Below are 42640 nucleotides of genomic sequence, written 5' to 3'. Positions count from 1 at the left end.
GTTAACGTATTCCTTCGGTATCTGATTAGTCACGGGTACAAGAATGTGATTACGTACGGATCGGGTAGCTGGTTCAATTCTGGACGGATTAATCGTTCCCAGTTAGTTGATAAAGCAATCTGGGTAGCAGCCTATAATAATTATGGGCCAGGAGTAAACGACGCCAATGCCTGGCAAAATACCGATAATTGGAATGGGCATGGGGTGGATTGCAGCCGTGATTTTGATGGTAAGCTTTCAGGTAAGGCTACCAAGGTAACTCCTAAGAAAGCCTCATACTGGGCTGATAACGGCCTGTACGAAGTGATTACCAGTGAGGTTAATGTATATGGTAAGCCAGATCTAGACAAGGCTAATAAGCGCCGTATTCACTTCTCCAAGGGCAGTACAATCTACGGTAAGGCCGTCAAGTACGGTAAGGTGTACCGGATTAAGACTGACGTTGGTTACATTTCAGCTAATAAGGACTACGTAAAATTGGTTAGAAAGTCGGGTGGTAAGTAATGACCTTTGATCGTTGGATCGAATTAGTCACCTTGGCTTTAGCTGTAGTTGCAGGTATCTATGCGGCTTTGATGGTTGTCATGAAGCCCTTCACGGATCGGCTGCAAGAAATTGCTCAAAGTATGAAGGATAGTAGCCAGCGGATTGAGCGTCTGTTCGATTCGCAAAATACGCTGCGTCAAGATTTTATCGCTAGCAGAAGCGAGCACAAAGTTATCAACGAACGCTTAGACAATGTTGAAGGCGATGTACGTGAATTAAAAAATAAATAGTGCTAGGATTAAGTTAATCCTTTAAAGTTGACGCAACCAAAAAGCCACTCATCTCTTACGAGGTGGGTGGCTTTTTTGCGTGTATTCTGCTTCATTTAAACGGACAAGTATACGTATAAAAGTTGAACGTGTCGTCTGAGGACGCAGTGATATTCGTTAATCTGGTAGTTCTACAAAATTTTCGTTCTATAGAATTATAGATCTATAGATATTTAAAAATCTCGCATATTTTGTTGAACAGCTCTAACACTATCTATTACTAATTTTTTGCTTTGGTTCGGCATATTCTGAACATAGCTTTCAACGATTTCGTTGAGAACCTCATAGTTTCGCTTATTTTCAATGGTAGCTATTTGCTTTATGGCCATATGAGTGTCTAATTGTGCCTGGACAGACTTTGGAGTATCTTTTGCTGTCAATCTACGTTTTGGTTTAATTAGTACTTGGTCATTTGGCATGCTTCTGTGTTGTTCTTCAAATTTTTGTGGCTCAATTTTCTGAGGTCGTGTGGTTTTATTCTTTCTAGTTTCTCCAAAAGCACCTAATCCCATTTTATCGTTAGCAGTCATTTTTTAACCTCTAATCAATTTTAAACGTTCTAATAATTCATCTACAACCAAATCATAAAGATGGTGAACCCTTCTGTCGTTTATGTCATGGCTAGCATTATTTGTTATACCAGTGCGATCAAATCGTTTTAATCTAGCCATCTGACGCACCTTTTGTTTAAACATATTTGCATTACCGAAGCTTGTAGTTGCATCTTCGATAACGTCTAAATCTAAATCATTTCCGTTTTGTTGTAAGACAGGTAAAACGCCTAACAAATCAATGTCGAGAGAGTAATCGTCTTTGATTTGCAATAAGTGCTTAACGTATGTTTCTGCCCCTCGCAATGAGCGCTCTTGGGTTTGCAAAATAACAATAACGTAATCACTTGCAACCAAAGCGGAATCAGTAAATTTGTTTAATTGTGGGGGAACGTCCAATATTACAAAATCATATTTACTTGAAATTTTTGATAATAGTTTAGAGAAATAATGATCTTGTGTGTAGTCATCAGGAAACGAAGAGCTCAGAAATTTATCATAGTTCTGTAAATCATCATCCGAAGGAAGTAAATCTAAGTTATCATTTACATGAACAATTGCATTTTCTAAACTACCTTTTTTTAAAGCAACTTCAAGCGTTTCACTAAAATCAGGTTTAGTTCCATACACTTGGCTCATTGTTGTAAACAGCAAGTCTGTAGCATTAGCTTGTGGATCAAGATCTACTATTAAGGATTTTTTCCCTCTATTGGATAAGGTGTAAGCAATCATAACAGCATTAGTTGTTTTTCCAACTCCGCCTTTAAAATTACCGGTTGTAATAGTTGTGGTCAACATAGACACATCCTTTTGGGAAAAATTATAGCATAAAAAAATAAAATTCTATAGAACATTTTCTTCAGATCTATAGAACTATAGAAATGAATATCTATAGAACTATAGATCTATAGTTCTATAGACCTAATAAATAGCGAATATTGCCGACATAGCAGCTCTATAGAACTATAGATTTATAGAACTATAGAAATGAACATCTATAGATTTATAGAACTATAGATTTATAGAATTATAAATTACGTGGTTCTATAGAACTATGTAAAAAGTGCCTTTACTTATTCTTGCTATTGAGATATGATTTAGACATCAAATAGAACATAAAAAAACACCCACCAATTGGAGTTGGTGAGCGCCACAGAAGTCATCTAAGTTACTGACTATTATATCATGGCCGGTGCGATTTTTAAAGCCCTAGGGGACAAGCTGGGGTCTAAATCTAAGGGGACACGTTTGCCAGTGCGACTTCAATAAGTCTGGCTATACCACAACAAGGTCATCTGTACGGCTGGGTGGTGAATGGTGAGCGCGACCATTAACGGCGCGGGTGGTAAAACGAAGCTTCAGCTTGGTGCCATTGATTAGTTGGTGATCGAACAAACATAAATACGTATTGCCAACGCCTACTAGGGCGTTTTTTAGTAGGTTAAACCGAAAACGTAGGTTTATAATGAGTGGTGGTAGCAATACCGCAATTGTACAGACAAGCGACGGGCGTTAACGACCGACGAACTAAGGGGAAACTTTTAGTAGTAGAATTGTACTCTGGTTCAGTTATTCCAAATAGCTGTTTCCAGGGAACAATTCTGCGCTCAAAACGTCACTCCCTCTAAACTGAATGGAAAATCGTAACCCGTCAAGTCAAAACCAACATTAGAATCAAGAAAGTTGATGATTTAAAATGCTTGATTTAAGAGATTGTGAGATTGCTTTTACCGGTCGCTTAACAACCATGACTCGGGATCAAGCTTTTAGTTTGGCGAAAGTCTTTGGGGCGAAACCACAAAATTGGGTTACGAAACAGACAGATTATTTAGTGGTTGGGTTAATTGAGACGGTTTTAGGTGAGGAGCCGATCACAAAAAAGTTATTGACGGGAACCCCAACGATTTCAGAACGTGAGTTTTTGGCCTGGTGTCAGGCACGATTGGCGCAATGGTCTAGGAGTTTGGACGGTTAACTTCACAAAGTGGCTTTCCTAAGTTTTCGGGCGATTTTCACCTAGACCAATCCCATACCGTCAATTTTCACAAGGAAAAAATAACGGATCGTTGTTTTATCAGGGCGAATGGTGGTTACTTGGGATAAGGCTGAATATGTAAAGTAAAAATTGGTATATAAAAAAGAGGTCTCCAGTGTTATGCTGGAAGCCTCTTTTTTGTAAATGAATGGATGAAACTTTATTTGTTATCCTAAAAATGATAGTTCACTTTGAGAAAAATGTAAATAATCAAAAAAGCCACCAAAGAAGTTGTGTGCTGAGGGTAACTTTGAGTGGCTTTTCCAAAGACGAGGACGTTCCGAAGGATTGGAACTTTTACATCATAGCATTTATAAATTATTGTAGCAATTAAAAAATAAAATATGGATAGCCAGTCGTAGGCTATCCATATTTTATGCACGTTCAGACTATCTCATAGAAGAACAATTGAATATTAACATATTAAATCTAGTCTGGTCAATTTAAAAACTAGCCTTAGAAAGGCAAAAATTAGTTTGACTTTACTGGAATTATAAGCTATTATACTTAAAGTGATTTCTTTAAAGTTGGTTTTTATTCTTCCTTCTTTGAAGATTGGACGCTCCTTCAAGCAGGGCGTCCTTTTTTTGTTACAAATATTTCATTGATATTGTTTTTTCACTACATATAGGTTATAATTGTTTTTGCATAGATGAATCCTTGATTTCTTCCCTTCCGCTGACTTGTTGAAGGGCTTTTTTATGGACTTTTTTACAAATGTGAATTTTTTGTGAACTTTTTAAAATTTTCTTTTGGCATAATAGACGTCGTATGTTATAATCTTATTAGCAGAAATGGTTGTAATAATTTACATAACTTTTTTGCTAATAAAGAAATTACAGGAGGTTTTCATCTATGCGTTCATCATTCGCAAAGTCTATTTATGTAGGCGCTGCAGTGTTAGGTTTAGCTGGTCTTTCAGCTGTTACTACCACTACTGCAAGTGCTAAGAGCTATGCAACTGCCGGTGCTTACACCGCTCTTGCAGACAAGAGTCAAAATGTTACTGTAACTGGTACTAATGCCATTTACTCAAAGCCAGGTACTGTTAAGGGTGCCAAGGTCGTTGCTTCTAAGAAGACAGTTGCTAAGTTAGCTGCTTCTAAGAAGTCTAGCGACACTTTCTACGCATACGGTACTAAGACTACTAACCGTGGTTCCGTATACTACAAGATCGTTACTATGGACAAGAAGTACCGTGGTTACGTTTACGCAGGTAAGACCGCTGGCACATTTACTGCCGGGATCAAAGCTGCTGAAACTACGACTGCTGCTACTACTCCAGCACGTACTACCGGTTACTACTTGAAGGATGTTTCAAAGAACACTCTTTGGACTGCTCCTAAGAATACCGATATCCATGCCAAGAAGGTTAGCCTTTACGGTGCTTCCAAGACTGATCCATTCACGGTTGACAAGGCTGCAACTAAGACTAAGGAAGGTTCTTTGTACTATCACGTAACTGATAGCAAGGATTCTTCAATCTCTGGCTGGATCTATGCTGGTAAGGGCTTCGATGCTTCTATCACCGATAACACTAAGCAAGACTTAGGTGGTTTGTCATTAACTGTTGCTGCTAACGCTGCAACCAGTGATAACAGTGTCAATGTTGTTTACCGTGATGCTTCTACTAAGGCTAATGTTGGTACTGCAACTTGGGTTGATGGCGCAACTACTTCAACCACAAAGGCTGGGGATCCAGTTGGTACTAAGGCTGTGAACACAGCTAACCAATCACTTGTTGATTACATCAAGGCTGCAAAGCCAGCTAACTATGCCGTATCTTCTCGCTATACTGTTTCAGCACAGTATGGTACTACTGTATATGTTGATGTGACTGCTACTGCAACTTCAAAGGTTGCTTTGAAGGTTGATAAAGTTGATACAACTACTGCTACTGTAGTTAATGGTCTTGCTAAGAATGCTACTTTGTCCACTAAGGATGTTACGGTATCTGGTTTTGATGCCACAACTCTCGATGGTGACAAGACTGCAAACGTTGATTTGACTAAGGTTGAAAATTCCTTGAAAAAAGCTACTTTAACAGGAACCAAGACTTACTATACTATCGATGGTACTGCATACCATTACGAATTCAAGTTAACTGTTCCTACTGACCTTGCAAAAGACAACCCACGTGCTGTATACGGTGATACTTTGAACGCATACTACACTGCTACGTTGAAGCTAGGTTCTGCTAACACAACTACCTCAAGTGATGGCTGGATTGCTTAATTAAACTTAAGCAGCTAATTAAAAGGTAAACCCATCTGGGTTTACCTTTTTTTTACTTAGAAGTTTAACAGTGTTTCAGTCTTCTAATTCCAGATCCATTAGGGACTCTTCCAAGCTATCGATGATTTCATTGCGTTCCATATAATCAACCCAGCCATCATAAGATTTTCGCTGACGGGGCTTCATGGCTGAACTCAATTTGGCTTGGATATTGCTAATGAATTTGATGACAGCACTACTGGTCTCATTTTTAATGCGCAGGCTACTCCACTTTTTATTGGTGGGGCGGTCTGCGTTTTGTTCGTTTAGGAACGCAGCATATTTATCCCGAAGATTGTCGACAATCTGACTGTTCGCTTCCAAGTATTCTTCTAATTCAAACGTTGTCATAATAGCAACCTCCATATTCAAGTTGTGAATCAACTGATTACACAGGACTCGGACCCATGACCAACCACCCGGTTAATCAAACATATGTTCTTTTTGAATGCTAAGAGAAGTCCCCGTGTAGGGGACTTACAAAACTACAACTCCTTTTATCTTGAAGCTTTTGTCATAGCTAACATCTATCGGATCATATTTGTCGTTTAAACTAACTAGTTGGCAACTGTATTCAGTTTGATGGTATTTCTTTACATAAGCCTTACCATCTACGTAAGCAATAACTATCTGTCCGTTAAATGCTTCTTCTGCATATTTAACAAAAATTATTTGCTGATCAGTAAATAACGGTTCCATTGAATCACCGTTAACTTGTAAAGCATAATCATAATCAGGAATTATACCTGTGTAATCAACTTCGGTTGTATCATCTTGCAGTTCCTCACCAGTACCAGCAGATACAGCTCCTAGAAGCCTAATTTGAGTCCTAGGTATATGAACAACATTGTTTTTTTGCTCTTTTAGCTGCTTATCAGCATAATTATAAACGTTTTGTTGCCTATCTGCTGTTAGTTCAGACACTATGTTACTTATCTTTTCAGGTAAAATACCGTTAGAAAGTCCCATTAATTCAGCAAGGGAAACATGCAAAGCGTTTGCAACACGTGCAACTACTTCGATTGGCAGTTTTTCTATATCACCGTTTTCATATCTGAATATCGTAGACCTAGAAACATCAATAGCTTCTGCAAGCACGTCGGCACTTATGCCTTTTTGTTTGCGAATGTTTTTCATTCTTTCGCCAACATTCATTTACAATCCCCTCCTTAATATGATGGTTTTAGTATACCATGTTGTTGCAAAAACGCAACAACAAAAAGTCGCGTTTTTGCGATTTCCCTATTGCTTTTTGCAAAGATAAGCATTATAATTTATTCATTGAGTCGCAACAATGCGACTAGAAAGGAGAGACTACCTATATGTTAGATATTAAAATTGATCGTCTAAAAGGATTGATGGTTGAACGGCATGTAACTCACGAATCATTGTCAATGGCTTTAGGAATTAACCGGAGCACTTTATCTAGAAAATTAAAAGATGGTGGAAACAAGTTCACAATTAACGAAATCAAAAAAATGCAAAGTTTTATTCCTCTTACAAATGAAGAGGTAGTTGACATTTTTTTAACAGAAAAAGTCGCATTAACGCGACCTAAGCAATCAGCATAGAAAGGAATGATCCATATGAACGAATTAGTAATTATGAAAGACAAGCAAGCAGTTACTAGCAGCTTGCAGGTAGCAGATAAGTTTGGCAAGAATCACCGTGATGTGTTGCGAACAATTGACGACCTGAAAGATGTGCGCAAATTTGCGCAGATGTTCTTGGAAACAAATTTACCCGATTCTTATGGTCGAAACCGACGCGGATATTACTTGAACCGTGATGGTTTCACCTTACTAGCAATGGGGTTCACTGGTAACAAAGCGCTTCAATTCAAGCTCCAGTACATTGACGCGTTCAACGAGATGGAACAGCAAGTTAAATTCCAAGTTCCAGCTACGCTGCCAGAAGCATTACGTTTGGCTGCTGATCAAGCGGAAAAAATTTCAGTGCTGCAGCCTAAAGCAGACTACACCGACAAGATGTTAGCTAATCCAGGGTTGGAAACAACATCGGTAATTGCTAAGAACTACGGCTACTCAACGCGTGAGTTTAACAAGCTGCTGCACGGATTAGGCATTCAATACAAGCAAGGTAAAACGTGGTTGCTGTATGCCAAGTATCAGAATCTAGGATACACGCACGTTGAACCATTTCCGTATAAGGACAGTAAAGGACTGGAACAAGTTCGTAACACAATGAAGTGGACGCAAATAGGGCAGCGTTTCCTGTATGACTTTCTCGAATCAAAGGGAATCATGCCTAAAGTTGAGCAGACAGCATAAGGAGGAAACAACATGAAGTTGAGAAAAGCAATAATAATGGCACAAAAAACAGGTCGTGGAATTGCAAGACGTTCACAGTTTCCGCGACCGATATGGTTAATTCCAACAAATACTACAGAAAGAATAATTATTGTGGCAGATAACAAATTCACCCCAAGGTGGGAACCGAGTTACGAAGACTTAATTGCTAAAGACTGGGTAGTACATGGCTAAAAAGTGATCAATGTTTTTATTTTAGTTGCGTAATTTAATATCGAATCAACTTTATCTTGAAATTTATGTTCCATTAGGACTATGGCATTAGTTGATAAATTAACAATTGCGGCTTCATCGTTTCCATAAATAACATCTAACAGCTTATTTCTAGACAGTTCGTTAATAGTTTCATGAACATCATCCTGTTCCCACTCGGACATAAGAGTGTCATGAATTCTTATTTCTGAGCCAAAAAATTTAGCTTCACGTTTAGTATGACCACTTTTTCTATCACTAATATATTGCTTGTACATTACTGATAAGAGAAATTTTGCATCGTTAGTCAGTTCATCTAATTGCATCAGTATCACCTCGGTTAATTGGAATAACTCAAGTATACAACGCTTTAGATCTTGGTAAATCAATAGGGTTAAGAACGTATCAATGGAAAGGAATGGCTATATATGTACGAAGTTTACCTGCTAGTTGGCTTTCTAACCTTCTGGCTAACAGTAATTGTATTGATCGCCTCAGCCGGTTATCAGCTTCGGAAGTCAGTGGTGCGTGCCGGCGGATGGACACCATTTTGGAAAGACTTCTTTGGAATGGAGGAAAGCAAATGAAATTATGGCACAAAAAAAGAGCCCTAAGGGACAGCCCAGGACTCGAAGATAAATTACATTTATCCTATTTCTATAACGTCAATTCTACTCCAGACGGGCGGTGGTTGCAATGGCGATGAACGTGCCAGATCATGCAACATTCGATTTTGTCCGGTACATGAATCGGTTGGAACCGCAGCCTGAGACGGGATTCATGGTCAAAGATACCAATGGTGACCCCATGATTTCTGGTGAAACTTATTGGGAAGCAGAAGGCCGATATGTGCCAACCGATGAAGATTCAATGCACGACTTTTTAGATGCTGAGGGTGAGGATTATGGAACCCAGATTGATTGGGACTATGACCATCTGGCAACCATCTTGGAAGATTTTAAAAGTGCGGAGGTGATCTCATGGACGTAGTCAAGGTACACACAAGCAGCCGTTTTCAACCTAAAGCAGTGGTTGTTAGCAACTTAGCTGAATTAGCTGACATTAAATCTGATCTATTCAAAGAAGTTCAATTGTTGGCCGAGAATGATCGGCTTAGCAATGATGAGATTGATCGGCTATACAGCATCAGCAACGAGCTTGTTGCCTGGTCACCCAATTTGGAGGAGGAATAAGCATGAATCTATACGAACTTGATGGCAATCTATTGAATGTCGTTGAATTAGCCAGCAGTGCCAAACCAGAAGATCAGCAGTTGTTCGATGACACAATTGAGAGCTTGCAAGATAGCATCGCTGACAAAGCAATTGACTACGGCAAAGTTATTAAGCAGCTGGTAGCTGACAAAAAGCAACTGACAGACAAAATTAAACACGACAAAGAACGAAATCGTGCGCTGTCCAACAATATTAGTCGGTTGAAATTGGCACTACAGCACGCGATGGAAACAGCAGGCAAGGACAAAATCAAAGATATTGACTTGTCTATTTGGGTTCAAAATAACCCCGTTAGCGTTGATGTGACGAACGACAAACTTATTCCCGATGAATTTACTGAGGTAGAAAAGAAAATGAATAAAACGGCTATTAAACAGGCGCTCAATGATGGTGAAGAGGTTCCTGGTGCCAAGCTGGTACAGACACGGTCAATTCGAATTAAGTAGGAGGAAGTTATGGAAAAAAGCGAATCAATTAAAAACTTGGCTACTAGTATGGCACAATTCCGTAAGAATTTACTCAAAGCACAACCGAGTAAAGATGGAAAAAGTCATTATGGGAACTATGTAACTTTGGAAGACTTAACCGCTGCAGTAGATAGGGCGCTGCCAGATACGTTAGGTTATACGCAGGAAGCGACCAGCGATCCTAATGGTGTATCTATTACGACTATGCTGTTTGATGCTAGTGGCGAGTACATTATTTACAATCCACTTAGCATGCCAGTACAGCGTAAAGACGCGCAGGCATTCGGTTCTGCTGAAACTTATGCACGACGATATAGCTTATCAGCAGCGTTCGGCGTATCCGCGTCTAAAGATGACGATGGACAGCAAGCAACTAAAGCAGCTCCTAGCAACCGTACGGCACAACAACCAGCTCATAGAAATAACGGGACACAACAAAACAATCGTCAACCCCTGCCTGTAACTAAACAGCAGACCACAACACTTAATGGATTGTTTGAGGCAATGAGTAAGGCAGCAAGCGCCCCAATTGAAGCTGTTAGAAACGGTTATCTGGAAAAATTAAACGTTAGCCAGGTCAACGATTTGACGCATGATGGTGCTAACCAGCTGATCAGCCTAGTGACTGCTCAATTGAAAAAAACAAAGTGAGAAGAGGAATTCTAATGATTAATCGAGTAGTTTTGACCGGACGACTAACAAAAGATATTGAGTTGCGATAGTGGGGGTGAATGCCTTGAAACAAAAAGAATTACAGGGAATTAGATTCGGACGACTTGTTGCAACTGAGTGGATTCCAGGAAATAAAAATAAGCAAACCAAAGGAAAATGGCACTGTATTTGCGACTGCGGAAATAACTGCTATGTCAGCACGACGGATTTAACTTCTGGTAAAACTAGATCTTGTGGTTGCCTACGTAAAGAGACAACGTCAATTCGTTTTAAAAAATATGCATACAAAGATAAACGTCTCTATGCCATTTGGCTGGGAATGAAATCAAGATGCCAAGACTTACACAATAGTTCGTTTGGTAATTATGGTGGCAGAGGAATTTCTGTTTGTGATGAGTGGAAGGACGATTTTATCGAATTTCAGACTTGGTCTGTAAAAAATGGATATTCGGATAAATTGACAATAGACAGAGTTGATGTTGACAAGGGATACTCCCCTGAAAATTGTCGATGGGCAACGATTCTAGAACAAAGCAGAAATAAAACGAACAGTAAATGGGTTGTAATTGGCCAGGCAACACGAACCTTTTCGGAATGGTGCGAGATATTTCAAATTAAATATGACGTTGCTTACGGAAGAGTTAGATGGGGATGGACTCCATTGAAGGCATTAACAACTCCAGAGGGGGAAAGAAAACATGATTAATAACGTAACACTGACAGGTAGGCTTGGAAAAGATGTGGAATTAAAATACACCGAAAGTGGTTTAGCTGTTGCTTCGGGAACTTTGGCAGTTAGTAGACGGTTCCAAACAAAAAATGGCGAACGTGAGGTTGATTGGATTAATTTCGTCATTTGGCATAAGCCGGCAGAAAACTTTGCTAACTTCTTCCACAAGGGTTCCCTTGTCGGCATTGAAGGCCGTATTCAAACACGTAACTATGAAAATCAGCAAGGCCAACGTGTTTACGTCACAGAAGTTATTGTTGAAAACTTCTCGTTCTTGGAATCAAAAAACTCTACTGGTAACGGTAGTTATCAAAACAACCGGCCGAAAAATAATACAAGTGATCCGTTTGCTAACAACGATGGCAATGTTGACATTACCGATGATTCGTTACCATTCTGATTTGAGGTGATTAAATGCAGCGGTCACGATCAAAATACTTTGAACGTAATGGCAAGTCATACTTGTTAGTTGAGCTTGACCAAAAGCCAAATTTAGACCATATCGAGACCGTTAGCGGTTCACGTGACCAACTTTACCTGGATTGGGAACTAGCCGATACACGGAAAGCTAGGCCGCAACAACGGCGACTATTCTTTGCTTTGCTGAATGATATTGCCGATTACTTCGTGGTGCCACAAGACTTCCTGAAGGCAATGTTTTATGGCCAATATCGTGAGTATACCAACGGTAATGAGATTAGCCTGTCAGACACCACAGAATCGTCTGTGAGCGATGCTAACGTGCTGCTCGACCTAGTTATCGACTTCATGTTTACGTGGCGTGTACCGTTCAAACAAGGCTATGAATTGCTACCGAGAGAGCAAGAGTATTACCAATATCAGTGTTGCCGGCATCGCCGGTGCATGGTGTGTGGCCGTGAACATTCGGATATTAACCATGTTGATACGGTTGGATCTGGCCGCAATCGGAATCATCTTGACCATACGCAACTACGAGTTAACTGTTTGTGTCGTGAGCACCATACAGAATGGCACAAAATCGGGCCGACAGCGTTTGGCGAGAAGTATCACATTCCAGTTACTGGGATCAGATTGGACGAAGAAACGTTAAGAAAAATTGGAGTTAGAGGAAATTATGGAAGTGACAATAACGCGAGTCAAAAAGTATAACGCAGCTTGGAATAACGTTGTCTCCGTAGACGGTGTACCGGTGGCCATCGCTAAATCAGCACATCGAGCTGGTCAGATTGCAGCATATATTCAAGGCTTGCCAGCTGAGGTTAATGACTTGTGGTTAAAACGTGAGCTTAACAAGCTACAAAAGTGATTTGGAGGAATTGTTATGGGAAAACCAGAAAAGCCCAATTATTACGCTATCATTCCTGCAAGCGTTAGATATGATAATAACCTTCCGAGCAAAGCTTCTTTGCTTTATGGAGAGATTACGGCTTTGTGCAATCAAAAGGGTTACTGCTGGGCAAGTGATAGCTACTTCGCCAATTTGTATGGAGTAGGGAAGTCAACTGTTCAAACTTGGCTCAAAGCTTTAGAAGACGATGGACATATTTCACGAGACGTTATTTATAAAGAGGGTACACGTGAAATTGAGCATAGGTATATCAGAATTTCGGTGGAGGGTATACCGAAAAATCAGGGTACCCCTATACCGAAAAATCAGAGAGATAATATTACAAGTATTAATACTACAGTTAATACTACAAGTAATAAAAAGAATAGTGCAGCTGTCGCTGCACCTTCCTCAATTGAGTCTGGCTTTGAAGAAATCTGGTCAGCTTATCCCAACAAAAAGGGGAAGAAGCAAGCGTTTAACCATTACAAAACTTGGCGTAAAAAGTCAGCAAAGCATTCCAACGATTATCTTTTCAGTCAGTTAAAAATGTACAAGCAATATATTGCTCAAAATAAAGATTGGTATCGCCCTATGGATGGATCTACATGGTTCAATGGCCGATTTGATGATGAGTATCAAGTATCGACTGAACCAAAACATGAGGGCCGCGAGTATTGGACGGGAGGTTAACATGGAGCACGTTACTTTTGACCGGAGATATATTCAGCGGATAGCCAATGCCCACCATGTTGATCTGAACCACTTGCCGACTAAAGAAGAATTAGATCGTAAGACGGCCGAACAAGCAGCTCAACAATTGAAACGGGACAAAATGGCCCGGTACTATAGCTACTCGGTTTGGTCCGGCAACATACCGCTCAAATTCTCGTTTGGCAACTGGAATATTGCTAAACAGGACAATCCACACTTAGCTAAATCATTAGGCAAGAAGGCATTCGTGTTGGCTAAGCAATTAGAAAACCAAAACTTTAACGTGGCTATGATGGGTGATCGTGGCGTTGGTAAAACGTCTTTAGCACTAGCTATGTTGGACCACCTGATGATCCATGGACGTAGTGGCATGTTTGTATCAACTGCTGAACTGCTAAGAATGGTCAATGACAAATATGACGACACTTCACTCCGTTCCAAACTACTCAACATAACGCGTTCAATGATTGAGGTTGATGTATTGGTACTAGATGATTTCGGCACGGAAGGCGGTATGACTGGCAACATTAAACCGGTTCATAAGGATCTGCAAGACATCATGTATCGGGTGTCTAACGCTAGAGTTGATTTTAACCACAACACCGCTAAAGGTATCACCATCATTACAACCAACAACACCAAAGGGCAGCTAAAACAGATGTATGAAGGCAAGTTCATTGATCGCGTATATCCAGACAACCCGGAACAGCAAATTATTTTTGACGGCATGAAAGGGGTGCGTCACATATGAGTGAATGTCCATTGTGTCATGGCACTGGCGTTTTTCACCACTGCACGGCAAGCACCGTCACAGCTAGCCCATGTCCCAATTGCAATGAAGTTTTGAAAGAACGTCGTAAACGTGAATTTGAAGAACTAAGGAACGAAGCAAAACGACTATTGAGAAAGGGATAGAGATTATGTCATCAAACAAGAAAATGGCGGCCGCAATCAGGGCGGCTTATGCCAATTATGGCGACGATCCAGATAATTGGCCGGAAGATGTCAAAAAAGAGATCCGCGGTCAAACTGAGGAACAGCACACAGCAGAAAACAAGATTCTACGTCACCTGATTCTCCACGGATACACTAACGTATATATTGCACAAGAGCGATCCAAGACACCGCAATATATACAGCAATTACGTGGAAGAATGAAAAGACGTGACGAATTGGATTATCAAGCCACGCCAGATGAATTAACTCAGCTAAAATACAACGTTAAACATATGAATCGTCCTAACAACCAAGGAGTCGCTAGTGTTATGGGTCGCGACAAGGATTGGGTGCACTGTATGCGAGAAAAGCTACGGGAGGCAGAACATGACACACGAACAGATTGAGTATCGCAAATACGTGATGCAAGGCATGGCAAGTTATGGTGGCGATGTGGCACAGGCGTTAGTGTGGTGTGGCAATCACTTTACCAAGCTGAACGACAGCCAACGCAACGCGATTAACAAGCTGTCGGCGAAAGAACGCAACCAGGTTATCCATGAGCTAACGATGTTTATGTAGGAGGACATATGGATAAAACACGCGACGAAATGAACGGTAACCAACGTATGCTGCTTAGCTATCTGGAATCATTGGTGCCAGAAGACGATGTATTGATGGGGCTAGCCGAGTTTCAATCCAGATTAAGCGATCACAACGTGCCTAAGGAAGTTTACATTGCTTTGGGTAGGCTGAGCAATGCGGAGATTACTAACGTGCTACACGAGCTTACACGGCCATTTTAGGAGGCATGATCATGGATTTAGTGATTGATAATAGCCTAGTTTTAGAGGTAACGTGTTCTGATGACTTAGACGAATACCTTATGAGTGAGGACATTTGCTGCCAAAAAATATCTGAGAGCAAGCTGAATAGCAGTTTCAACTTGTCGGAAGATGAATCATTGAAACTGTATCACTATATTCGAAAATGTTTGCTGATGGGTTGTGGGGTAGTAATGACAGTATCAGCCAAGAAGGATGGGCATCTGTTGACAAATGGAACGGGGGTATGATTGGTGAAACGATCAACGATTAGAACGGTAGAGGATATTCTACGTGATTATCCTAAGATTGATAAGTTAATTAAGGCTAGAGAAGATGAATTGCGCCACCCAATAAAACAGGAAGATGATAATGTTGGTGGTGGCAGATCATCTATGATAGGCGATAGTGTAACTACAGTATTAATAAAGCTAGAAGAAGATGGGCCACTAAATATGTTGAAACGGAAAAAGAGTGCAGTTCAGGAGTGTTATGCCAATTCTGACGAGGATACTCAGGTAATAATCAAAGAATTGTATTTTAAAAAATGGCCACGGCTTAGTGTAGAGGGAATAGTTGCTAATGGGCTAGTTAATTGCAGCCGAAGCAGCGCTTTTCTTTTGAAAAAGGAATTCATTGAAAAGTGTGCCAAAATGCTAGGCATATACTGAATTGGAAAAAAATACAAGATTATCATGATACTATTCTGATATTAATTCGATACTATTGTGATATTATTTTGATACTTTTAGCCCCTAATTTGGGTGTAAATTAGTATCATAGATGAAAACCGTTAAGGCACGTGCATAGCTCAACGGCAGAGCAAAGAAGATACGGGTTCGACTCCCGTTGTACGTATTGGCATTAAGGACCTTTAGCTCAGTTGGCTAGAGTAGACGGCTCATAACCGTTCGGTCGTAGGTTCGAGTCCTACATGGTCCATTGGACGCAAATAAACCTGAGGAGATGGACTCTCCCGTTCATTCAAGGCTATAGCGTCCATCACGTGCTTGTGGCGGAATAGGTAGACGCATAGTTAGGCGCGAGTAACGGGTATGGGTCGACAACCCATGTGACCACACATCATGTAGGGTGCAAATCCCTACCAAGCACATACACGGTCGTCTCTAACGAGGCGGCCTTTTAGTTTGGAGGAAATGAAAGATGAAAACGACACTAACGGTCGTGCTGTGCGGGACTTTAAAAGATGCTGAAAATCGGATGCATCTTGATTTCGAAAGGTTATATAGAACCTATCCTAAAGCAAGAAAAGTCATGCGCAACCATACTATTGAAGTTAATGAAATTTGGGTTAACAAGTACATCTCGATTAGACAACTCCAAAATTATGATGGGTTCAAGCCAAGATATATGGAAGCTGATGTGTCTGCATTCTTAACAGCAACACCAGAGCAAATGAAATCTATAACTGAGTGGTATAAAAGTGCGGTTTCATAATGAGGTGATGTAATGAGAAACTATCAACGGGACAACTTAATATTCGGCCTGCTGATGGTGCTATTAATTATCGTGTTGGGAGTGTGGCTGCATGCGACACACTGAGTATGGTTATGTTAGCCCAGTAGAGAACCATTGCTATCGTGACTTAGAACGTTGGTTGGCTGATAAGAAGAAGCGTGAGCGTCGTGCTGAGAAGCATGGCGCTTTTAATATGCAGTTGAAAGATGATAAAACGAGGAAATCAAATTGAAAAATTCAGAAAAGTGGATGCGCGGCCTGCCGTACGTTGGCAACAAAGGCCAAAAGGCACAGCAAATCATTGACATATTGCCATCAGGTGGACGGTTCATCGACGTGTTTGGTGGTGGTGGGAGTATTAGTTTACACGCATGTAACAGCGGTAAGTGGGACGAAGTGATTTACAATGACCGCCGCAAGACCGTGGTTGGGCTACTTAAAACGTTGCTCACCGATGAGCCACACCTTGACCTAAATAAATACGTCTATATGACCCGCGAAACGTTCAACAACTGGCGAGATAACATGCCCGATTCCATCGAACGAACGCTTGTTTTAATTGCATGGTCGTTTGGTAATATCATGCGCTTCTATATGTGGGGTCGTGGCCAAACTGAAGACAACAAGTTGTTGGCAACACGGGCGATGTTTTATGGTGACACTGGCACACAGTACGACAATTTATTCACCGTCACAAGGAGCAAGCAGTCAATTGCTGAGAAATACACAGCATATCACAAGTGGCGGCGTGAGGTGATGAATGCGCGTGGTAGCCACGCCAGCGAAATCGAACTAATGAAACAACTGGAACAATTGGAACAACTGCAACAACTGCAACAATTGGAACAACTGCAACAACTGCAACAAATGGAACGACTGCAACAACTGCAACAACTGCAACAACTGCAACAACTGGAATATTCAACGCTTGATTATCACGACTTAATCATTCAACCAGATGATATTGTCTACTGTGACCCACCTTACGTTAACACCAGCAGGGACTATGGCGGGTGGAATCCAGACGCCTTCTACGCATGGCTTGCTAACTGTCCGGCAAAGCAAATCTATATAAGCGAATATACGAAGCTACCTCATACCGAGGTGGCTTTTAATTTGGGCAAGAAACACAGTATGACGGGCGTTGGAACACGACGGGAGGAATTGTTGCTGAAGTACGTGGGGTAAGGCTCCAGCATACACACGTCACAGGCCTACGGGAGCTGATCGCTCGTGCTGACAAGGCCATCAAACAAGACAAACGTCATGCTAAGAAGCATGGCGCTTTTAGTTTGCAGTTGAAAGATGATAAAACGAGGAAATCAAATTGAAAAATTCAGAAAAGTGGATGTGTGGCCTGCCGTATGTTGGCAACAAAGGCCAAAAGGCGCAGCAGATCATTGACCTATTGCCATCGGGTGGACGGTTCATCGACGTGTTTGGTGGTGGCGGGAGTATTAGTTTACACGCATGTAACAGCGGTAAGTGGGACGAAGTGATTTACAATGACCGACGGAAAACCGTTGTTAATTTGCTCAAAGCATTGATCGAAGACAGCCCTCATTTTGATCTGATAAAGTATGTATATATGGATCGCGAAACGTTTTACAACTGGCGAGATAACATGCCTGATTCCATTGAACGAACGCTAGTTCTAATCGCGTGGTCGTTTGGTAATAACATGCGCGACTATCTGTGGGGAAAGAAAGTCGAAAAAGAAAAGCTACAACGGACGCGGGCACTCTTTTTTGGGAATACTGGCACAAAACTAGATGACCTTTATTCGTATTCAAAAAATGAAACCAGCATTTCTGGGAAATATAAAATGTTTCACAAGTGGCGGCGTGAGGAAATGAACATTAGTGGTCATTATGACATCCTCCAGCAACTGGGGCAACTACAACAACTCGAACGACTGAAACAACTGGAACCAACGGAACGACTGCAACAACTGGAATATTCAACGCTGGATTATCACGATCTAATCATTCGACCGGATGACATTGTCTACTGTGATCCGCCTTACGTTAACACCGGAGTGAACTATGGCGGGTGGAATCCAGACGCCTTCTACGCTTGGCTTGCCGCGTGTCCAGCCAAGCAAATCTATATAAGTGAATATACGAAGCTACCTCATACCGAGGTGGCTTTTAATTTGGGCAAAAAACACAGCCTGACGGCCGTTGGAACACGACGGGAGGAATTGTTGCTGGAGTACGTGGGGTAAGGCTCCAGCATACACACGTCACAGCAATGTTTGAGGATGATGAAGATGCCTAGAGTACGTAGGTGCCGGCAACCAGGATGCCATCAGATGGTGGAACTACCAGATCACTATTGCAGTGAACACTACGAGCATGAAGCAGAGTACCTAGCAAGCCGTGAACGTTGGGCACGTAGCCACGATAAGCATTACACGCACAAGTACAACACGGTCACACGTAATCGTGATGACACTAAGCGTCAGCAATACAGCTTCTATCGTACAAGGCAATGGTCACATCTAAGGCAACAAGTCCTAGAACGTGACCATTACTTGTGCGCGTATTGTCGTGTGCAAGGAATCATCACGGCTGCCAAGACAGTTGATCATATTGTTCCTATTGAGTACGACCAAACACTCAAAGCAAACGTTGATAACCTTGCTGTCATATGTGGTAAGTGTCACCGAATGAAGACGGATTGGGAACAAAGTTACTATGGCACAAGCCAAGGCAACGAGTTAAGACAAGTTGCTGAGATTACTGATGTGAGTGCCATTAATGTATTGATGAATAAGGAGTGATGATTGTGGAAACGGTCTACCGGGTATTCGGACTGTAAAATTATGTTTACCGATAGCACACCTGATTATCTGACTGTCCATTTAAACACGTGTAATTTTCGTTCTAAGGGATAATAGAACAATCAGGTGTAATGTATCGAAAGACAAATAAAAATCACCCCCGCCCCTTATTAACGGCCGAGAAGAGCGCACACAATACCCTCATCTTGTGACACAAACGTTTTTTGAAATATTTTAGGTAGGGGGGGTCACCCAATAATGAAAGGAGGCAGAGAAAATGAAAAAAGCGGATAAAGACGTCAACAATGGTCAATTAACGCGCACACCGCCAGCTTACTTAGGACGGCAAGCTAAGGTCGTTTGGCGTCGATTAGTGCCTTTTTTAGAGGATAATACCCCAGTTAAGCGCATTGATAGCGGTCTTGTGGAACAATATGCTTCCCAATATGAGATTTACCGCAATGCGTATAAACATATCCAGGAAAACGGTGAAGTCCAAGCAATCTATAAAACGTTACAAGATCAGACCGGTAAAAAAATTGGTCGAGACTTCGTGGGATACAAGCGTAATCCTATGACACAAATTTACGATTCAGCGGTTAAAAATCTGACTAAACTAGGCGCTGAATTGGGACTATCTCCTAAGTCACGTAGTGATTTGCTCAAGTTAAACTTAGATGACCATAAAGACGAGCGAAGTATTAGTGATCGTATGAAAGAATTTTTGGGATAGTAAAAAAAGACTACTTGTTAAAGGAGGTGATTAATTTGCGCATTGATTTAACCCAAACCCATGATGTTATTGGAGCTTATCAAGCGTTAGATTGTTCAGAAGTTCGCCAGCAATACACTGATCCAGGCACAAAATATGCTTTTGAAGCCCTGGATGAGAAGGTGATTACTGGCTATCTGATTAAGCTAGCGGCTTTTCGCCACATTAGAGACTTGCAACGACAAGGTAGCGTTGAATTTCCGTTTGCTTACTCGGTAAAACGAGTGGATCAAGTACTTAAATTTGCTTCCATCTGCCCAAATGTTGACACAGGCGAACCAACTAAGCTAATGATGTGGCAGAAATTCATTATGGCTATGCTAATTGGCTGGCGTAATGATGACGGTGGCAAGCGTTTTTCACGGGCTATTGTTTCAGTTGCGCGAGGTTGAATGGCCAAGGCAAAACTTATCTTATGGCAATTATCACCGCTTATAGCTATTTAATTGAATCACTGGGACTATCTAACCAAGATTACCTAGTCTCATCTATTAATTACAAACAAACGAGCAAGATTCTGGGCTACATTAAGTCAATGCTAGCCAAGATTGCAACGATTGAACCATTTAAAACACTAATTCAAGATAGTGGATTAGATACACGGACGCTGTCCTCACAGGCCGATCAAGTCACAATGAGCAAGACTAATAACAAGCTACGTGCGATCAGCCATGAAGCGGGCCAGTACGATAGTTTTCACTTTACAACTGCTATTTTTGATGAAATTGGTGAAGTAAAAACACGGCAGAAGATTTCTAAAATTGTTTCGGGTCAAGTTAAGGTGCGTAATAAGCAGTTCGTTCAGATTTCAACAGCTTATCCTGATCCCACAGTTCCATTTCATGATGATGAACGCATGATTCAGCAAGCGATGGAACAGGATTACTCACGTGATGCTGATACTTACTTAGGCCTGATTTGGGCCCAAGACAGCTTAGACGAGACGTTTAAGCCGGAAACCTGGGTAAAAAGTAATCCTTTGCTTGATTTACCAAGCCAATATGAAGTTTTAATGAACGGGCTGACAGACAAGCGTGATTCTGACGCGTTGTCAGGCACAATTAATGACTTCCAGAATAAAAACCTCAACCTTTGGCTAGAACAATCAGTGGACAGCTTCCTCAAATTACCTGACGTTGAAAAATCCATTGTGCCATCGTTTAGTTTCGATGATCGCCAAGTCTACATTGGATTTGACTACTCAATGTTTAGCGATAATACTGCTTTGGCATTTGTGTTCCCCTATCAGGATGCTACAGGCAAGCCACGCTGGTTTATTTACCAGCATAGTTTTATTCCGTGGCAGAAAGCCGGCTCGATTGAAGCCAAAGAAAAACAAGATGGCATCAATTATCGTAATTTAGCTCAAAAAGGTTTCTGTACTATCAGTAGTCACCCGCAAGGACTGATTAATGACGAACAAGTCTATCAGTGGCTGCTAAACTTCGTGGATCGTCACCGGTTAGAGGTGGTCTTTTTTGGTTATGATGCTTGGGGAGCTACGCCGGCTATCAAACAGCTAGAGCTTAATTCTGGTTGGCCGCTAGAAGCTATTCGTCAACGAACCAGTGAACTGAAAGACCCAACCAAGTTTTTACAAAAGGTGTTTGTTGAAGGGTCAGTTGACCGACTTGATGATCGAATTATGGAAAAGGCGCTACTGAATGCAGAAATCTATGAAGATAAGATTGGCATTCAGGTTGATAAGGCAAAAGCCACGCTAAAAATTGATGTGGTTGATGCGCTGATTGATGCCTTATTCCAAGCCATGTATCACTTTGAAGACTTTTCAGACGTGAACAATCCTGATAAGCAAGTGGAACGTATGACTAAGGAACAGGTCTTAGAATGGTTTAATAACCCGGAGTCAGGATTGCTAGGAGATGATATTGATGATATTTAAACGATTTTTTGCCATGATTTGGCACTATTTCGACTTTTTATGCTTCGTAAGTGCCCTAATTGTGGCAGACTACGGGGCCTTTTTATTTGGCAAGCCTTGGGGTGTCATGGCAGTAGCGGTGACACTGTTTGTAATTGGCTGGCTGTCAGAAGTGATTAGCACGTCCCAGAATAAAGGAGGTGATTAAAAATGCCAGTTTTCAGACCACCTGAGATTAAGAACCAAGTGCAAAGTGTGCCCGTTGAAGATAGCGACATTGTTAATTTCTTAACCCCCAATGGTCAACGTGATTATGTCAGTGCAACGGACGCGTTAAAAAATTCCGATATTTATTCGGTAGTCAGCCAGTTATCTGGTGATTTAGCGACGGTACAGCTTAGTGCCAATATGCCACGAGCACAAGGAATTCTGAACAATCCCAGCAGCACGGCCAATGGTCATGCGTTCTGGCAATCAATGTTTGCCCAGCTACTGCTAGGCGGCGAATGTTTTGCGTACCGTTGGCGTAATCCAAATGGCTTAGATATGCGTTGGGAATACTTGCGTCCGAGCCAAGTTGAAACGTACTTGTTGGAAGATGGAAGCGGCCTAACTTATACCGTAACGTTTGATGAAACCCAATTGGGTGTACGGCAATACGTACCACAGGGCGACATGATTCATATTCGTTTAACTGGTATTAATGGCGGGCAAACGGGTATCAGTCCCTTAGAAGCACTAACTAGTGAGCTACAGATTAAGGACGCTTCCAATGACTTAACCTTAGCTGCTTTAGCACGTTCGATAAGCGCGCCTGGTGTGCTATCTATTCAGCATGGCGGCCTGTTGAGTGAAAAAATGAAAGCTAGTCGATCACGTAACTTTATGAGGCAGGTCAATAAGTCAAATGGCGGCCCAGTTGTAATTGATGAGCTGGAAGAATATAAGCCACTCGAGATGAAGGCTGATGTAACTAAGCTTCTAAGTCAGACTGATTGGACCAGCAAGCAGATTGCCAAAGTATTTGGTATTCCGGATAGTTATTTAAACGGTCAAGGCGATCAGCAAAGTAGCATTGACCAGATTAAAGGCATGTACGCCAACGCGCTAAACCGTTATATGCAATGTATTATATCGGAGCTAGACAACAAGTTGAACGCGACTATCACCGCCAATTTACGGCCGGCAATTGATCCATTAGGCGATGCCTTTGCTACGACACTATCTGGATTAGCTAAGGACGGCACAATTGATAACAACCAAGCGACATGGGTACTGCAACAATTGGGATACTTCCCTGCAGATATGCCAGAAGCTAAAAATCCGGCAACGCAACAAGTTGTGACCCAGTCAGCGGAAGGAGGTGGAAATAACGAAGAAGGTAATGATTAAAGGTGACGTGGTCGATAATGAGACGGCAGCATTCTATCAATTTTTCGGTATGCCAGCGGTATCACCAGCCGGCGTGTCTGATGTGCTAGATAGCGCGGGGCCTAATGACGATGTAGAAGTTGACATTGCGTCTAACGGTGGCGATGTGTTCGCTGCTAGTGAAATTTACACGATGTTAAAAAATTATCAGGGAAATGTCACTGTTAATGTGCAAGGATTAGCTGCCAGCGCTGCGAGCGTGATCGCTATGGCTGGGGACAAAGTCTCCATATCACCAACGGCTCAGATTATGATCCATAAGGCATGGTCAGGAATTCAAGGCAACGCGGATGACCTGTCGCATGAATCGAATGTGCTAGATAGCATTGATCAGTCCATTGTTTCAGCGTATGTTGCTAAGACTGGCATGGCCGCAGATGATGTGTTGCAATTAATGGCAAACGAAACTTGGATGACGGCACAAGATGCAGTGGATAAAGGCTTTGCTGACGAGATTATGTTTGTCGATGATAAACAACCTCAATTTACCAACTCAGTTTCAGAGATTCCTTCCAAATCGGCAATCAACAAATTTATGAACCTGATTTCCAAGTCACAACCTAAACCTACACAACCTAAAGAAAGCCAACCTGCTAATGCACTAATGCAAAGCAAGTTGGCTATTTTGATGGGTAAAAACAAAAAGGAGAACAACTAATGTTCGTAAAAAACAAAAACATCAATCAGTTACATGATGCCTGGATTGCCCAAGGGCAAAAGGTATCAGATCTAAATGGCAAGCTTAATGCTGCCGTTTTAGATGATAAATTTAACCAAGAAGAATTCAAAAACATGACTGCAGAACGGGATAACGCGGTTGCTCGTCGTGACGCTTTACACACACAGCTGGAAGAAGAACGTAAGGCGCAAGAAATTGCCAATATGGATGATAAGAATAAGACCCCACTTGATGATAATGAAAAAGACATTAAAGCTAAGTTCATCAAGAACTTCAAAGGTATGATTAAAGGCGACCCGAAAGTTATGAACTTGGTAACTTCTTCTACCGACGAATCTGGCAACGCAATTGGTTTGACTATTCCTCAAGATATTCAAACAGCAATTAATACACTGGTTCGCCAGTTCGATTCATTACAACAGTATGTTAATCGGGAAGCTGTTACGACACAAACCGGATCACGAGTTTACGAAAAGTGGACCGATATTACCCCGTTGGCTGATTTAGACGATGAAACAGCCACCATTGGTGATAATGATGATCCTAAGCTATCCACTGTCAAATATACGATCCATCGGTATGCTGGCATTACTACTGCCACTAATTCGTTATTAAAGGATACAGCTGACAACATTTTGGCCTGGCTGTCTCAATGGATTGCTAAGAAGGTTGTTGTTACTCGCAATGCTAAAATCATTGCGGCGATGAACAACGCACCTAAAAAGCCCAACTTGTCCAAGTTCGATGACATTATTACGATGATTAATACTGCCGTTGATCCTGCCATTAAGTCTACGTCGTTCTTAATGACAAATACGTCGGGTTTCAATGTGCTTTCCGAGGTTAAGGATGCTATGGGGCGTTACTTATTGCAACCCGATCCAACACAACCTGATCAGTATTTAATCCGCGGCAAGCGGGTTGTAGAGGTAGCTGACAAGTGGTTGCCTAATGTCGGGACTGCATCAGCACCAGCTTATCCACTTTACTATGGTGATTTGTCGCAAGCGGTAACTTTGTTTGACCGAGAAAGCACTTCCTTATTGACTACCAATATTGGCGGTGGCGCCTTCGAAAAAGACCAAACCAAGGTTCGCGTGATTGATCGGCTTGATGTGGAACCAACGGATACCGAAGCTTTTGTTGCTGGTTCATTTGCGGCGATTGCTGACCAACCAGCGAACTTTGCAGCAGGTTCTGCAACCACACCTGGTAAGTAATAATTAGTAAGGAGAGTGCTAAATGCCAACACTAGATGATTTGAAATTATCATTACGCTTAGATGGTGATGCTGATGACGAACTTCTAAAAGGTTACCTAAATACGGCTGAAAGTTATATCAAGCAGGCGATCGGCACAGAATTAGATAGTTTCTATGAAGATGCCAGTGTGGTTGATTTATTTAACACCGCCGTGCTGGCATTGGCCTCAGCCTACTATAACTATCGGAGTTCGTTAGTTCCGACCACGGCAATTAGTGTTAATCTGCCGGTTGATTCGATCATTGGGCAACTGAGAGGGCTCTATGATCTTAAAATGGAGGCGATCACTGATGGTCAAAGCAATTAATCCTTCACGAATGACGTTCCGCATCGCCTTTGGTCATGATGCTGATACTGGCGAGGTTAATCCGAATACTGGCACGCCAATTCAACAATTTTCACCAGACTTTAGTTGTTGGGCGGGCCAGTGGTCGTTGAATGTGCAACAGCAATTAACCATAGCCGGAGCTGGAATCACTAATGCGGTGGTATTTTTTATTCGCCATAATCCGGCCGTTAACGAGACGCTGCAAGTTCAGCGTGGATCGGATCTGTACAAGATTGATAGTATTGCGGCGGATGACGGCTTACAAAACGAGGGCTTTGACCTAATCACGTGCCATCGGGTGGTGACTAAGCATGGCTAGTTTAGATGAGCAATTACAGCATTACTTTTCACAAGTTAAAAAGAAGGTGCCAAATAAAGCACAGCAACAAGTAATTACTAAGGCTGGCGCTGATCAACTACGGGATAGTTATTTTCAGGCTGCCAAGTCTAAACATTATCGTTATGGCCGGAACACGAGCCATGTTAAGCATTTAGCGGACGCGGTAGTTGCTGACGATCACGATGTAGATGGATATGCGACGGGCAATTCAACGGTAGGATTTGAGAAGGATCCGATTAATCACGCTAGAATAGCGTTATTTCTCAATAATGGAACGGTGCATATTAAAGGCGACCACTTCATTGATACGGCCATTCAGTCAAGCAAAGACAAGGTTCTAGCTGCTGAATATGCCAAGTACAAGGAACTGACGGGTGGTGATCCTCATTAAGCTTCCGGTGACTCAAGTTTACGAGATTATCAAATCAAATAAACCCTCCTGGATAGATGATTTATATCCAGAAAACATACCGAATGTTGTTGATAAAAGTGGTTCAAAGACGCTAGTGCTAATTACTAGTGTTTCTGAGCCACTTTCTGGATATAAAAACGACACCTTTTCTGAAGTTAGCGCGTCAATTCAAGTGCAGATTTTCTTTTCTAAAACAGTTTCGATCAATGTACTAGATGCACAGTTGGAACTGATGAACTTGCTTGATGATAATGGGTGGATTATCGCTACTCGCTACCCTAACGTAGTTGATCCAGACACTGAACAAGTCACAGCCGCATTTTCTGTATTTAAAAATATAAAAATAAAAAGAGGTAATTAATCAATGAGTACACATGGTGTTAAAGATGTCACCTTTGGTTTAATTGATTCAACAGGTGCCATTATTACAGATGCTACAAAAGGTATTTCTGCCACTGGTATCTACTTGGTAGATGGAGACGCAGAAGGTGCTACTCAAGCTAACGTAACCGGGCTGGAAGCTGCTGGTACAATCGGTTATGCCAATGACGGCCCTAAGCGGGTATCAAACGGTTCAATGGAACCCCAAGTCGCCCTCGAATTCTTGGATATTAACTTTGATATTTTGCAGAAGTTAAAGGGATTCGTTAACGATGGCAAAGGTGGCTGGACACGTCAACTACCTAAGCCTCACGTTGCAATGTTAGTACATTCCCGGTCGTATGGTGGTGTGGATATTTATGAAGGTTTTGCCAACGGCCAACTAATTGAAGCTGGTATGAACCACGGTACGGATAACAATGCTGAAACCGATGCTAATACCACATTGACTTACCAAGGATTGGACCCACTGAAGGCTGATACCTTTGACGGTCAACCATACAAGATCTGGACAAGCGCTGACACAGAATTCGACAAAGCAGCTATGATGAGCGAAGTATTCGGTGGATACACAGCGAGTAGTACCCCAGCCAAGTAACCCAACAACAGTAAAATCATAGAACCATTCTAAGTCACTCCTTATGGGGTGGCTTTTTACATAGCCATTACCTTTGGCAAAATAAAAAATAAGAAGGAAAAATAAATGAAAATTAATATCAGCAAACTAGGCTTGAGGAAAAAATCAGCAGAAGTAAAAACCACGGTAAAGGTTGTCAATGAAGCCACTAATCTTCAAATTTTGATGTTGAAGATGGACAAGATGCAACTAGATTCAGATGCTGACCCATTAACAGTTATGGAACAGTCTCAAAAGGCGGTTACAGCCATGACTAGCTTCCTTCAAGCTGTTTTAAAGCTGTCAGAAAAAGAATTAGACACGGTAATGAATGCCGTAACGATGGAAGAATTATCCGATTTTATCAGCTATGTGTTGTCACGAATTCAAGGATTGTCTGATGAACAATGGCAAGAAACACTCAAGGAAAATGAGGAAGAAGAAGACCCAAAAAAGTAATGGGTCGCCTCAACGTTCTAATTCATGACTTAGAAGATGCCCAAGAAGACCAAGCCTACTTTAAGCAACAGATGATGGCTAATTCTGGGGTACTGCCATCTCAATTGGACGGAGAAGACTATTACGAACTGATCAGAATTAACCAAGCAAAGCCTAAAGATAAACGTGCTGAAGACCCTATGGCAATGGTAAATAGACTAAGAGGAGGCAATTAATAAATGGCAAAAGTATCGAACACAATGGCAACCGAAGTTAAGCTAGATACCGTCTCAGCGGCCTCTAGTCTGAAAACTCTGAACAACGCTATTAAAGCAACCACTAATGAATGGAAAGCTAATGAGATTAGTTTGAAGTCTGCAAAGGATAGCTTGGGTGCAGCACAAGCTAAATATGAAGGTCTTGGAAAGACCATGCAAGCTTTACAAGCCAAAATTGATAAGTTGAAAGAGCGTCAAGCAAGCCTTGATACTTCAACGACTAAAGGCAGTGATAACTATGCTCGGCTTTCTAAGGATTTAGCTAATGCTGAGAATAAGATGGCGTCCTTAACTGCCCAACAAGGCCGTGCCAAAAAATCAGTAGACTATTATCAATCTGGCTTGGCTGACTTGCAAGAACGGTACAAGTCAATCACGTCAGTCTCCAAGTCTTATGCAGAAGCTTTAGAGAATCAAGGAAATAAAGCCCAAGCTGGTAGGGCTAAGCTTAACGGTCTACGGGAGTCCTACCGTAATCTTTCGGATCAGTTGAAAATCCAGCAAAATGAGTTAGCCAAGCTTAAGACTAGTTCTGGTGGGGCCAGTGAAGCCTACAATAAGCAACTTGTTCGGGTTAATCAAACAACTGCCTCAATGGCTAAACAGAAAACTGAGATCGGCCGATTAGCCGGTAAGTATGGCACCATGAGTAGTAGTATGGCTAAGCTGTCAGATGGGGCGGCCAAAGCTAGACACAGGATTGCGAATATTGGTCAAGCATTTAAAGGCGCCGCAATTACGGCCGCAGCCGGTTTGACTAGTTTGGGTGCTGCGACGATTGCTGGTGCCAAAAAGGCCACAAATTTAAACAAGGTGTACCAGGTCAATCAAAATTTGTTAGTTACTTCTGGTGAGAAAGCACGTCAGGCTATTTCTCAAGTTTCTAAGATGCAACGAGATGGCGCCAAGTATTCTGTTAAGTATGGGGTAGCACAGCAAGAAATCGCAGAGCAATATCAAGACTTAATTAAGCGTGGTCATACTGGTGCCGAAGCTATCGCCGTTATGAAGTCAGAATTACAAGCTTCCGTGGCTTCCGGAGACGACTTTAAAGATGTCATTAAGGTTTCTTCACAGGCGATTGAAGCCTTCGGCATGAAGACCAATAACACGGCTAAAATGATGAAGAATACAAAACGGGTCGTTAATGATCTGGCGTATGCTTCAGACGTTACCGCTACTGACTTTCATAGCTTAGGTAAAGGTATGGAATACGTTGGGGACACGGCTAAAAATGCCGGCTTCTCAATTGAGCAGACTTCTGCAGCAATGGGGGAGTTGTCTAATCACGGTATGGAAGCTGATAAGGCAGGCACTGGTCTACGTAAGACAATTACTAGCTTGGCTTCCCCAACGAATGCAGCTATGGGCGCTTTGAAAGAAATTGGCATTAAGTCTACCAAAGTTTTCCAAGATGCAAAAGGAAACTTCAAGTCTCTGCCAGCAATCTTCAAAATTATCGAAGACCATACCAAGAAGCTTGGTGGTGCTGATAAAGCAGATGTCTTTAAGCGAATTTTCGGCCAAACCGGTATGCAAGCTGCCCAAACGTTAGCTAAGTATGATGGGTCACTAAAAAAGTTAACAGATGATGTTACCAAAGCTGGAGAAAAAGGAAAATACGTTGAGACATTAGCTAAACGAAACTCAGATAACGCCAAGATGAACGTAGAGCGATTCAAAATGGCTGGTCAACAGCTAGAAATTATGATGGGTACCAAGTTATTGCCTGTTATTACTAGAGCGACTCAAGATATGACTAAGGCCTTCAACAACAAGGATACTCAGAAAGGTCTCACTTGGTTAATTGGCGGCGTAGCTAAACTTGCTAGTGGATTCCTTAAGATTATCGAGTTTGCTTCCAAACACACCAAAACAATCGCTGCCTTTGCCGTTGCCTTTGGTAGTGTTTTAGCCGTTTCGAAGATTGCTCGATTCATTGCCGCAACTACTGAGGCTATCGGAGTAATTAAAAATTTGGTGGTCGTTCAAAAGCTTGTTACATCCGCTCAATGGTTGTTCAATGTAGCCTTGGATGCTAATCCAATTGGTATTGCAGTTGTTGCTATTGGGGCTTTGGCTGCGGGATTTTATGAAGCGTACAAGCACATCAAGCCGTTCCGTGAATGGGTAAATAAGACGGTAAAATCCGTTGTCCACCTTGGTAAATCAATCGGTAAATGGGCTGGCCATATTGGTAAATCCGTTAAGAATGGTATCAATGGAATCAGCAGAAATTGGAACAAGTTTAAGTCTAGCTTCAAAAAGTCTTGGGATAAGCACTGGTCAGCAGTTGGTACCAGCCTGAAACATTCTTGGAATACCTCGGTTCACAATACCAAGTCATTCTTTGGCTCAATGGGAAGCCACTTCAACAGTTTCAAGAAGAGTTTTGCAAACTCATGGACTAACCATTGGAATAACATGCGGTCCAAGCTCCATTCATACTGGAACAAGGATTTGAAGCACACAAAAGTATTTGGAATTTCAATGGGCACTTGGTTAGGGGCATTCAAGAAGAGTTTTAAAAATGGATGGACCAGCCTAGTATCTGGCGTTAAGAGTATCTTCTCAGGATTGTGGAAAGACTTAAAGGGTCTAGCTAAGGATGGCATGAACGATATGATTAACATCATTAATTCAGGTATCAATCTGGTTGACGGTGTTATTCATACCTTTGGTGGTAAAAAGAAAGCCATTGGGGATATTGGTCATGTACACTTTGCTACTGGTACTGGTGCCTTCTCGGGTACCCGTAAGGCAATCACTAAGCCTACCATGGCGGTACTAAATGATGGCAATGATTCCCCTGAGACGGGTAATAAAGAGGCTGTATTCTTGCCTAACGGGCAATCCGGCATTGTGCAGGGTAGAAATACCAAGGCCATGTTACCAGCTGGTACAGAGGTTCTGAACGCCTCTGAGACCAAGCTATTTATGGGTATGCAAGGGATTACCCACTTTGCCAAAGGTAGCGGTAATTGGTTCGGAAATATTATGAGTGGTATTGGCTCAGGCATCGGAGATGTATCTGGCTGGTTAGTCAAAAAAACAGCTGGATTGAAGAAGTTTTTCACGACTGCTGAAAAGATTATTGCTCACCCAATTAAGAGTCTGGACTCAATGTTCAATTACACTAAGGCTGGTGCTGGCGTTGTTGCTGATATCACCAAAGGTATGTTCAATAACGTCAAGAAGCAAGCTGGTAACTGGTGGAGTTCCCTCTGGTCAATGGTTGATTTAGATGGAGACGGTGGGGCAACTGGATCTGGTACCCGTAAAAAGTTTATTGAAGAAGCCATGAAGCTTTCTAAACGGGCTAATTACAAGTACTCAGAAACCAAAGGACGCTTAGGGCCCAACTATTATGACTGTTCCGGATTGGTATATGAAGCCCTTAAGCACATTGGGGTTACCCTATCTGGTTCCACAACTGTTCCAGAGTACAATTCAACCCATTCAGTAAGCTGGGGTAAAGCTGTTCCCGGTGACCTAGCCTTTTGGGGTGCCGGTGGTAGTGGCCACGTAGGCGTTGTCACTTCTACTAATGGTGCTGGACGGATGTGGAATGCCGAGAACCCCACAGATGGAATCAAGTCGGCACCAATCAAAGGATTCATGGGTGGATTTGCCGGATTACGGCGGATTGCTCAATTGAATGGTGGCAAGGGTGACGACTCCTCAAAGAAAGGTACTGGCAATACTAAGGGAATTAAGTCCCAAGTTGGTTCAGGCTTCTTCAAGTTTATGTCCAAGCTTGCTGATATGTTTGGGGACAATTCCTCAACTACCGGGAGTTCTGCTAAGCCTTCTGGTGACCACATGCACTGGTTGAAACAGGCTGGTATCCCAACCTCTGATTATGGTATGTACAATTACATCATTACCAAGGAATCAGGCTGGAACCCTAAAGCTACTAACTCTGGTAGTGGTGCTTATGGATTACCACAAGCATTGCCAGCTTCTAAGATGGCCCGGTCTGGTTCAGACTGGAGGACTAATCCAATCACCCAGCTTAAATGGATGAAATGGTACGTCAATGATGGCAATTATCACTCAATTCAACAAGCGTATAACCACGAGAAGAATATCGGTTGGTACGCTGATGGTGGTATCTCAAAGGTTGCCCAACTGGCACATCTCTCAGAAGGCAATAAGACTGAGTCAATCGTGCCTTGGGATATTACTAAACGTGCCCGAGCATACCAGATTATGGACACCACCATGAAAGAGTTTGCTAAGACGGATAAGCCACAACAATCCACTAACCAAGCAACTCAATCAACTGATTTATCTGAACTTATTAAGCAAGGAAAAGAGATTATCGGATTGATGGCTGAATTAATCTCTGGTCAGCAGAATCCAGTACCCGCTGTCGTATCTGATAACGCTATTTACAGTGGCTATAACCGAGTAAAAACAAAAAAAGATGTAAGTAAAAATCTAGGAAGGGGTTATATCAATAATGGCATTTAATGATGTTAACACTTTCGATTATGCCTTCGATGAGAACGGAACCGGTGGTTTCAATTCTGAAGAAGATTTGGAAGTATTAGTTAACCACGTATCAAAGCCGATTGCCCCAACGATAACCGAATCCTTCCAAGACGTTCCCGGTAGATATGGGGGCGTTTTTTTAGGTAATTCTTATGGGGAAAAGCAGATAGATATTCCGATTACACTGTTCCCCACTGATAGAGACGATTACAACCGGATTATTACCAATCTGTCCAAGGCTTTAATTAACACGCATGATGATGCTGACACTCAGTACCCGTTACGGTTCAATGACCAGCCAGAGGTTGTCTATTATGGTCACTTTACAGCCATTCCTACCCCAACCTTCATCAACGAAGGGGTACAAGACTGTACAACTACACTAACCTTCATGCTGGCTGACCCACGAGGATTCTTGCCTCAACGGGACATTAAGATTACCAGTAATGAGCAGGTTATCAGTCCAGCTGGTAACACTGCTGTTCAACCGGTAATTCATATCATTCCCAAAACTGACCTGTACTACTTTGGTTACACCTTGGGAGACCAGTATGTGGCCGTTGGGTACCATGTTGACGATGGTTCAACGGTTACCGATGCTAACGGTCATGTAACTAGCTTAACGCCTCACCAAGAATTGCAGGTACACGATCCTTGTAACTCAATGAGCACATGGTTTCAAGCTGGTCAGGATACCCAAGAAATTAAGGTATACCGCGGAGAAAATGATGGTAAAGCAACCGCTACAGCCTCAGCATTAATGGTCGCCAAGGATAGTAAAGGCCATTACAACTGGGGTACAACTGGCAAGCACAAGGACTTCTACGGTCCCGTTATTATTCACCAAGGTATCCCCAAGATTAGTAATTATTGGAAAGTATCTATGCGGTTCCATCATATCAAGCGGATGGAAAATGAACGGGCCATGGGAAAAGTTGAAGGCTATCTGCTGGACTCTAATGGCAATGTATGTGGACGAATGGGTATTACTGATTATGCACAAGGCCGGTACCCCCGTGGTTACATTCAACTGGGGAGTTCATTTAATGCCACCACAGATAAAGGCAAGTACCTCACCCTTTTGTACAACGAGGGTGGCCGTAAAGTTAAAGGACAAAATCATCATGATGTAAGGGTTCATTTAACTAAGACGGTAAAGGTTAAGATTAAGTCCAAAGCTAAGTCCAAAGCTAAATCAGCCAGACTGTATCAAGCTACCCTTCAACGGGAAGCCTTCAAGTCCGCTGCTAGGAAGAAAACTAGGAGAAGGAGAAGGAAAAAGAAGGCAACTAAGAAGGTCACCAAGAGAAAATCTGGTGGTAAGCGTAAATCTACCAGGGTGTCTAAACCAAGGGTTAGGACCAAGTCAAAAACCATTAAGACTTATGTAATGGAGACCACGTACATGAACTCTGACGCTTATTCTAACTTCTTTGGCGAGTTCTCCTTAGAACGTCAAAAGAAGACCATTGGTGGCAAGGTTTATGACAACTGGGTAGCTGAGATTAACGAGTTCAATCCTAAGACTGGGGTAGCATACTCAGTTAATACTGAGGGAAAAGTCCACATTCACAAGGAGAAATTAGATAAGTCGGGCAAGTTTGGCTTTGCCCTGGCTAACGTGGCGGCCACCTTCATGAAACACGATATCAAAGAAGATTTAGTTAAACCACCAGTTGGATATTATTCTGACTTTGAAACGCTAACCGACCTCAAAATATACACTTCTGATGGATCAGATGACCCCGATGACATTCCCCATGTAATTGCCCACGCCGGTGAAGAAATTATCATAGATTCCGCTGATAACGCGGTTACCGTGGCTGGTAGAAATGTCGATAAGTATGTGTCATGGCTATCTACCTTCCCTTCAATTGAAGGTGATGTTAGCCAAGAGATGCACTTCACTCCTGACCCAGCAAACGCAGATATAACGTTGGAGTACAAGCCAGCGGTTAAATAGAAAGGAGCTAAGACGTGTGTACGTCATTCTTGATAAGAACCTCAAACGAGTCGCCACCTTAGATACGGCGACTGATACGAATATATTCTGGGGTGAGACTATTCAGCAACAACTTGCCGATGATAATAGCTCAAACGATAGCATTACTGAAGCCAGTCTAGCCAACACCTCTGACCCCAACGCTAATTCTAAGAGTTGGAATGATACCTTTACCGGTCTCACCATGGTAGCAGATAGTCCAGCGGCCCAATATCTGAGAGTAGGAAATCACTTAGCGGCTTACGACCAAGCGAATGATCGCTGGCGGGTTTACCGGATATATACAGTTGATGAGACCATGGATAACACCTCTGGAACTAACCTTATTTCAGCCGATGCTATTAACCTCTTAATCTGGCGACTAGGGAAGACAATTCCCACAAAAAAAGAGATTAAAGAGTGTACCTTGCCAGCGGCTATGAACTGGATTATTGCGGGTACAGGGATAACCCTGGTGGATAATGCAACTTCTGGGCTACTTTCAGATTTTTCCATTGATGGGGAATCATCTTCCCAAACATTATTGCAGACAATCCTGACGACCTACGATTGTGAGGCTGATGGGTACGTAAAATTAGATAGTTCTGGGATTGTGACAGATACCATTCTGGAATTATCCGACCAACGGGGACAGAATACTGGTAGACGTATCACTTATGGTGACAACATGCTTAGTATTAAGCGGGAAACGGTCGATACTACCTTGATTACCAAACTGTATGTCTATGGTTCCGGTGGTGCCTCAATCAGTACAGCTAAGGGCAACGGTGGTCGTAATTTTGTCACTGATGCCGCCGCTAATAGCCTGTACAACAACGATGCCAACACTTGGTTAGAAGGTAGTATTACCAGTTCTACGGTCAGTGAACCCGATGCCTTACTATCGCTGGGATTGAAGACACTCAGACTGTATAACCACCCGCGGGTCAATTATTCCGTTGATGTAACCAGTGATTTTGACGCTCAACTAGGTGATACCATTAAGGTAATCGACCTGACAATGAGTCCAGTATTAACTTTGCAAGCCAGAGTTATTCAACGGACGACTTCCGAGAGTGACCCAACTCAAAATAAGGTAGTCATCGGGGAGTTCTCAACGGTTACAGTCGTGACTCCCAATTTCATTAAAAACATGGAACAGCGGTGGAATGACCACGTAAAAAAACTGTTTGAAGATGCCAAAAAGAACCAAAATGCTGCTAGTATCAGCTTAATTACCCCACTGGGACAATCATGGACGAATACTGATACCAGTAAGCGAGTAATTGCCCGGTTATTCATTGAAGGTGAGAATGTTACGTCATTCTTATCAGTGGCGGCTTTCAACTGGGAATACGTCCAACAAGACGGGACTCATAATCTGACTTGGGAAGCAGAACATGCTAAGGATGGCTATGAAGTCACCATTACCCCACCATTTGTTGGTAGCTTAATCGTATCAATTGATGACGCCTTCGTTAAAGATGAGTCAGAAATGTGGATAGATACTGGAGCCAACGCTGACGGTACCTTCAACAAGCTGTGGGAGACCACTGATGGTAACCCTGATGAGTTCGGCAATAATCACGTTGGGGCATTGCAATTTTCTTACAAAATGAGTAATGGTGAGGTACTTGCCAGCTATGCGTACAAAGGAAAGCAAAATCAGTCCAATCTAAGCGATTGCCAATACCTACATTGGAGTGCTGATGGCAAGCTAATTAATTCCATGATTGTACAAGGTGGTCAACATGGCTCTTCCTTTGGTTACGATGAAGCCAACAACCTCATATACTCCCAGATTAAGGATTTAAGTGGTGGCAAGAAATGGTTAGCAACCTTCCCATATACCCCACACGCTGTAATCAATAGTGGTTCCAGCACGGTAACAAAATGGTGTGAAATGGAAACTTACGTGAGACCTAACGTTGATTTAACAAATGGTCTATGGATCGGGAGTCAGATGGATGGCACGGTAGAAGTATGTAATATCTCGGATTTGAAAGCTGGCCATTATTTCCCAACTATTCGCTTCAAGTTACAAGACTTTGGCTGGAATCCGGTACCCTCGGGTGTGACTAACAATGGAAAATACAACACGATACAAGCCAATTCAATTGCCTACCCATACGCCTTCTTTACCGCTGGGGACGTCAACAACAAGGATGACCGACTAGTAATGTGTATCAATCTCATTACTCAGTCAGTCATTTTTAATTACCAGATTGAGCCTTCACAGGATATTCAGCTGTCTGTACCGATTGAGTACGGTGGCCATTTTGAACCAGAAGGGGTATACCCGGACTTGGCTCATGACCAGCTAATAATTGGATTCAACGTCAGCGAGTACCGAGACACGGCTCATACTGTCATGATTAGTCACTCGGGATTATGGTCAATTCCAATTGGTATCCGTGATGATAGCAAGGACTTAGCCGTCACTTACCCAGCTGAAGATGAGGGAGAAAATACCGAGGTAGAACAACCTGTGGTAATCCCTGATGATACTGACGACTCAGATAGTGCCAGTGATGACGATTCTGCTTTCAATATTGATGATGGTGAGACTTATCAGGAGGTGGTCGAAGGATGATTATTGCAACGGGTTCAGTCGACATTAATGAAGCCACCAAGTTAGCCCAAGACGCTTCAACGAGTGCTGGTGATTTAGCTGAAAAGATTAAAGACCTCAAGACGTCCCTTGATGGCACGATTACCGAATCAACTAGCACACCATTTGATGATGGTAAAGAGCATAATGACGGCGATATGTGGGTGGTTATGAGCGGAAATTCTGCTACATCAATGTACTTTTATTCTGGTGGTAGCTGGACACTTAAGAAGTGGGACGTAACTAGTCTTGCGGTTGAATATCTGTCAGCCTTATCAGCCAATTTAGGTAACGTTCAAGCCGGGAATATTAATGGCGTCAACATATCTGGAAGTACCATCAATGGTGGCACGATTACCATTGATTCAGGGATAGATAAATTCACGATGAGTAATTCTGGCTTTGAAGCCAGTAACATAATTGATGGGTATACAACGGATATCTACGGTGGCATGATTACGCTTAACGAAGGTAACACTGGAGTTATCACCCTAGACGTTTCAAACGGAATTAATAGCAAAGGATTATCAATTAAAGGGCACACCATAGCGTGTGATGATAGTGGTGCCTTATACCTTGAAAAGCAAGGTGGAGGTGGAAGTGTAACAGATATCCATGCCGCTGATGTTTATTCCAACGGTACAAAGTTGAAGTCAGCCTTATCTGCTAAACGAGATGTGACAGATTATTCACCAGATGAAGCCTTATCTGCTGTTATGAACACCGATGTTAAAAAATGGAAGTACAAGGATTCCGATAACTCCGCTGACTCCCAGCATATTGGCCCGATTATTGATGACGTTAATGAGGTTGGAGATAAAACTGCAAGTATTGCCAACGATATGATTAGCACTGATGAGAATGGGAATTACTTCTTAAACGAGTCCAATACCATTTCCATCTTATTGGCAGCCTTAAAGAAGTCCAATCAGCGGATAGATGAACTCAGCTACCGGATCACTCAATTAGAAAGGAAGAATGCTCAATGATTACTAGTTTAGATGTCAAGCAGAACTCAGATAACACCACTCACGTTGTCTACACGGTCGTTTTTAGTGGTACCAATCACCAAGCCTACGGTAACTTCGATGCAACGGCTGATGAAGCTTCTACAGCCTTCTCTGGGTCAACCAAGGAAGATATGTGGGCTGGGTTTAAGCGATTGGTACTAACCCGGTTAAAAACTGAATCCACGAATGCCCTAGGAGGCGGTGCAAGTGAGTAAAGAACTGTACTTTACCGATGGTAACAATGAGGTAAAATACCTCGATACCACAGCATCGTTCAATTTGGCGATTACCCAAGACGGTTCAGCATTCGACTTAACTAATGCAACGGACATTGATGTAAAGGTTGCTAATGACACCGGTTATGTATTCACTAAGTCGATTGATATGGCTACGATTAAGCAGCCATTAGCCGGATTGATTACCATGCCAGTTGACGCTGAGGTCATGAATGCCCTGGTACCCGATGATTACACCATTGAAGTTTGGGTGACCTTGTCCAGCCTAGTAACACCTGGTAGTCAAGAGGGCTTAACCGATGACGGTTCAACCACCTCAACGACTACTGCTACGACTACGTACAACGCCATCTTCCCAAGCGATGACCCACAAGGATTCACGATTACCGAAAATGTTATGAGTGATTCTGGAGATGTTATTCCGGTTATGAGTCTTGATACTTTCCAACAGGAATTTGATCAGCTTAAGACTGACTTAACTAACAAAGTCGCCACATTGCAAGGGCCACAAGGAATTCAGGGCCCACAAGGAATTCAAGGGCCGAAAGGGGATACGGGTGCAACTGGTGATACTGGACCTCAAGGGCCGAAGGGTGATAAAGGTGACAAAGGTGACCAAGGTATTCAAGGCCCGAAAGGTGATACCGGACAAGGACTAGAGATTAAAGGTAAGGCTGACACTACTTACCAGCTTCCAGCAACGGCTAGTGAAGGCGATGGTTACTTAGTTGCCGAAGAACTGTATATCTGGACGAATAACGCGTGGAAGGATTGTGGACAGATTCAAGGACCAGCCGGTAAGGATGGAAAAGATGGAGCAACCGGTCCACAGGGGCCTCAAGGACCAGCCGGTAAAGATGGCACGCAAGTGGACCTAAGTAATTATGCAACACAGCAACAGCTTGCAACCAAAGCTGACGATAGCAAAGTTGTCCATACTACTGATACTTCTAACTGGCAAAAACACAAATTAACTGGTGACGATGGCTCCGCTAAGTTTGTGATTGCTAGTGGGGAAGACGTGGATACCAAACTGAAATCAATTATCGGCACCAAAGATACCGGCAAGCTCTTAGTTGACATTGACGCTAAAAATAATCCAACTGGCCATTCGCTTATTGGAGAATATTTCTGCGATTTTGACGGCTTAGTTACTGGCTACGGGATCGGCCCAGACGGGGCGATGTGGAGCTTCACTTATAACGGTACTACAACCACATGGAAATGGAGTCTAACAGCGAAGGCACCAGGAATCCCGTCACTGACAGCTGAGTACGATGTTAGCAAAAAAGGCTTCGACTACACGGTCACGGCACCAGAAAGTGATGGTGGCTCTGAAATCATCGGATACAGCCTGGAGTATCAAAAGCAAGGTGGCACGGACTGGACGAAAGTCGCATTAAATCCTGATAGCCTTACTGGGACGGTTACTGATGGCATTGAAGCTGGAAACGATTACTTGTTCCGCGTTAATGCTGAAAATGCAGTTGGGTCGAGCGACTACTTTACGGTCAGTGACCCGTTGCCAACCGTGGACGGTAACATTTACGGCGTTAGTTGGGATGGCTCATCATCTGGGGCCTTACAGCGGACCGATTCTGCGGTGGGCCTAAAAGCTGGTATCAATGGCGCTCAAAACGACTTTGATACTCGTGGTCCATGGGGATTGATGGACAAAACCGTCACCGATTCGTATGGCAACGCGTTTGTTCGCTTACCAAAATTCTACATCCGTAAAACCCAAAATAAACCATTAAGCACTTGGCAAGTTTCGCTGGTTAAGCAAGGCGATGACTGGTATCTCCCAAACTGTTTCTATGATTTTGACAATAAGAAAGAGCTAGACTATGTCGATGTTTCCCGATACGAAGGGTCGATTATTTCAGGCAAATTACAGTCAAAAACTGGAGCTACGCCAACGACTAGCCAAACCATTGTTCAGCTAAGAAGTTCAGCGGTTGCTAATAACACAGATGGTAAGAAGGGTTATCACTTGTGGGATGTGCACACACTAGACGCGCTACAAACTCTGTTTACAATAGAATTTGCCACGCTAGATTCCCAGTCAATTATGAAGGGGGTTGCTGATGACGTACTGTCTGGAGCAGAAGTCGCTGGCGCCGCTGACGGTATTAAGGGATCATCCGGCAACGTTAACCATAGTAATGGCTATGGATCAATGACTTACCGCGGGATTGAAAATCTCTATGGCAACTTGGCAATGTGGACAGACGGCTTAAACATTAATAACTTGTCTCTATACTCGTGTGATGATGCAACCAAGTATGCGTCAGACATGTTCGCAAGTCCCTATTACAAGCTCAATTATTCATTACAACCAATAGGTTCAAACATTACCGGTCTTGGATTTGATAAAGATCATCCAAGTGTGGAGGCTCCTACTTCCGCTAACAACGACCGATACAACACTTACTATCATGACGATAGCTATGTTACTAGCAGTGGTAACCATGTGGTCTACACTGGTGGCAGCTGGAATTGGGGCGCTGGCTACTCCGGTCTTTGGTTCTGGTACGGCGACGGCTCGTCGTCTTACGTGGACTCCACTATCGGCTCCCGCCTCCTTAAGAAGGCTTTGTAAGTTTAATCAAAAAAGCAAAGGAGATTATCAAGCATGAAAACAATTTACGCAATCGCACCGGATGATAAGCCGGCTGGCTATGCCGTATATGCCTTAGATCCGGTGCCTTATGGGGCGGACGAGTATATCGGCTGGAAGATGGTCAAGATGAAACAAACGCCGGCCCTAGATAATAATGGCAAACAAATCATAGGCTCTGACGGCAAGCCACAAATGTTGTGTGTGGATGATCCAGACGCCGAAGTAACTTATGACCCGCACACCCAGGTGCTTAAACAGGTTGACACCATCAGTGACCAAAATATTCAGTACAAAAAGCTCCTAGACCAGACCGCTCAGGCGGCCGCTAAAATTGGTGGTTCCCAAGCACAGCTAAAAGTAACGGTTGACGAAGCTAATAAGGCAATGGCAAAAATTGGCGGCCAACTGGCGCAATTACAAGTGGCTGCTAAAAGCACCGATGCAGATGCAACTAATTAGGAGGTAATCATAGTGGACTTTGATACAATTTCATTTTTCTACGGACTCGGTTACTTGGATCCAAATATTGAATGGTATGTCGAAAACGGATTCATTAATTCCGATCAATACAAGCAGATCACTGGCAAAACATATGTAGTGCCAACAACTCAAGCAACGACCACAAGCACCACTAACTAGCTTCTACTCAGCCAGTTAGTCAGTGCTTTTAATTTACGCAAAATTGGAGGAATATTATGTTCAAAGAAATTACAGATGTGTTCAATTGGCTTAATAATGCGGGTGTAGTCGCCTTCTTAATGGTGTTAATTCCCGCTGTGTACAAGTTGGTAAAACCACTATTAACTCACAAGGTACAGACTGAAAAGAATATCCACGTCAAGCAAGGATTAGAATTGGGATTAAACTTGGCGAATACGATTGTGCCAGAAATGGCAGTCATGGCTGGCTTATCTAAGTCTGATCGTAAGAAGGAAGCAATCCGCTTCGTCAACGCTCAATTAACGGCCAATGGCTTTGATTTAGATGTTCAAACTATCTCAGGATTGGTTGAGAAGGCTTACCAAACGTACAAGGCAGCCGGTGGGGATAATCATGCCCCAGTAGTTACCCCGGCACCAACGGAGGTCATTACCCCATCAGAAGGGACTGACGACAATGACTAAAAAGATTGTTGACCTGTCATCATACCAATCTGATTCCCTGGCTTACATGAAACAACTCAAAGGTTGGGGCGCTGATGGGATTATGGTCAAGCTAACAGAAGGAACTGGTTATCTCAGTCCCAAGGCTGGCAATCAGATTGCTAATGGATTCAAGGTGTTTGATACCGTTGGGGTTTACCACTTCTTCCATGGTCGGGGAACAGCTGAAGCTCAATACTTTCTATCATGGGTGAAGAAGATGGGCTTAGATAAGTCCACGGTACTTGCAATCGATGTTGAAGCATCCGACTTACCATATTCCACGACCAGCCAAGTTAACGTATTCCTTCGGTATCTGATTAGTCACGGGTACAAGAATGTGATTACGTACGGATCGGGTAGCTGGTTCAAT

At 42.5% G+C, this 42640-nt stretch carries 52 protein-coding genes, 2 tRNA genes and 1 pseudogene; 50 read left to right on the top strand and 5 right to left on the bottom strand.

Annotated features, from left to right (window positions below; all coding sequences use genetic code 11):
- Together EKM84_RS13120 and EKM84_RS13115 are read left to right on the top strand one after the other, a co-directional pair.
- Positions 1-504, top strand: a 504-nt coding sequence (locus EKM84_RS13120) for a DUF5776 domain-containing protein (RefSeq protein ID WP_225418209.1), incomplete at its 5' end; no start/stop codon positions are given.
- Positions 504-776 carry a hypothetical protein gene (locus tag EKM84_RS13115; RefSeq protein WP_125766152.1) on the top strand — a complete coding sequence of 91 codons (273 nt, stop codon included), beginning with the start codon at positions 504-506 and terminating at the stop codon, positions 774-776. The genes EKM84_RS13120 and EKM84_RS13115, both read left to right, overlap by 1 nt.
- Before the next feature lie 212 nt (positions 777-988).
- Here EKM84_RS13115 and EKM84_RS13110 read toward each other — a convergent pair whose 3' ends face one another.
- Both EKM84_RS13110 and EKM84_RS13105 read right to left on the bottom strand, forming a co-directional pair.
- Positions 989-1345 (bottom strand): hypothetical protein, encoded by a 357-nt coding sequence (locus EKM84_RS13110; RefSeq protein WP_024526904.1) that lies wholly within the window; start codon positions 1343-1345, stop codon positions 989-991.
- Between the two features lie 3 nt (positions 1346-1348).
- The gene (locus EKM84_RS13105; RefSeq protein WP_024855822.1) at positions 1349-2161 is read right to left on the bottom strand and encodes a ParA family protein; all 813 of its coding nucleotides are present in this window, start codon (positions 2159-2161) and stop codon (positions 1349-1351) included.
- A gap of 901 nt (positions 2162-3062) precedes the next feature.
- On the opposite strand from EKM84_RS13105, the gene EKM84_RS13095 reads away from it, so the two are divergent.
- On the top strand, positions 3063-3341 hold the full coding sequence (locus tag EKM84_RS13095; RefSeq protein WP_125766150.1) for a BRCT domain-containing protein: 279 nt from the start codon (positions 3063-3065) through the stop codon (positions 3339-3341).
- 915 nt (positions 3342-4256) lie between these two features.
- Complete coding sequence (locus tag EKM84_RS13090) at positions 4257-5636, top strand: S-layer protein (protein WP_125766149.1); 1380 nt, start codon at positions 4257-4259, stop codon at positions 5634-5636.
- A 75-nt stretch (positions 5637-5711) separates the two neighbouring features.
- On the opposite strand, the gene EKM84_RS13085 is transcribed toward EKM84_RS13090, so the two are convergent.
- Positions 5712-6026 (bottom strand): hypothetical protein, encoded by a 315-nt coding sequence (locus EKM84_RS13085; protein WP_125766148.1) that lies wholly within the window; start codon positions 6024-6026, stop codon positions 5712-5714.
- A 126-nt stretch (positions 6027-6152) separates the two neighbouring features.
- Positions 6153-6830, bottom strand: coding sequence for a helix-turn-helix domain-containing protein (locus EKM84_RS13080; protein WP_125766147.1), 678 nt, complete (start codon positions 6828-6830; stop codon positions 6153-6155).
- Positions 6831-6997: 167 nt separating this feature from the next.
- Here EKM84_RS13080 and EKM84_RS13075 point away from each other — a divergent pair, with 167 nt between their 5' ends.
- From EKM84_RS13075 to EKM84_RS13065, 3 genes are read left to right on the top strand one after another with little or no spacing between them, the layout of a single operon-like run.
- Complete coding sequence (locus tag EKM84_RS13075; RefSeq protein ID WP_125766146.1) at positions 6998-7246, top strand: helix-turn-helix domain-containing protein; 249 nt, start codon at positions 6998-7000, stop codon at positions 7244-7246.
- A 15-nt stretch (positions 7247-7261) separates the two neighbouring features.
- Complete coding sequence (locus EKM84_RS13070; RefSeq protein WP_125766145.1) at positions 7262-7966, top strand: Rha family transcriptional regulator; 705 nt, start codon at positions 7262-7264, stop codon at positions 7964-7966.
- A 12-nt stretch (positions 7967-7978) separates the two neighbouring features.
- A complete protein-coding gene (locus EKM84_RS13065; protein ID WP_125766144.1) occupies positions 7979-8179 on the top strand; it encodes a Thoeris anti-defense Tad2 family protein in 201 nt (66 codons plus the stop codon).
- Here EKM84_RS13065 and EKM84_RS13060 read toward each other — a convergent pair.
- Positions 8176-8523, bottom strand: a complete 348-nt coding sequence (locus EKM84_RS13060) for a hypothetical protein (protein ID WP_125766143.1) — start codon at positions 8521-8523, stop codon at positions 8176-8178. The genes EKM84_RS13065 and EKM84_RS13060 overlap by 4 nt on opposite strands.
- A gap of 370 nt (positions 8524-8893) precedes the next feature.
- Here EKM84_RS13060 and EKM84_RS13055 point away from each other — a divergent pair, with 370 nt between their 5' ends.
- The 43 genes and pseudogenes from EKM84_RS13055 to EKM84_RS12850 form a co-directional block, all read left to right on the top strand.
- A complete protein-coding gene (locus EKM84_RS13055; RefSeq protein ID WP_125766142.1) occupies positions 8894-9187 on the top strand; it encodes a hypothetical protein in 294 nt (97 codons plus the stop codon).
- Complete coding sequence (locus tag EKM84_RS13050) at positions 9178-9390, top strand: hypothetical protein (RefSeq protein WP_125766141.1); 213 nt, start codon at positions 9178-9180, stop codon at positions 9388-9390. Before EKM84_RS13055 ends, EKM84_RS13050 begins: the two co-directional genes overlap by 10 nt.
- A gap of 2 nt (positions 9391-9392) precedes the next feature.
- Complete coding sequence (locus tag EKM84_RS13045; protein ID WP_125766140.1) at positions 9393-9878, top strand: siphovirus Gp157 family protein; 486 nt, start codon at positions 9393-9395, stop codon at positions 9876-9878.
- 9 nt (positions 9879-9887) lie between these two features.
- Positions 9888-10550 carry an ERF family protein gene (locus EKM84_RS13040; RefSeq protein WP_125766139.1) on the top strand — a complete coding sequence of 221 codons (663 nt, stop codon included), beginning with the start codon at positions 9888-9890 and terminating at the stop codon, positions 10548-10550.
- 85 nt (positions 10551-10635) lie between these two features.
- Positions 10636-11277, top strand: coding sequence for a hypothetical protein (locus EKM84_RS13035; RefSeq protein WP_125766138.1), 642 nt, complete (start codon positions 10636-10638; stop codon positions 11275-11277).
- On the top strand, positions 11270-11701 hold the full coding sequence (gene ssb / locus EKM84_RS13030; RefSeq protein WP_125766137.1) for a single-stranded DNA-binding protein: 432 nt from the start codon (positions 11270-11272) through the stop codon (positions 11699-11701). The genes EKM84_RS13035 and ssb overlap by 8 nt, the downstream gene beginning before the upstream one ends.
- Positions 11702-11715: 14 nt before the next feature.
- Positions 11716-12432, top strand: a complete 717-nt coding sequence (locus EKM84_RS13025; RefSeq protein ID WP_125766136.1) for a putative HNHc nuclease — start codon at positions 11716-11718, stop codon at positions 12430-12432.
- Positions 12433-12604: 172 nt separating this feature from the next.
- The gene (locus EKM84_RS13015; protein ID WP_125766134.1) at positions 12605-13303 is read left to right on the top strand and encodes a helix-turn-helix domain-containing protein; all 699 of its coding nucleotides are present in this window, start codon (positions 12605-12607) and stop codon (positions 13301-13303) included.
- A 1-nt stretch (position 13304) separates the two neighbouring features.
- Positions 13305-14075: an ATP-binding protein gene (locus tag EKM84_RS13010; RefSeq protein ID WP_125766133.1), complete on the top strand. Its 771-nt coding sequence runs from the start codon at positions 13305-13307 to the stop codon at positions 14073-14075.
- A 169-nt stretch (positions 14076-14244) separates the two neighbouring features.
- Positions 14245-14667, top strand: coding sequence for a hypothetical protein (locus EKM84_RS13005; RefSeq protein ID WP_125766132.1), 423 nt, complete (start codon positions 14245-14247; stop codon positions 14665-14667).
- A complete protein-coding gene (locus tag EKM84_RS13000) occupies positions 14648-14842 on the top strand; it encodes a hypothetical protein (protein ID WP_125766131.1) in 195 nt (64 codons plus the stop codon). The genes EKM84_RS13005 and EKM84_RS13000 overlap by 20 nt, the downstream gene beginning before the upstream one ends.
- Positions 14843-14850: 8 nt before the next feature.
- Positions 14851-15066, top strand: coding sequence for a hypothetical protein (locus tag EKM84_RS14260; RefSeq protein WP_164511407.1), 216 nt, complete (start codon positions 14851-14853; stop codon positions 15064-15066).
- A gap of 11 nt (positions 15067-15077) precedes the next feature.
- Positions 15078-15335: a hypothetical protein gene (locus EKM84_RS12995; protein WP_125766130.1), complete on the top strand. Its 258-nt coding sequence runs from the start codon at positions 15078-15080 to the stop codon at positions 15333-15335.
- Between the two features lie 3 nt (positions 15336-15338).
- The gene (locus tag EKM84_RS12990; protein WP_125766129.1) at positions 15339-15755 is read left to right on the top strand and encodes a transcriptional regulator; all 417 of its coding nucleotides are present in this window, start codon (positions 15339-15341) and stop codon (positions 15753-15755) included.
- Positions 15756-15884: 129 nt separating this feature from the next.
- A tRNA-OTHER gene (locus EKM84_RS14255) sits at positions 15885-15942 on the top strand.
- A gap of 10 nt (positions 15943-15952) precedes the next feature.
- Positions 15953-16026 (top strand) — tRNA-Ile (locus tag EKM84_RS12985).
- 222 nt (positions 16027-16248) lie between these two features.
- Positions 16249-16542 carry a hypothetical protein gene (locus EKM84_RS12980; RefSeq protein WP_125766128.1) on the top strand — a complete coding sequence of 98 codons (294 nt, stop codon included), beginning with the start codon at positions 16249-16251 and terminating at the stop codon, positions 16540-16542.
- 91 nt (positions 16543-16633) lie between these two features.
- Positions 16634-16795: a hypothetical protein gene (locus tag EKM84_RS14250; RefSeq protein WP_164511406.1), complete on the top strand. Its 162-nt coding sequence runs from the start codon at positions 16634-16636 to the stop codon at positions 16793-16795.
- Positions 16792-17751 carry a DNA adenine methylase gene (locus tag EKM84_RS12975; protein ID WP_125766127.1) on the top strand — a complete coding sequence of 320 codons (960 nt, stop codon included), beginning with the start codon at positions 16792-16794 and terminating at the stop codon, positions 17749-17751. The genes EKM84_RS14250 and EKM84_RS12975 overlap by 4 nt, the downstream gene beginning before the upstream one ends.
- 139 nt (positions 17752-17890) lie before the next feature.
- Positions 17891-18790, top strand: coding sequence for a DNA adenine methylase (locus EKM84_RS12970; RefSeq protein ID WP_125766126.1), 900 nt, complete (start codon positions 17891-17893; stop codon positions 18788-18790).
- Positions 18791-18877: 87 nt separating this feature from the next.
- Complete coding sequence (locus EKM84_RS12965; protein WP_191988088.1) at positions 18878-19348, top strand: HNH endonuclease; 471 nt, start codon at positions 18878-18880, stop codon at positions 19346-19348.
- A 277-nt stretch (positions 19349-19625) separates the two neighbouring features.
- Complete coding sequence (locus EKM84_RS12960) at positions 19626-20081, top strand: phage terminase small subunit P27 family (protein WP_125766124.1); 456 nt, start codon at positions 19626-19628, stop codon at positions 20079-20081.
- Between the two features lie 35 nt (positions 20082-20116).
- Positions 20117-22023 (top strand): annotated as a pseudogene (locus tag EKM84_RS12955) (terminase large subunit).
- On the top strand, positions 22013-22210 hold the full coding sequence (locus EKM84_RS12950; protein WP_125766123.1) for a DUF1056 family protein: 198 nt from the start codon (positions 22013-22015) through the stop codon (positions 22208-22210). The pseudogene EKM84_RS12955 and the gene EKM84_RS12950 overlap by 11 nt, the downstream one beginning before the upstream one ends.
- Positions 22211-22212: 2 nt before the next feature.
- Positions 22213-23394, top strand: coding sequence for a phage portal protein (locus EKM84_RS12945; RefSeq protein ID WP_125766122.1), 1182 nt, complete (start codon positions 22213-22215; stop codon positions 23392-23394).
- Complete coding sequence (locus EKM84_RS12940; RefSeq protein WP_125766154.1) at positions 23372-24091, top strand: head maturation protease, ClpP-related; 720 nt, start codon at positions 23372-23374, stop codon at positions 24089-24091. Before EKM84_RS12945 ends, EKM84_RS12940 begins: the two co-directional genes overlap by 23 nt.
- Positions 24091-25332, top strand: a complete 1242-nt coding sequence (locus EKM84_RS12935) for a phage major capsid protein (protein WP_125766121.1) — start codon at positions 24091-24093, stop codon at positions 25330-25332. Before EKM84_RS12940 ends, EKM84_RS12935 begins: the two co-directional genes overlap by 1 nt.
- Before the next feature lie 22 nt (positions 25333-25354).
- Positions 25355-25681 (top strand): head-tail connector protein, encoded by a 327-nt coding sequence (locus EKM84_RS12930; protein ID WP_125766120.1) that lies wholly within the window; start codon positions 25355-25357, stop codon positions 25679-25681.
- A complete protein-coding gene (locus EKM84_RS12925) occupies positions 25665-26021 on the top strand; it encodes a phage head closure protein (RefSeq protein WP_125766119.1) in 357 nt (118 codons plus the stop codon). The genes EKM84_RS12930 and EKM84_RS12925 overlap by 17 nt, the downstream gene beginning before the upstream one ends.
- On the top strand, positions 26014-26433 hold the full coding sequence (locus EKM84_RS12920) for an HK97-gp10 family putative phage morphogenesis protein (protein WP_125766118.1): 420 nt from the start codon (positions 26014-26016) through the stop codon (positions 26431-26433). Before EKM84_RS12925 ends, EKM84_RS12920 begins: the two co-directional genes overlap by 8 nt.
- Positions 26420-26815, top strand: coding sequence for a DUF806 family protein (locus tag EKM84_RS12915; RefSeq protein ID WP_225418207.1), 396 nt, complete (start codon positions 26420-26422; stop codon positions 26813-26815). Before EKM84_RS12920 ends, EKM84_RS12915 begins: the two co-directional genes overlap by 14 nt.
- A gap of 3 nt (positions 26816-26818) precedes the next feature.
- A complete protein-coding gene (locus tag EKM84_RS12910) occupies positions 26819-27433 on the top strand; it encodes a phage tail protein (protein WP_125766117.1) in 615 nt (204 codons plus the stop codon).
- Between the two features lie 105 nt (positions 27434-27538).
- Positions 27539-27910 (top strand): phage tail assembly chaperone, encoded by a 372-nt coding sequence (locus EKM84_RS12905; protein ID WP_125766116.1) that lies wholly within the window; start codon positions 27539-27541, stop codon positions 27908-27910.
- Between the two features lie 218 nt (positions 27911-28128).
- A complete protein-coding gene (locus tag EKM84_RS12895; RefSeq protein WP_125766114.1) occupies positions 28129-32643 on the top strand; it encodes a phage tail tape measure protein in 4515 nt (1504 codons plus the stop codon).
- Positions 32633-34627, top strand: a complete 1995-nt coding sequence (locus EKM84_RS12890) for a distal tail protein Dit (RefSeq protein ID WP_125766113.1) — start codon at positions 32633-32635, stop codon at positions 34625-34627. Before EKM84_RS12895 ends, EKM84_RS12890 begins: the two co-directional genes overlap by 11 nt.
- A 16-nt stretch (positions 34628-34643) precedes the next feature.
- Complete coding sequence (locus EKM84_RS12885; protein ID WP_125766112.1) at positions 34644-37238, top strand: phage tail spike protein; 2595 nt, start codon at positions 34644-34646, stop codon at positions 37236-37238.
- Positions 37235-38245, top strand: a complete 1011-nt coding sequence (locus EKM84_RS12880; protein WP_125766111.1) for a tail fiber domain-containing protein — start codon at positions 37235-37237, stop codon at positions 38243-38245. Before EKM84_RS12885 ends, EKM84_RS12880 begins: the two co-directional genes overlap by 4 nt.
- Positions 38242-38481 (top strand): hypothetical protein, encoded by a 240-nt coding sequence (locus EKM84_RS12875; RefSeq protein ID WP_125766110.1) that lies wholly within the window; start codon positions 38242-38244, stop codon positions 38479-38481. The genes EKM84_RS12880 and EKM84_RS12875 overlap by 4 nt, the downstream gene beginning before the upstream one ends.
- Positions 38474-41104: a fibronectin type III domain-containing protein gene (locus EKM84_RS14465; RefSeq protein ID WP_125766109.1), complete on the top strand. Its 2631-nt coding sequence runs from the start codon at positions 38474-38476 to the stop codon at positions 41102-41104. Before EKM84_RS12875 ends, EKM84_RS14465 begins: the two co-directional genes overlap by 8 nt.
- Before the next feature lie 33 nt (positions 41105-41137).
- Positions 41138-41584: a hypothetical protein gene (locus tag EKM84_RS12865; RefSeq protein WP_125766108.1), complete on the top strand. Its 447-nt coding sequence runs from the start codon at positions 41138-41140 to the stop codon at positions 41582-41584.
- Positions 41585-41596: 12 nt separating this feature from the next.
- Positions 41597-41764: an XkdX family protein gene (locus EKM84_RS12860; protein WP_225418206.1), complete on the top strand. Its 168-nt coding sequence runs from the start codon at positions 41597-41599 to the stop codon at positions 41762-41764.
- Between the two features lie 56 nt (positions 41765-41820).
- Complete coding sequence (locus tag EKM84_RS12855) at positions 41821-42249, top strand: hypothetical protein (RefSeq protein ID WP_125766106.1); 429 nt, start codon at positions 41821-41823, stop codon at positions 42247-42249.
- Positions 42242-42640: GH25 family lysozyme (locus EKM84_RS12850; RefSeq protein WP_263853642.1), on the top strand; the 399-nt coding region annotated here is incomplete at its 3' end. The genes EKM84_RS12855 and EKM84_RS12850, both read left to right, overlap by 8 nt.

This window comes from Levilactobacillus mulengensis (assembly GCF_003946045.1).
In the GTDB taxonomy this organism is placed as follows: Bacteria; Bacillota; Bacilli; order Lactobacillales; family Lactobacillaceae; genus Levilactobacillus; species Levilactobacillus mulengensis.
This window is presented reverse-complemented; position numbering and strand designations above follow the sequence as displayed.

Coding starts and splice junctions, on each gene's coding strand:
- EKM84_RS13115 (WP_125766152.1), top strand. CDS start 504: ATGACCTTTGATCGTTGGATCGAATTAGTCACCTTGGCTTTAGCTGTA.
- EKM84_RS13110 (WP_024526904.1), bottom strand. CDS start 1,345: ATGACTGCTAACGATAAAATGGGATTAGGTGCTTTTGGAGAAACTAGA.
- EKM84_RS13095 (WP_125766150.1), top strand. CDS start 3,063: ATGCTTGATTTAAGAGATTGTGAGATTGCTTTTACCGGTCGCTTAACA.
- EKM84_RS13090 (WP_125766149.1), top strand. CDS start 4,257: ATGCGTTCATCATTCGCAAAGTCTATTTATGTAGGCGCTGCAGTGTTA.
- EKM84_RS13085 (WP_125766148.1), bottom strand. CDS start 6,026: ATGACAACGTTTGAATTAGAAGAATACTTGGAAGCGAACAGTCAGATT.
- EKM84_RS13080 (WP_125766147.1), bottom strand. CDS start 6,830: ATGAATGTTGGCGAAAGAATGAAAAACATTCGCAAACAAAAAGGCATA.
- EKM84_RS13075 (WP_125766146.1), top strand. CDS start 6,998: ATGTTAGATATTAAAATTGATCGTCTAAAAGGATTGATGGTTGAACGG.
- EKM84_RS13070 (WP_125766145.1), top strand. CDS start 7,262: ATGAACGAATTAGTAATTATGAAAGACAAGCAAGCAGTTACTAGCAGC.
- EKM84_RS13065 (WP_125766144.1), top strand. CDS start 7,979: ATGAAGTTGAGAAAAGCAATAATAATGGCACAAAAAACAGGTCGTGGA.
- EKM84_RS13060 (WP_125766143.1), bottom strand. CDS start 8,523: ATGCAATTAGATGAACTGACTAACGATGCAAAATTTCTCTTATCAGTA.
- EKM84_RS13055 (WP_125766142.1), top strand. CDS start 8,894: ATGGCGATGAACGTGCCAGATCATGCAACATTCGATTTTGTCCGGTAC.
- EKM84_RS13050 (WP_125766141.1), top strand. CDS start 9,178: ATGGACGTAGTCAAGGTACACACAAGCAGCCGTTTTCAACCTAAAGCA.
- EKM84_RS13045 (WP_125766140.1), top strand. CDS start 9,393: ATGAATCTATACGAACTTGATGGCAATCTATTGAATGTCGTTGAATTA.
- EKM84_RS13040 (WP_125766139.1), top strand. CDS start 9,888: ATGGAAAAAAGCGAATCAATTAAAAACTTGGCTACTAGTATGGCACAA.
- ssb (WP_125766137.1), top strand. CDS start 11,270: ATGATTAATAACGTAACACTGACAGGTAGGCTTGGAAAAGATGTGGAA.
- EKM84_RS13025 (WP_125766136.1), top strand. CDS start 11,716: ATGCAGCGGTCACGATCAAAATACTTTGAACGTAATGGCAAGTCATAC.
- EKM84_RS13015 (WP_125766134.1), top strand. CDS start 12,605: ATGGGAAAACCAGAAAAGCCCAATTATTACGCTATCATTCCTGCAAGC.
- EKM84_RS13010 (WP_125766133.1), top strand. CDS start 13,305: ATGGAGCACGTTACTTTTGACCGGAGATATATTCAGCGGATAGCCAAT.
- EKM84_RS13005 (WP_125766132.1), top strand. CDS start 14,245: ATGTCATCAAACAAGAAAATGGCGGCCGCAATCAGGGCGGCTTATGCC.
- EKM84_RS13000 (WP_125766131.1), top strand. CDS start 14,648: ATGACACACGAACAGATTGAGTATCGCAAATACGTGATGCAAGGCATG.
- EKM84_RS14260 (WP_164511407.1), top strand. CDS start 14,851: ATGGATAAAACACGCGACGAAATGAACGGTAACCAACGTATGCTGCTT.
- EKM84_RS12995 (WP_125766130.1), top strand. CDS start 15,078: ATGGATTTAGTGATTGATAATAGCCTAGTTTTAGAGGTAACGTGTTCT.
- EKM84_RS12980 (WP_125766128.1), top strand. CDS start 16,249: ATGAAAACGACACTAACGGTCGTGCTGTGCGGGACTTTAAAAGATGCT.
- EKM84_RS14250 (WP_164511406.1), top strand. CDS start 16,634: ATGCGACACACTGAGTATGGTTATGTTAGCCCAGTAGAGAACCATTGC.
- EKM84_RS12965 (WP_191988088.1), top strand. CDS start 18,878: ATGGTGGAACTACCAGATCACTATTGCAGTGAACACTACGAGCATGAA.
- EKM84_RS12960 (WP_125766124.1), top strand. CDS start 19,626: ATGAAAAAAGCGGATAAAGACGTCAACAATGGTCAATTAACGCGCACA.
- EKM84_RS12950 (WP_125766123.1), top strand. CDS start 22,013: ATGATATTTAAACGATTTTTTGCCATGATTTGGCACTATTTCGACTTT.
- EKM84_RS12945 (WP_125766122.1), top strand. CDS start 22,213: ATGCCAGTTTTCAGACCACCTGAGATTAAGAACCAAGTGCAAAGTGTG.
- EKM84_RS12935 (WP_125766121.1), top strand. CDS start 24,091: ATGTTCGTAAAAAACAAAAACATCAATCAGTTACATGATGCCTGGATT.
- EKM84_RS12930 (WP_125766120.1), top strand. CDS start 25,355: ATGCCAACACTAGATGATTTGAAATTATCATTACGCTTAGATGGTGAT.
- EKM84_RS12925 (WP_125766119.1), top strand. CDS start 25,665: ATGGTCAAAGCAATTAATCCTTCACGAATGACGTTCCGCATCGCCTTT.
- EKM84_RS12920 (WP_125766118.1), top strand. CDS start 26,014: ATGGCTAGTTTAGATGAGCAATTACAGCATTACTTTTCACAAGTTAAA.
- EKM84_RS12910 (WP_125766117.1), top strand. CDS start 26,819: ATGAGTACACATGGTGTTAAAGATGTCACCTTTGGTTTAATTGATTCA.
- EKM84_RS12905 (WP_125766116.1), top strand. CDS start 27,539: ATGAAAATTAATATCAGCAAACTAGGCTTGAGGAAAAAATCAGCAGAA.
- EKM84_RS12895 (WP_125766114.1), top strand. CDS start 28,129: ATGGCAAAAGTATCGAACACAATGGCAACCGAAGTTAAGCTAGATACC.
- EKM84_RS12890 (WP_125766113.1), top strand. CDS start 32,633: ATGGCATTTAATGATGTTAACACTTTCGATTATGCCTTCGATGAGAAC.
- EKM84_RS12880 (WP_125766111.1), top strand. CDS start 37,235: ATGATTATTGCAACGGGTTCAGTCGACATTAATGAAGCCACCAAGTTA.
- EKM84_RS12875 (WP_125766110.1), top strand. CDS start 38,242: ATGATTACTAGTTTAGATGTCAAGCAGAACTCAGATAACACCACTCAC.
- EKM84_RS12865 (WP_125766108.1), top strand. CDS start 41,138: ATGAAAACAATTTACGCAATCGCACCGGATGATAAGCCGGCTGGCTAT.
- EKM84_RS12855 (WP_125766106.1), top strand. CDS start 41,821: ATGTTCAAAGAAATTACAGATGTGTTCAATTGGCTTAATAATGCGGGT.